54 protein-coding genes (2 of these 54 running past the window's edge) are annotated in these 57671 nt (G+C 47.6%); 24 read left to right on the top strand and 30 right to left on the bottom strand.

Annotated elements, in window-relative coordinates:
• The 3 genes in view from BFR57_RS09775 to asnA are tightly spaced (at most 37 nt apart) and all read right to left on the bottom strand, a layout consistent with a single transcriptional unit that may run on beyond the window.
• A protein-coding gene (locus BFR57_RS09775; protein WP_071463758.1) for a CLCA_X family protein crosses the window boundary here: on the bottom strand, nucleotides 1–50 show its 5' portion. It extends 721 nt beyond the left edge of the window; the window shows 50 of its 771 coding nt (coding positions 1–50); its start codon is at nucleotides 48–50; its stop codon lies off the left edge, out of view.
• A 21-nt stretch (nucleotides 51–71) separates the two neighbouring features.
• Nucleotides 72–326 carry a TIGR03643 family protein gene (locus tag BFR57_RS09770; RefSeq protein ID WP_216096924.1) on the bottom strand — a complete coding sequence of 85 codons (255 nt, stop codon included), beginning with the start codon at nucleotides 324–326 and terminating at the stop codon, nucleotides 72–74.
• Between the two features lie 37 nt (nucleotides 327–363).
• A complete protein-coding gene (gene asnA / locus BFR57_RS09765) occupies nucleotides 364–1344 on the bottom strand; it encodes an aspartate--ammonia ligase (protein ID WP_071463757.1) in 981 nt (326 codons plus the stop codon).
• A 163-nt stretch (nucleotides 1345–1507) separates the two neighbouring features.
• Between asnA and BFR57_RS09760 the strand changes: the two genes are divergently transcribed.
• From BFR57_RS09760 to BFR57_RS09735, 6 genes are all read left to right on the top strand, one after another.
• Complete coding sequence (locus tag BFR57_RS09760; RefSeq protein ID WP_071463756.1) at nucleotides 1508–1966, top strand: Lrp/AsnC ligand binding domain-containing protein; 459 nt, start codon at nucleotides 1508–1510, stop codon at nucleotides 1964–1966.
• A 106-nt stretch (nucleotides 1967–2072) separates the two neighbouring features.
• The gene (locus BFR57_RS09755) at nucleotides 2073–4697 is read left to right on the top strand and encodes a M14 family zinc carboxypeptidase (protein ID WP_071463755.1); all 2625 of its coding nucleotides are present in this window, start codon (nucleotides 2073–2075) and stop codon (nucleotides 4695–4697) included.
• A 133-nt stretch (nucleotides 4698–4830) separates the two neighbouring features.
• Nucleotides 4831–5001, top strand: coding sequence for a DUF1328 family protein (locus tag BFR57_RS09750; RefSeq protein ID WP_006955983.1), 171 nt, complete (start codon nucleotides 4831–4833; stop codon nucleotides 4999–5001).
• A gap of 104 nt (nucleotides 5002–5105) precedes the next feature.
• Nucleotides 5106–6770, top strand: coding sequence for a carbon starvation protein A (locus BFR57_RS09745; RefSeq protein ID WP_071463914.1), 1665 nt, complete (start codon nucleotides 5106–5108; stop codon nucleotides 6768–6770).
• A 33-nt stretch (nucleotides 6771–6803) separates the two neighbouring features.
• A complete protein-coding gene (locus BFR57_RS09740; RefSeq protein WP_071463913.1) occupies nucleotides 6804–7076 on the top strand; it encodes a cory-CC-star protein in 273 nt (90 codons plus the stop codon).
• Nucleotides 7077–7098: 22 nt separating this feature from the next.
• A complete protein-coding gene (locus BFR57_RS09735; protein WP_071463754.1) occupies nucleotides 7099–8115 on the top strand; it encodes an ArsA family ATPase in 1017 nt (338 codons plus the stop codon).
• Here the strand turns inward: BFR57_RS09735 and BFR57_RS09730 are convergent.
• Entirely contained in the window at nucleotides 8007–8813 is an 807-nt protein-coding gene (locus tag BFR57_RS09730) for a hypothetical protein (protein ID WP_071463753.1), read from the bottom strand. The two genes, BFR57_RS09735 and BFR57_RS09730, sit on opposite strands and share 109 nt — an antisense overlap.
• An 85-nt stretch (nucleotides 8814–8898) precedes the next feature.
• Between BFR57_RS09730 and BFR57_RS09725 the strand changes: the two genes are divergently transcribed.
• From BFR57_RS09725 to BFR57_RS09715, 3 genes are all read left to right on the top strand, one after another.
• Complete coding sequence (locus BFR57_RS09725; RefSeq protein WP_071463752.1) at nucleotides 8899–9909, top strand: zinc-binding alcohol dehydrogenase family protein; 1011 nt, start codon at nucleotides 8899–8901, stop codon at nucleotides 9907–9909.
• A 71-nt stretch (nucleotides 9910–9980) separates the two neighbouring features.
• Nucleotides 9981–11141, top strand: coding sequence for an efflux RND transporter periplasmic adaptor subunit (locus BFR57_RS09720; RefSeq protein WP_071463751.1), 1161 nt, complete (start codon nucleotides 9981–9983; stop codon nucleotides 11139–11141).
• Between the two features lie 12 nt (nucleotides 11142–11153).
• Nucleotides 11154–14255 (top strand): efflux RND transporter permease subunit, encoded by a 3102-nt coding sequence (locus tag BFR57_RS09715; RefSeq protein ID WP_071463750.1) that lies wholly within the window; start codon nucleotides 11154–11156, stop codon nucleotides 14253–14255.
• A gap of 61 nt (nucleotides 14256–14316) precedes the next feature.
• Here BFR57_RS09715 and BFR57_RS09710 read toward each other — a convergent pair whose 3' ends face one another.
• The 4 genes from BFR57_RS09710 to BFR57_RS09695 all read right to left on the bottom strand — a co-directional run bounded on the left by BFR57_RS09710 (nucleotide 14317) and on the right by BFR57_RS09695 (nucleotide 18403).
• A complete protein-coding gene (locus BFR57_RS09710; protein ID WP_071463749.1) occupies nucleotides 14317–14661 on the bottom strand; it encodes a DUF2371 domain-containing protein in 345 nt (114 codons plus the stop codon).
• A gap of 66 nt (nucleotides 14662–14727) precedes the next feature.
• Nucleotides 14728–16419: a M28 family metallopeptidase gene (locus BFR57_RS09705; RefSeq protein WP_071463748.1), complete on the bottom strand. Its 1692-nt coding sequence runs from the start codon at nucleotides 16417–16419 to the stop codon at nucleotides 14728–14730.
• 13 nt (nucleotides 16420–16432) lie between these two features.
• Entirely contained in the window at nucleotides 16433–16939 is a 507-nt protein-coding gene (locus tag BFR57_RS09700) for a DUF192 domain-containing protein (protein WP_071463747.1), read from the bottom strand.
• A 66-nt stretch (nucleotides 16940–17005) separates the two neighbouring features.
• Entirely contained in the window at nucleotides 17006–18403 is a 1398-nt protein-coding gene (locus BFR57_RS09695; RefSeq protein WP_071463746.1) for a protein adenylyltransferase SelO family protein, read from the bottom strand.
• A gap of 103 nt (nucleotides 18404–18506) precedes the next feature.
• On the opposite strand from BFR57_RS09695, the gene yvcK reads away from it, so the two are divergent.
• Nucleotides 18507–19400: a uridine diphosphate-N-acetylglucosamine-binding protein YvcK gene (gene yvcK, locus BFR57_RS09690; RefSeq protein ID WP_071463745.1), complete on the top strand. Its 894-nt coding sequence runs from the start codon at nucleotides 18507–18509 to the stop codon at nucleotides 19398–19400.
• Here the strand turns inward: yvcK and dcd are convergent.
• Together dcd and BFR57_RS09680 are read right to left on the bottom strand one after the other, a co-directional pair.
• Nucleotides 19397–19984: a dCTP deaminase gene (gene dcd / locus BFR57_RS09685; RefSeq protein WP_071463744.1), complete on the bottom strand. Its 588-nt coding sequence runs from the start codon at nucleotides 19982–19984 to the stop codon at nucleotides 19397–19399. The two genes, yvcK and dcd, sit on opposite strands and share 4 nt — an antisense overlap.
• A 22-nt stretch (nucleotides 19985–20006) precedes the next feature.
• A complete protein-coding gene (locus BFR57_RS09680) occupies nucleotides 20007–21026 on the bottom strand; it encodes an Mrp/NBP35 family ATP-binding protein (RefSeq protein WP_143441071.1) in 1020 nt (339 codons plus the stop codon).
• Between the two features lie 89 nt (nucleotides 21027–21115).
• Between BFR57_RS09680 and metG the strand changes: the two genes are divergently transcribed.
• Nucleotides 21116–23158 (top strand): methionine--tRNA ligase, encoded by a 2043-nt coding sequence (gene metG / locus BFR57_RS09675; RefSeq protein ID WP_071463743.1) that lies wholly within the window; start codon nucleotides 21116–21118, stop codon nucleotides 23156–23158.
• Nucleotides 23159–23167: 9 nt separating this feature from the next.
• Here the strand turns inward: metG and BFR57_RS09670 are convergent, their stop codons facing one another.
• Nucleotides 23168–23449: a PilZ domain-containing protein gene (locus BFR57_RS09670; RefSeq protein ID WP_071463742.1), complete on the bottom strand. Its 282-nt coding sequence runs from the start codon at nucleotides 23447–23449 to the stop codon at nucleotides 23168–23170.
• A 92-nt stretch (nucleotides 23450–23541) separates the two neighbouring features.
• On the opposite strand from BFR57_RS09670, the gene hspQ reads away from it, so the two are divergent.
• Both hspQ and BFR57_RS09660 read left to right on the top strand, forming a co-directional pair.
• Nucleotides 23542–23865 (top strand): heat shock protein HspQ, encoded by a 324-nt coding sequence (gene hspQ / locus BFR57_RS09665; protein ID WP_253183623.1) that lies wholly within the window; start codon nucleotides 23542–23544, stop codon nucleotides 23863–23865.
• Between the two features lie 65 nt (nucleotides 23866–23930).
• On the top strand, nucleotides 23931–24299 hold the full coding sequence (locus BFR57_RS09660) for a histidine triad nucleotide-binding protein (protein ID WP_071463740.1): 369 nt from the start codon (nucleotides 23931–23933) through the stop codon (nucleotides 24297–24299).
• Between the two features lies 1 nt (nucleotide 24300).
• Here the strand turns inward: BFR57_RS09660 and BFR57_RS09655 are convergent, their stop codons facing one another.
• Entirely contained in the window at nucleotides 24301–24792 is a 492-nt protein-coding gene (locus BFR57_RS09655) for a hypothetical protein (RefSeq protein ID WP_253183622.1), read from the bottom strand.
• 11 nt (nucleotides 24793–24803) lie between these two features.
• Nucleotides 24804–26603, bottom strand: coding sequence for a gamma-glutamyltransferase (ggt, locus tag BFR57_RS09650; RefSeq protein ID WP_071463739.1), 1800 nt, complete (start codon nucleotides 26601–26603; stop codon nucleotides 24804–24806).
• Nucleotides 26604–26673: 70 nt separating this feature from the next.
• Here ggt and rrtA point away from each other — a divergent pair, with 70 nt between their 5' ends.
• Nucleotides 26674–27258 carry a rhombosortase gene (gene rrtA / locus BFR57_RS09645; protein ID WP_071463738.1) on the top strand — a complete coding sequence of 195 codons (585 nt, stop codon included), beginning with the start codon at nucleotides 26674–26676 and terminating at the stop codon, nucleotides 27256–27258.
• On the opposite strand, the gene BFR57_RS09640 is transcribed toward rrtA, so the two are convergent.
• From BFR57_RS09640 to pspA, 14 genes are all read right to left on the bottom strand, one after another.
• Nucleotides 27255–29750, bottom strand: a complete 2496-nt coding sequence (locus BFR57_RS09640; protein ID WP_071463737.1) for a prolyl oligopeptidase family serine peptidase — start codon at nucleotides 29748–29750, stop codon at nucleotides 27255–27257. The two genes, rrtA and BFR57_RS09640, sit on opposite strands and share 4 nt — an antisense overlap.
• Nucleotides 29751–29761: 11 nt before the next feature.
• On the bottom strand, nucleotides 29762–30400 hold the full coding sequence (maiA, locus tag BFR57_RS09635; RefSeq protein ID WP_071463910.1) for a maleylacetoacetate isomerase: 639 nt from the start codon (nucleotides 30398–30400) through the stop codon (nucleotides 29762–29764).
• Between the two features lie 2 nt (nucleotides 30401–30402).
• Nucleotides 30403–31425, bottom strand: a complete 1023-nt coding sequence (locus BFR57_RS09630) for a fumarylacetoacetate hydrolase family protein (protein ID WP_071463736.1) — start codon at nucleotides 31423–31425, stop codon at nucleotides 30403–30405.
• Nucleotides 31426–31431: 6 nt separating this feature from the next.
• Nucleotides 31432–32562, bottom strand: a complete 1131-nt coding sequence (locus BFR57_RS09625; RefSeq protein WP_071463735.1) for a homogentisate 1,2-dioxygenase — start codon at nucleotides 32560–32562, stop codon at nucleotides 31432–31434.
• Nucleotides 32555–33628 (bottom strand): 4-hydroxyphenylpyruvate dioxygenase, encoded by a 1074-nt coding sequence (gene hppD, locus BFR57_RS09620; RefSeq protein WP_071463734.1) that lies wholly within the window; start codon nucleotides 33626–33628, stop codon nucleotides 32555–32557. The genes BFR57_RS09625 and hppD overlap by 8 nt, the downstream gene beginning before the upstream one ends.
• Nucleotides 33629–33878: 250 nt before the next feature.
• On the bottom strand, nucleotides 33879–35438 hold the full coding sequence (gene tyrR, locus BFR57_RS09615) for a transcriptional regulator TyrR (protein WP_071463733.1): 1560 nt from the start codon (nucleotides 35436–35438) through the stop codon (nucleotides 33879–33881).
• Nucleotides 35439–35566: 128 nt separating this feature from the next.
• Nucleotides 35567–35905, bottom strand: coding sequence for a 4a-hydroxytetrahydrobiopterin dehydratase (locus BFR57_RS09610; protein ID WP_071463732.1), 339 nt, complete (start codon nucleotides 35903–35905; stop codon nucleotides 35567–35569).
• A gap of 20 nt (nucleotides 35906–35925) precedes the next feature.
• Nucleotides 35926–36720: a phenylalanine 4-monooxygenase gene (gene phhA, locus BFR57_RS09605; protein WP_071463731.1), complete on the bottom strand. Its 795-nt coding sequence runs from the start codon at nucleotides 36718–36720 to the stop codon at nucleotides 35926–35928.
• Nucleotides 36721–36780: 60 nt separating this feature from the next.
• On the bottom strand, nucleotides 36781–38004 hold the full coding sequence (gene megL, locus BFR57_RS09600) for a methionine gamma-lyase (RefSeq protein WP_071463730.1): 1224 nt from the start codon (nucleotides 38002–38004) through the stop codon (nucleotides 36781–36783).
• A gap of 157 nt (nucleotides 38005–38161) precedes the next feature.
• A complete protein-coding gene (locus BFR57_RS09595) occupies nucleotides 38162–39139 on the bottom strand; it encodes a TIGR01620 family protein (RefSeq protein ID WP_071463729.1) in 978 nt (325 codons plus the stop codon).
• Nucleotides 39136–40500 carry a YcjX family protein gene (locus BFR57_RS09590; protein ID WP_083405108.1) on the bottom strand — a complete coding sequence of 455 codons (1365 nt, stop codon included), beginning with the start codon at nucleotides 40498–40500 and terminating at the stop codon, nucleotides 39136–39138. The genes BFR57_RS09595 and BFR57_RS09590 overlap by 4 nt, the downstream gene beginning before the upstream one ends.
• Nucleotides 40497–40880: an envelope stress response membrane protein PspC gene (gene pspC / locus BFR57_RS09585; RefSeq protein WP_071463728.1), complete on the bottom strand. Its 384-nt coding sequence runs from the start codon at nucleotides 40878–40880 to the stop codon at nucleotides 40497–40499. Before pspC ends, BFR57_RS09590 begins: the two co-directional genes overlap by 4 nt.
• Nucleotides 40877–41110, bottom strand: a complete 234-nt coding sequence (gene pspB, locus BFR57_RS09580) for an envelope stress response membrane protein PspB (protein WP_006956019.1) — start codon at nucleotides 41108–41110, stop codon at nucleotides 40877–40879. The genes pspC and pspB overlap by 4 nt, the downstream gene beginning before the upstream one ends.
• 23 nt (nucleotides 41111–41133) lie before the next feature.
• On the bottom strand, nucleotides 41134–41811 hold the full coding sequence (gene pspA / locus BFR57_RS09575; protein WP_071463727.1) for a phage shock protein PspA: 678 nt from the start codon (nucleotides 41809–41811) through the stop codon (nucleotides 41134–41136).
• A 204-nt stretch (nucleotides 41812–42015) separates the two neighbouring features.
• Between pspA and pspF the strand changes: the two genes are divergently transcribed.
• The 7 genes from pspF to putP are packed head-to-tail and all read left to right on the top strand — an operon-like array spanning nucleotide 42016 to nucleotide 49986.
• Complete coding sequence (gene pspF, locus BFR57_RS09570) at nucleotides 42016–43110, top strand: phage shock protein operon transcriptional activator (RefSeq protein ID WP_071463726.1); 1095 nt, start codon at nucleotides 42016–42018, stop codon at nucleotides 43108–43110.
• A 4-nt stretch (nucleotides 43111–43114) separates the two neighbouring features.
• Complete coding sequence (locus BFR57_RS09565) at nucleotides 43115–44737, top strand: ABC transporter substrate-binding protein (RefSeq protein ID WP_143441070.1); 1623 nt, start codon at nucleotides 43115–43117, stop codon at nucleotides 44735–44737.
• On the top strand, nucleotides 44734–45762 hold the full coding sequence (locus BFR57_RS09560) for an ABC transporter permease (protein ID WP_071463725.1): 1029 nt from the start codon (nucleotides 44734–44736) through the stop codon (nucleotides 45760–45762). Before BFR57_RS09565 ends, BFR57_RS09560 begins: the two co-directional genes overlap by 4 nt.
• Nucleotides 45749–46642, top strand: a complete 894-nt coding sequence (locus tag BFR57_RS09555; protein WP_083405107.1) for an ABC transporter permease subunit — start codon at nucleotides 45749–45751, stop codon at nucleotides 46640–46642. The genes BFR57_RS09560 and BFR57_RS09555 overlap by 14 nt, the downstream gene beginning before the upstream one ends.
• Nucleotide 46643: 1 nt before the next feature.
• Nucleotides 46644–47636: an oligopeptide/dipeptide ABC transporter ATP-binding protein gene (locus BFR57_RS09550; RefSeq protein ID WP_071463724.1), complete on the top strand. Its 993-nt coding sequence runs from the start codon at nucleotides 46644–46646 to the stop codon at nucleotides 47634–47636.
• Nucleotides 47633–48445 (top strand): ATP-binding cassette domain-containing protein, encoded by an 813-nt coding sequence (locus BFR57_RS09545; RefSeq protein WP_071463723.1) that lies wholly within the window; start codon nucleotides 47633–47635, stop codon nucleotides 48443–48445. The genes BFR57_RS09550 and BFR57_RS09545 overlap by 4 nt, the downstream gene beginning before the upstream one ends.
• 17 nt (nucleotides 48446–48462) lie before the next feature.
• Nucleotides 48463–49986: a sodium/proline symporter PutP gene (gene putP, locus BFR57_RS09540; RefSeq protein WP_071463722.1), complete on the top strand. Its 1524-nt coding sequence runs from the start codon at nucleotides 48463–48465 to the stop codon at nucleotides 49984–49986.
• Between the two features lie 83 nt (nucleotides 49987–50069).
• Here putP and rssA read toward each other — a convergent pair whose 3' ends face one another.
• Nucleotides 50070–51044, bottom strand: coding sequence for a patatin-like phospholipase RssA (gene rssA / locus BFR57_RS09535; RefSeq protein ID WP_071463721.1), 975 nt, complete (start codon nucleotides 51042–51044; stop codon nucleotides 50070–50072).
• 87 nt (nucleotides 51045–51131) lie between these two features.
• On the opposite strand from rssA, the gene BFR57_RS09530 reads away from it, so the two are divergent.
• Both BFR57_RS09530 and BFR57_RS09525 read left to right on the top strand, forming a co-directional pair.
• Complete coding sequence (locus BFR57_RS09530; RefSeq protein WP_071463720.1) at nucleotides 51132–52346, top strand: EAL and HDOD domain-containing protein; 1215 nt, start codon at nucleotides 51132–51134, stop codon at nucleotides 52344–52346.
• 17 nt (nucleotides 52347–52363) lie between these two features.
• Nucleotides 52364–53683, top strand: a complete 1320-nt coding sequence (locus BFR57_RS09525; RefSeq protein ID WP_071463719.1) for an anti-phage deoxyguanosine triphosphatase — start codon at nucleotides 52364–52366, stop codon at nucleotides 53681–53683.
• Nucleotides 53684–53753: 70 nt separating this feature from the next.
• Here BFR57_RS09525 and recA read toward each other — a convergent pair whose 3' ends face one another.
• Nucleotides 53754–54842: a recombinase RecA gene (recA, locus tag BFR57_RS09520; protein ID WP_071463718.1), complete on the bottom strand. Its 1089-nt coding sequence runs from the start codon at nucleotides 54840–54842 to the stop codon at nucleotides 53754–53756.
• A gap of 63 nt (nucleotides 54843–54905) precedes the next feature.
• Nucleotides 54906–55409 carry a CinA family protein gene (locus tag BFR57_RS09515; RefSeq protein WP_071463717.1) on the bottom strand — a complete coding sequence of 168 codons (504 nt, stop codon included), beginning with the start codon at nucleotides 55407–55409 and terminating at the stop codon, nucleotides 54906–54908.
• A 35-nt stretch (nucleotides 55410–55444) separates the two neighbouring features.
• On the opposite strand from BFR57_RS09515, the gene mutS reads away from it, so the two are divergent.
• Nucleotides 55445–57671, top strand: the 5' portion of a protein-coding gene (gene mutS, locus BFR57_RS09510) for a DNA mismatch repair protein MutS (RefSeq protein ID WP_071463716.1). The gene runs 335 nt beyond the window's last position; the window shows 2227 of its 2562 coding nt (coding positions 1–2227); it begins with the start codon at nucleotides 55445–55447; the stop codon falls past the right edge of the window.

The raw sequence follows: 57671 nt of genomic DNA, 5'->3' as shown, positions 1-57671 counted from the left end.
ACATCCGCTCCGCCTCGATGGGCCGGACCATTTCTAAAATATTCGCGCATGCCAGTATTCTATCACGGCCATCACTGCTTGTACTGCGTGGGGCAATAACCTCGTCCATAATCGAACCCGCGAATTTTTCGGTGTTTAGTAGTCCTTCCCGACACTCTCGCTCGCCAGTTTTTAAATGCCGTTCGCTTCAGATGCTTACGCATTAACTTAATCACTTGAGATTCGTTAAGACCGTATATTTCTTCAATCGCTTCAAATGGCGTGCGGTCTTCCCACGCCATTTCAATGACGCGCGATATATCCGCTTCACTGAGTGCTATCTTCATCATACTACTCCGCTTGAGTCTAACACCCAGATACGTATCAGAGTGCCTCTTGGATGCCTGGCTGCCAGACGCTGCATTGTACTTGTGCGATATGCTCTGCCTGTAACAACAGCATTACCACGCGTGACTGTCCGATGCCGCCACCGATGGTGAAAGGCAGGTCGCCAGCAACCAACCGCTGGTGCCACGGCAATGCTAATCGATGTGTTTGCTCGGTCAGTTCAAGCTGACGTTTAAGTGCTTTAGCATCCACCCGAATGCCCATTGAGCTCAGTTCTATCGCCTGTTTTAATTTGGGACTCCAAACTAAGAGGTCACCATTTAGCCCAGTACCGTAATGTTCGCACTGGGTGCTCCAGTCGTCATAATCCGGTGCGCGTTCATCGTGTTTATTGCCATCGCCCAGGGTCGCGCCGATGCCATGAATAAATACCGCACCATACTTCTCTGCGATTTTATCCTCTCGTTGTTTTGCGGTTAACTCCGGATACTCAGCACGGAGTGTTTCACTGCTAATAAAGACAATGTGCTTCGGCAGTATCGACAACCCGCCGTAAATCGCGCGGAATCGTGTTTCAGTCGCTCTCAGTGCGGTATAAATCTTTTCGACTTGCTGTTTTAAGAACTCAACACTGCGCTGCTTTTCGGCGATGACTTTCTCCCAATCCCACTGATCAACGAATACCGAGTGGGTTGCATCTAACTTTTCTTCATCAGGACGCAATGCTGTCATATTTACCACAATCCCTTGCCCAACCGGTGCAGCGTAGTCAGCAAGTACTTGGCGCTTCCACTTCGCTAATGAGTGGACGACCTGATATTGCTTCTCAGGCAACGCAGACACCTTCACCGATACAGGTCGCTCAGTACCAGAAAGATCATCCTGCAACCCGGTCCCCTGTTCGGTCAGCAAAGGCCCCTCGCATTTCACTAACTCCATTTGCTGACAGAGATGCGAGAGAAACTCGCGCTTGATGAATTCAATTTGTTGTTGCTTTTTAAAATAGCCTTCCCACATAACGTGCTCCTAAACAGATAACTGATTTATGCCTGTTAAGTAAGAAAAGCATGCTTTAGGCAAGCTATTCAACAGTGTTTAACTATTTATTGAAACTTTAAAAATGATATCTTATATTTTCATTATTAATTTAAAAATATTTTAAATAATTACCTTATATTTCATGAAAAACTATAAATTAGACAATCTCGATAAATTTATCTTAGAAACGCTGTTAAATGATGCGCGTGTTTCCTACGCAACCATGGCCGCTCAGCAAAAGGTCAGTACCGCGACAGTCCATGTCCGGGTTGAAAAAATGCGTAAGTTAGGATTAATTACGGGCACGCGTCTTATCGTCGATACGAAGAAGCTTGGTTACGACGTCTGCTGTTTTATCGGTATCACGTTAACCACTGCCGGCGACTATCCCATAGCGATTGACAAGCTTACTCACGTTGAAGCGATAACCGAAGCACACTACACCACGGGGCATTACAATATCTTCGCTAAATTAATGACGCGATCGATTGAGGATTTGCAAGACATCTTAATCAACCGTATTCAAGTAATTAAAGAGGTACAAGCGACAGACACTTGGATATCGTTGCAGCAGCCCATCGCTCGACAGGTAAAACCCTAGTGGTATGTCGTTAGTAGCATTTGATTTGCCGTTAAACGAAACTCATCCAACGCGCTATGGTTTTCTGCTAGTCTGTTACTAACAATAACAACTAGGAGTATAACAAATGCTGAAAAAAGCACTGACGACTTGCTTGGCGGGTGTCGCATTACTCAGCTCTGCTGTGAGTGTGGCGCAAACCGACCCAGTTAAGTTGGATTACTACCTTCCTCAAGATGTGCAATACAACCCATCGGTTCCGACCCCTGAAGAGGCACTAGGCTATCAAGTGGGTGAATGGCATGTGCGCCATGATCAAATCGTACAATATATGTATCAGTTGGCAGAGTCATCTGATCGCATCACTATTGAAGAAACTGGACGTACTCATGAACAGCGTCCCTTGTTGCTGTTAACCATCACATCGCCCGACAATCAAAAAAACATCGATGCGGTGCGGGAAAAGCATTTAGCGGCCGCCGATCCTAATCGTGAGGCGGACGACGATACGCCGTTAGTTCTCTATATGGGCTACAGCATTCACGGTGATGAGTCCAGTGGCTCAAATGCTGCTCTGCTGTTTGCTTATTATTTAGCTGCGGCTCAAAACCCAGCGCTCGATAAGGCATTACAAGACACTGTCGTACTGCTGGATCCATCGCTCAACCCCGACGGGCTGGCGCGTTTTGCGCAATGGGCAAACCAACATCGCAGCAAAAATCTCGTTGCCGATCCGCAGTCTCGTGAACACGTCCAGCCATTTGTCCGTGGTCGTGTAAACCACTATTGGTTCGATCTCAATCGCGACTGGTTATTGCTACAACATCCAGAGTCACGGGCACGTATCGCCAACTTCCAGAAATGGAAACCCAACGTTCTGACTGACTTTCACGAAATGGGTACGAACAGCACATTTTTCTTTCAACCAGGTATCCCTTCGCGCAAGAATCCGTTAACACCGGATGAGAACGTGCGTCTTACTGAGATTTTGGCGGCTGCCCATGCCGACTCGTTAGATAATCTTGGTAACCTTTACTACACCGAGGAATCCTTCGATGACTTCTACTACGGTAAAGGTTCGACCTATCCGGATATTCAGGGTGCCGTCGGTGTGTTATTCGAACAAGCATCGAGTCGCGGTCACCTGCAAGATTCAGTCAATGGTGAAGTCAGCTTCCCGTTTACCATTCGTAATCAGTTCATCACATCGCTGAGCACGCTCTATGGCGCTCATGCGAACAAAAAACGTTTTATCGATTTCCAAGAACGTGTTTATGACGACGCGATGGAAGCGGGTGATGACGCTAATTTTGATGGCTACTTAATCGGAGCAAGCGATGTAAACCGTCTTAGCGGACTCGTTGAATTGCTTAAACAACATGGTATCGACGGTTATCGTGTAGAACGTGATGTTGAAACTAACAACAAGCAGTTTAAAGCAGGCTTGAGTTACTTCATCCCTGCCGAGCAAGCGCAATACGGTCTGATTCAAGCCATCTTCAGCACTCGAAAAGACTTCCCAGACAATACGTTTTATGACGTATCTGGCTGGACCCTACCCATGGCATTTAACGTGCAGTTCAGCACCTATCGTGGACGTATTAATCTGGATGATACTGCGTGGAACGCCCCACAGCGTAATGCTGTATCCATTAATGCCAACGCCTATGCGCTTGCATTTGATTGGCATGACTATAAAGCACCTGCGATGCTGCAAGCATTGTTAGAACAAGATGTTCACGCCCGTCAAAGCTTTAAGCCTTTGCATTTACCAACAACGAATGGTCAAACGGCTAACTTATCGGCCGGCTCGGTGGTCGTCACTCGCGCTTACCAAAATCAAAATTGGTCAAATGTAGTCGCGGCGGTTAAAAATATCGCTGAGCAACAAAATGTTACCGTTTACTCGGTAAAAACCGGTCTCACGCCGAAAGGTATTGATTTAGGTAGTCGCAATATTCAACCGGTAAAAGAACCGAGCGTAATGATGCTAACGGGCGATGGTGTGAACCTTTATGAAGCGGGTGAAGCATGGTATTACCTCGATCGCCACGTCGGTCTTCCATTATCGATGGTCGATACCGACCGTATCAGTCGCGTTGACTTGAACCGCTACAGCCACATCATTTTGGTGGATGGTAGCTACTACACCCTTTCTGAAGGCGAAATAGCGCGATTAACTGACTGGGTGCGTCAAGGCGGTGTATTAATTGGCCAACAAGGTGGCGCTGAATGGATGAGTCGCAATGGCTTACTCTATACTCAGTTTGTTGAAGACAAGGCGTTTAGTGATGCGTTTTCAACCGCAGGCCTTACTTATAAAGACCGCGATAGTTACTATGCACAACGCCGTATCGCAGGCGCTATTTTCCAGATGGACATTGATCCGCAAAACCCATTAATGTTTGGCTTCCCTAATCGCAGCATGCCCGTGTTTAAGGACGAGTTGAATGCAATGGAGTCTCCACAAAGTCCGTTTGTCAGTGTCGCTCATTACAGTGACCAGCCGCTACTGAGTGGTTATGCGGACAAGCGTAACCAAGCGGTGTTAGCCGGTAAAACGAATATTGCCGCCCACCGCTTCGGTGAAGGCCGTGTCATAGGCTTTGCCGACAACGTTAATTTCCGTGCGTTTTTCTGGGGCACGGCCAAGCTACTGAGTAACGCGATTTATCTAGCTCCGGCTATTGAGACCTATGCTGATCCAGTGAAGGACAAAGCGGCCGCCGATGAGGCAGCTGCCGCTCACTAATTACTTAGGTTTTAAAGCGCCAACTATAAGCCGTCATATGAAAAATATGACGGCTTTTTTTCTATTTACTTGATCCATTGGCCTGATTTACGACTAACGTAATAGTGAACCTTTAATAAAATAAGGAGACATTATGTTACGTTGGGTTCTGATTTTTCTGGTCATTGCCGTCGTGGCAGCGGTGTTTGGATTTGGTGGTATTGCCGGTGCGGCCGCTGAAATCGCGAAGATTATCTTTTACATCTTCATTATTCTTTTCGCTATTTCTATTATCATGGGACTGCTTGGGAAACGGCGTCGATAACTAATATGACGTCTATTAGACGTTAGTCGCATGCCTGTTGGGGTTGAATTTGCGCTACAATGGGTAGCGAAACTCAAAATCAACCACAACAAGAGGCTTCATCCATGAATGCAATATTCGTGATGCTATTGGGTCTAGCTGCGATGTTCTTGGGCTACGTATTTTATTCAAAATTCGTAGCCGAGAAGATCTACAAGCTAGACCCAAATTTCAAAACACCTGCTCATGAATTTGAAGACGGTGTGGACTTCGTTCCGACCAACAAGTACGTACTTTGGGGTCACCATTTTACTTCAGTAGCTGGCGCAGCACCGATTATCGGTCCTGCCATTGCAGTTATTTGGGGTTGGGTACCTGCATTTCTATGGGTTATTTTCGGTACTATTTTCTTCGCAGGCGTACACGACGCAGGTGCGATTTGGGCAAGTAACCGAAACAAAGCTAAATCAATGGGTAACTTAACAGGTGATGTGGTCAGCAAGCGCGCACAGACGCTGTTCATGATCGTTATCTTCCTTGTGCTGCTCATGGTCAACGCGGTGTTTGCCACGGCGATCTCTGGCCTCTTGGTTAAATTTCCAAGTTCTGTCATTCCTGTTTGGGGCGCTATTTTCGTTGCCTTAATCATTGGTCAGATTATTTTCCGTAAATGGATGGGGCTCGGTACCGTCTCAATTTTAGGCGTTGTTGCACTCTATTTACTGATTTGGGCGGGTCCTTCCGCGCCATTATCATTGCCGGAAACGGTAGGTGGTCTGACAGACAATGCCAGCTGGGTTCTAATTTTATTCGGTTATGCCGCAATCGCCTCGTTGCTTCCCGTTTGGATGCTGTTACAACCGCGTGACTATATCAACGGTCTGCAATTGTTTATTGGCTTGATTCTGCTCTATACAGCGGTGCTATTATTAGGCCCAGACATGACAGCGCCGGCATTTAACACCAACTTGCCGGAAGACACACCATCAATGCTGCCGTTATTGTTTGTTACCATTGCTTGTGGCGCTATCTCAGGTTTCCACGGTTTGGTGGCGTCAGGTACAACGTCCAAGCAGCTTGATAAAGAAACCGATTTGCGTTTTGTGGGTTACTTTGGTGCGATTGGCGAAGGTTCGCTTTCGCTCGCTACGATTATCGCTGCGTGCGCTGGCTTTGCAACGCTTGCTGACTGGGAAGCAGTATATAGCTCATTTGGCCAAGGTGGCGTCGCTGCGTTCGTTGAAGGTGGCGCGAATATTATCAGCCAAGGTGTGGGGCTTGATAACGAAATCGCAGAAACGTTACTAACGGTGATGGCGGTCCTGTTTGCTGGCACCACCATGGATACTGGCTTGCGTCTACAGCGTTATATTTTCCAAGAATGGGGGAATATCTACAACATCTCTTGGATGCAAAAGGCGCTACCCGCTACGTTACTCGCGGTTATCTCATGTGTCGCGCTTGCCTTTGGTGCAGGTTCAGATGGTTCAGGTGGCTTAGCGATTTGGCCGCTGTTTGGTACCACTAACCAATTACTTGCAGGCTTGACCTTAATGGTTATCACAGTCATGTTGGTACGCCTAGGCCGTCCAATGTATGTGACGTTATTGCCGTTGATTTTCTTGCTGATCATGACAGTGTTTGCGCTGTTTATTCAGTTAAAAGGTTTCTACATGGAAGAGAACTGGTTCTTGTTCGGTTTAGATATTGTGGTACTCGTTGCCGCCGTTTGGATCGCACTCGAAGCCACATCGGCCCTGTCGAACCTTAAGAAAGAACAAAAGTCTTAATTATAGACTTTGAGGAGTAAGACCATGCGCAACATGAATATAAAATCGATTCAACAATGGTTTAGTCGTGCGGGTGAGTTAGTCAACGAGTTTTACAACGCACCCTACCGATCTGCGATTGCGCGCGCCAAGCGCGATGAGGATGATTTGTTCATGATGCTGGTCTTCTCCGAAATGATGGGGGTACCTAACCCCGCATCTTATTATACTCTAGAGCTCCAGCCGTTAATGCTGGAGCGCTTTCATGATTGGCATCAACGCATGGGAATGGAACACTCGCCTCTCGATCATTTCCGGTGCTGTTAGCCTGCGACTTTGAGGTGTCTTTATGAAGTCGATTCTCGACCGTAAGGTAGTTTTGGTCGGCGGTAAAGGCGGTGTTGGAAAAACCACAGTTTCTGCATCTCTTGCCCTCCTTGCAGCTCAGCAAGGTAAAAATGTACTCGTTGTTTCAACGGATCCTGCACACAGCTTGGCGGATGCTTTTGGCGTTAAAGTCGGTGATAAATTCACGCCCATTAGCGATCGTGTTACGGCACTTGAAATCGATCCCGACCGTGAAGTCAGTGCGCACATTGACCGTGTAACGCAGCAAATGAAACGCTTTACCAACCCGGATTTATTTCCTGAAGTAGAGCGCCAAATGCGCTTATCGAAGCAATCCCCTGGGGCTCAAGAAGCCGCTTTACTCGAGCGTATTGCAAAGCTGATCGATCAGTCTGAGCGTGACTATGATTTATTGATTTTTGATACGGCGCCAACCGGTCACACCTTGCGTTTACTGACTTTACCCGAGGCCATGGCAGCGTGGACACAAGGTATGTTGCGTTCGCAGAACCGCTCAGAGGAGTTTGAGGGTGTGCTTAAGCATCTATCGCCAAAGTCCGGCAAAGATGTTCATAACCCAATGGCCAACCCTGACCAACATGCCAGCGATGGTTTATCTGAGCGTAGTAAAGCGGTCAGCGAGCAACTATTGAACCGCCAGCGTTTGTTTCAACGCACGCGACGCGTGCTACAGGACGCTAATCACACGGCAATCGTATTTGTGATGACACCAGAGCGCTTGCCGATACAAGAAACTGAACGAGCAATGAAAGCATTGCGGGCTGAGCACTTACCTATCGGTGGTATTTTTGTCAATCGCGTGCTCCCTGAAGACGCCGATGGTGCTTTTCTTGCCAAACGACGCGTTCAAGAAGCTGCGTATCTTGAGGAGATTGATAAAACTTTTGCTCAACACGAACTGGTTAGGCTGCCCTTGTTATCTGAAGATCCGCAAGGATTAGCGGCACTCAGTTCGTTTTCATCGCTGCTTTCGTCTGTGCTGGGCACTAGCGAATAATCGGAATACGTGCGCGACGTTTGGTCGTGAAAGTCTTTAAAGAATAAATAGGACCCCTGCGCATTTTGTTTCATGCTGATCGGCACGGTATATGTTTCAGCAAAGCGTTGAAATTCAATTTCCATTGAAAAATGTTCAACGGTCACTGAAGTCGCAGGCGAAAATTCATTTTTATTTTTTAGTGCAATGCGCTGCAGTAAGTCAGTTTTTGGTAGATAAGTAATGCGCGCTTCGATTTCATCGGCGAATTCAGAAAAGTCGTCCAGTTTAGGCTTGAAAGAAAACTGCCAAACGGACTGACCATTTTCAACTGATTCGCCGATAAACTCGAGTGAATCAACCTGTATTAAATCGGCGAGTGATTGGCTAGGCCCCTCTTCCTTTGCACGCGCCTTTGCTTCGGTGACACGCATTTCACGATATTCTTCAAGTCGCCCTTTGCTCGGCGTTTTTTGATTTTCACTGACGAGCTGCCAACGATAACCGTCTTCGTTGGCTCCTAAATACTCTTCGACTCGAGTTGTATCACCGACTTTCGATTCGCGATGGTAATTAAACTCAACACCACGCTGAGCGCGCAGGTTCTCAATGGTTTTGATCAGTTGTGCCTCTTTGTCATTATATTCAGCATCAGTCGCTTGGGCTGTTGCCAACAAGGGGACTAAAGTTAGTAATAAAACGAATAGTTTATGATTCATTATTCTCTCGTTAATAATCAAAAATGAAAAATCCACGTAGTATAGTCATATTGTGTACCACACTCACCCGAAAAGGAGAAACCAGATGAAAGCCGTTGGCGTGAAACAATCACTCCCCATCACCGAACAAGAGGCGCTTGTAGATATCGAGCTCCCTAAGCCAAGTGTGGGTGACAACGAACTACTCATAAAAGTAACCGCCGTCGCTGTTAATCCCGTGGATACCAAGATCCGCATGCGTATAGGACAAGCCGATGATTATAAAGTTCTTGGGTGGGACGCTGTAGGTATTGTCGAAAATAAAGGGAAACACGTAAGTGGCTTCGAGATCGGTGATCGTGTGTTCTATGCTGGTGACATTAGCAAGCCAGGATGTAATGCGGAGTATCATTGCGTTGACTACCGCATTGTCGGTCACGCCCCAGAATCTCTCGATGACCTTGCAGCGGCGGCACTCCCGTTAACTTCACTCACCGCTTGGGAGCTCAGTTTTGACCGTTTACAAGTGAACGTTCCATCAGTTCACGCCGAGCGGTGTGTGCTTATATTTGGCGGTGCTGGCGGCGTCGGTTCTATTATGATCCAGCTACTCAAGCAGTTAACCGATGTCACCGTGATTGCTACTGCGTCGCGAGACGAAACGCAAGCATGGGTAAAACAACTCGGCGCCGATTATGTGATTAATCATCATGGCGATATCAAACAACAGCTCGAAGGCTTGCCACAACCTACCGATATTGCCCTGTTGACCCACAGCGGTGACTACTTTGAAACGGCGACCGAGGTGATCGCTCCACAAGGACGCATCGGCATCATTGATGACCCAGACCAAGCTTTAGATATTCGACTGCTTAAGCAGAAAAGCATCAGCTTGCATTGGGAGTTTATGTATACCCGTTCATTATTTGAAACCGCAGATATCAGCGCACAGCGTGATATTTTGAATCAAATATCAGATCTTATTAATAGTGGTCAAATCCGCTCAACCGAAGGTACGCGGCTAAACGCTATGTCAGCGAGCACACTGAAACAAGCGCACCAACTGCTTGAATCGGGAAAAGCTATCGGCAAGATCGTGCTACCCGTCGCATATTAAATTTACAAACATACAAGTATGTATGTATAATTAAAACGTTAAATGATAATAGTTATGACTAGAGGTCGTTCATGAAAAAGCGGAATACTCCTATTGCAGCGGTGCTCGCTGTTGCCCTCACCTCCGCTACCCTTTACGGGTGTAGTGATGAGCAGCAAGCGGCTGCTCAAGGTGGACAACAACAAGCTGTACCGGTTGAAGCGTTAACCATAAAGACGCAGTCTGTCGAAATTCAAAATGAATTGCCCGGCCGTACCTCTGCCTATCGCGTGGCCGAAGTACGTCCGCAGGTGAGTGGCGTGCTGCTTGAGCGTAAGTTTGTCGAGGGCACCAAAGTCGAAAAAGGTCAGCAACTGTACCAAATCGACCCGGCCATTTATCAGGCTGAGGTAGCCAGCGCGCAGGCCGACTTTGAAAGCGCTAAAGCTGCGTTAAAAGTATCAGAGCTGCGTCAAAAACGCTTAAAAGAGCTACTTGCTGACAACGCTGTGAGCCAAGATGAATTTGATTCGGCTGAAGCAACATATTTACAAAACAAAGCCGCACTTGCGCTAGCAGAAGCTCAGCTTAAACGCGCCAAAATCAACTTGGAATACACCAAAGTTAAAGCGCCTATAACCGGGATTGTTGGACGTTCCAACGTTACCGAAGGTGCCTTACTGACCGCTTCACAAAGCACGCCATTGGTGACCATCAATCAGCTTGATCCAATATACGTGGATATTAACCAATCAAGCCGCGAATTCCTTGAATTAAAGGCAGAGATCGAATCGGGTCGTATTGAGGCGAATAAAAATGGTAATGCCCCTGTCTCACTGAGTTTGAACGGTTTAGATTATCAAACTCAAGGTGAGTTGTTGTTCTCTGAGGTTAGTGTTGACCAAGACACTGGCGCTATTTTGCTGCGCGCTGAATTCCCAAACCCTGAAAATAATTTATATCCAGGTATGTTTGTGCGCGCTAAAGTCAGTGAAGGTACACTGAACAACGCTATTTTGATTCCACAAGAGGCGGTTACACGCGACGTGCGCGGCCGTCCTTATGTCATGCTGATTAACGATGAAAATAAAGTCGAGCAACGTATGGTGACCACCGCACGTGCTATCGATAACGAGTGGTTAATTAGCGACGGGCTCAACGCCGGTGACCGAATTGTCACCGCCGGCCTTCAGAAAATTAGACCCGGTGCACAAGTGACTGTGTCACAAGGTCAACAGCCAGCTTCCAAATAAGGGAATGACATAATGGCCAAGTTTTTTATTAATCGACCCATATTTGCTTGGGTGATTGCAATATTGGTAATGCTCGCAGGGACGATCTCGTTGATCCAACTCCCTATTGCGCAATATCCAACCATTGCACCACCAGCAGTAGAAATTCAGGTCAACTACCCAGGCGCCAATGCCGAAACCGTCTCAAACACGGTGACTAAGGTGATTGAGCAGAATATGACAGGCGTTGATAACCTGCTGTATTTCTCGTCACAGAGTAACGCCGGTAGTGCTACGGTAAGCTTAACCTTTGCCTCGGGTACCGACCCGGATATTGCACAGGTTCAAGTGCAAAATAAGCTTTCGCAGGCCACACCGCAGCTGCCTCAAGAAGTACAGCAACAAGGTATTACTGTCAGTAAATCCAGCAGTTCTTTCTTGATGGTTTTAGCCATGGTGGCTGAAGATGACCGTTATGAACAAACAGACCTGAGCGATTACCTCGCCTCCAATGTCCAAGATGCCGTGTCTCGGACCGAGGGTGTGGGTAACGTGCAAATCTTTGGTGCGCCTTATGCAATGCGTATTTGGGTTAAACCCGATGCGTTAGTTAACTACAACATGACTATCGCAGAATTACAGTCTGCGATTCGTGCGCAAAACGCTCAGGTAGCCGCGGGTCAATTAGGTGGCGCCCCTGCTGTGGAAGGACAACGCTTAAACGCAACGATCATTGCGCAGACGCGAATGTCTGAACCTGACCAGTTTGAAAACATATTGCTTAAAGTGCTACCTGACGGCTCGCAAGTGCGTTTGAAAGATGTGGCGCGTGTTGAACTCGGCGCAGAAAATTATGCCATTCAAGCCAACTATAACGGTAAGCCGGCGACGGGCTTAGCGATCCAGTTACAAACCGGGGCTAATGCGTTGGCAACTGCTGAAGCCGTTAAACAAACGGTTGATGAACTAGAGCCCTACTTCCCTGATGGAATGAAAATGGTGACCGCGTATGACACGACCCCATTTATTAAAATTTCAATCAGTGAAGTCGCTCGAGTGCTAATTGAGGCCATTATTCTCGTATTTGTGCTGATGTTTGTATTCTTGCAGAACTTAAGGGCAACCCTCATCCCTACCCTTGCGATTCCAGTGGTTATTTTAGGTACCATGGGCGTTATGGCTATCGCGGGCTTCTCAATTAATACCTTGACCATGTTCGGCATGGTGCTATCGATAGGTCTCTTAGTTGATGACGCTATCGTTGTGGTCGAAAACGTCGAACGACTCATGTCTGAGGAAGGCCTTTCCCCGAAAGAAGCAACGATCAAATCAATGGGCCAAATCACTGGTGCCTTGGTGGCGATCGGTGTCGTCATGGCTGCAGTGTTTGCGCCGATGGCGTTTTTCCCAGGCGCTACGGGAGCGGTTTATCGTCAATTCTCATTGACCATCATCACATCAATGGGTCTATCGGTACTGGTCGCTATCATTTTCTCACCGGCGTTATGTGCAACCTTGCTCAAACCTGTGAAGAAGAAAGAGAATGGCGGTTGGGGACCATTAGGCTGGTTTAACCGCACGTTACAAAAGGCCACCATCAAATACCGCGACAGTGTGCATGGCATTCTACGCCGTAGTATCCGTGTTGGTGTTCTTTATCTTGGCTTAGTCGCCGTGCTGGCGTTTTTGTTCACTCGCCTACCGTCGGCATTCTTACCGGATGAAGACCGTGGTGTATTCCTCACCCAAATGCAATTACCGGTTGGCTCTACAATGGAGCAGTCGGTTGCTGTGATGGACCGCATCGAAAATTACTACCTTAACGAAGAAGACGCAGTACAGTCTGTTTTCTCTGTGGTTGGTTTTAGTTTCTCGGGTCGTAGTCAAAACAATGGTATTGCGTTCGTACGTTTGAAAGACTGGAGTGAACGTAACGAAAGCCAAGGCGTGACGGATGTGATTGGTCGTGCATTTGGTTTCTTTGCCAGCGTTAAAGAAGCCATGATTTTTGCGTTCAACCTACCTCCGATTCCTGAGTTGGGGACGGCAACAGGTTTCAACCTGTACTTGCAGGATCGCGGTAACTTAGGTCACCAAGCGTTATTGGATGCGCGTAATCAACTGCTCGGCATGGCGGCACAAAATCCGATGTTGGAACAGGTGCGTCCAAATGGCTTGGAAGATGCGCCGCAGCTTAAAATTGATGTGGATTATGAGAAAGCCACTGCGCTAGGCCTCACCATTGAGAATATCAACAATACGCTCAGTGCGGCTTGGGGTTCATCTTATATCAATGACTTTATTGACCGTGGTCGCGTTAAGCGCGTTTACCTGCAAGGTGAAGCCGATGCGCGCATGTTGCCGGAAGATGTAAGTGAATGGTATGTGCGCAACAACCAAGGCGACATGGTACCGTTCAGCTCTTTTGCTAGCTGGGAATGGACCTATGGTCCACAGCGTATTGAGAGCTACAACGGGGTCTCGGCAATGGAAATCCAAGGCCAAGCAGCGGCAGGCTACTCGTCTGGTGAAGCCATGATGGCGATGGAGCAATTGATTAGTAAACTCCCCAATGGCATTGGCTATGAATGGACGGGTACCTCTTTGCAGGAGCAGCAGTCGGGTGACTTTGCCCCTATTCTGTATACGATTTCAATTTTTGTCGTATTCCTGTGCTTAGCCGCACTGTACGAGAGTTGGTCTATTCCATTCTCTGTCATGTTGGTGGTGCCGTTGGGTATTCTGGGTGCCGTTATCGCAACGATGTTGCGCGGTATTCAAAACGACGTTTACTTCCAAGTTGGCTTGTTGACGACGGTTGGTGTTTCAGCACGTAACGCGATTTTGATTGTTGAGTTCGCCAAAGACTTACAAGAGCAAGGCAAAGACTTGTTGGAGGCGACACTTGAAGCCGTTCGCTTACGTCTGCGTCCGATACTTATGACATCACTCGCATTTATATTCGGTGTCATGCCGTTGGCGCTCAGCTCGGGCGCGGGTGCTGCAAGCCGTAATGCCATCGGTACAAGTGTCATCGGGGGTATGCTGGGTGGTACGATACTGGCCATCTTCTTCGTACCGTTATTCTTCTACACTGTTCGCAAGGTGTTCCCACCTAAGCAGCAGGAAGAGTAATAATCCTAAGGCACAAAAAAGCCCAGTTGTTTAGCAACTGGGCTTTTTTTATAAGTAAACACTATGACTTATCGTTGCGGTCAGACAAATCTTTATATTCACCATCAATAACTGAGCCTTCACTATCACGCTCAGTATAATGGCGTTCCGCGTTCTGCTGAGCTTGCCGTTGTTGTTCAAACTGCTGCTTCGCCTGCTTCCGCATTTGCCACATTTGCTTTATCGCATGGCGTTGCTTCCACATCACAGGTATCAACAACACAAACCCCACTGCAAGCACGATTAAGCCAAAGGCAATCGAGAAGCCGATAATGGCGAGTAGCATGATGATACCGAGTATTCGGCCCAAGATACTACCGCCCGAATTTGCTTGGCGGACATAGATTCGGTTTTTGTACTGATTCATAGGTACTCCTCAATCCTCTACTAATTAGGACAACACCGTTAACAATCCGTTCCGCCTGCAAACAGATTACTTACGCTGCTCTTCGGTTTTTTTGCGTACTGCTTCGAATTCGTTACCTTCGGCCCATTGCGGCCAGTCGCGAGAATTCGCCAGCGAACGTCCTAGCTGATAAAACGCAGATAAATCTTGTTGCGTACCACGTAAGTCCCACTCTGGGTCATATTCATCGGCCGGCTTGTGATAAGCCTCAGCAACGTATTTAGCACGTTGTTCCTCAGTCCACTCTTTACCTTTCGTAATGTGGTCATTACCACCTTCAGCATACAACATGGGTACGCCTTTTTTCGCTAAGTTAAAGTGATCTGAACGATAGAAGAAGCCCGCTTCAGGTGTTGGGTTGGGTGTTAAATAACGATTTTGTTCCTCAATAAATGGCTTCACATACTCATCCATTTCTGAGTTACCGTAACCAATCACCACGAGATCTTTCATCGGTCCGTAAACGTTCATTACATCCATATTGATGCCACCAACTGCTTTTGCAAGGGGGAATAATGGATGATCGGCATACCAAGCTGAACCTAATAAGCCGCTTTCCTCAGCTCCGACCGCAGCAAACACAATAGAACGCTCCGGCGCTGGCTGCTGTGCAAACTTCTCGGCTATCGCCAATAAGCCGGCTGTACCTGATGCATTATCCTGCGCACCATTGTAAATAGGATCATCTTCACGTACTGGGTCGGTACCAAGGTGATCGTGGTGCGCCATGTAAATCACGTGTTCTTCTGGGTATTTAGTACCCTCGATGTAACCTACAACGTTATTGGTGTCTAAGAACTCAAATTTGTTCTTAACCGATACCGAAGCTTGCGCATTAAGTGGCATCGCTTCAAAATCTTCGCTCAGCGCTTTTTTACGCGCTTCTTCAAGTGTCATGCCTTGTTTGGCAAATAGACCTTCTGCGCTGTCTTTAGTGATCCAACCCTCGACTTTGGCGCGGTTCATATTGTTGTTCTCACGTTTCAGATCGAAACGTACAGGCGAGCCCCCAGCGACAACACCCCAACCGTATCCCGCGGGACCTGTTTCATGAATGATTAACGCGCCGGCAGCACCTTGACGAGCGGCCTCTTCATATTTATACGTCCAACGGCCGTAGTACGTCATCGCATTGCCGTTAAACAGCTCAGGATCTTGCGTCGCATAACCGGGGTCATTGACGAACATCACCACGGTTTTGCCTTCAACGTCGAGTCCCTCATAATCATTCCAATCATATTCAGGCGCGACGATACCGTAACCCACAAACACCATTTCGCTATCACTGAGGTCCACTTCTTCAGTAACCTGCATAGTCCACGCCATCATCTCAGTACGATACTTCATAGTCTCTGGCGCGTTATCACCGCTGAACGTCATGTCACTGACCTTGTACGGCATGATTTTTACCAACGGAAACGGCTGACGATAGCTATCGTTTTCTTTATCGATTGGCTTTAGCCCCCACTCGCGGAAGTGGTTTTCGATAAAAGATACGACTTTCTCTTCCCCTGCTGAGGCAGGCTCACGCCCCTCAAACTCGTCAGAAGAAATGGTTTTAAGATAATCGCGAAAGTTTGGATTAAATGCTGAACCTTTCAGGTCAGCGGGCTGTTTGTCAGCGCTGGTTTGTTCCGTTGCTGTCTTATCTTGTGACTGCTGCGGACCACACGCCGTGAGCACGGCTAATGCGACCGCACTGATGATAAGTGGTTTCATCGCTTCTCCCCTTTTAGTTATTATGACACTGCTCGTTGTCGTTGAGCGGCGGATTCACACGCACGTGATCACCGATTCGGATATCGTGCTTTGCTAAAAAACCTGCATTGAGTTCCAGTACATCATGATAGGGTTTACCCGGTGCGTAACTACGACACTGACGCGGATCATCACTGCCACACGGCATCATGGTGAAGGTTTTTACAATACTGCCGTCCTTTGCTAAGTAGGCTATATCGAGCGGAATGAGGGTTTGATACATCCAAAAGCCCGACCCCCCGGGTCGCTGGTTCGGGTATCGAAATAACATACCCGAGTATTCCCCCAGTTCAGTGCGCTGCATCAGACCTCGCGCTTGCTGCGCCACACTATCGGCGAACTCGACTTGAATGGGTTGGTCAACGCCATCCAGACACACATAGCCTTGGTCAAAATCTTGTGGTGCAGGTACCGACCACTGTTGCGCAAGCGCACTAAAACTAAATGCACTTGCCACACCTAACAACATTAACTTTTTCATCACTCACATTCCTTTAATGAAGTCTCTTGATTGTGTCCTATCCCAGGGTAAATCGCAATGTCGGCACTAGCTAGAACACGACAGTGATGTAACCTGCTCGTTACTGTTTGGCGGTTGCTGCCAATGGCTCAGTTCATCGGCACTTAGCGACTGTCCAGTAAGTGCCGCAAGGTAACTCTGTGCGGCTGTCCATTCGCCCTGCTCTGCCTGAGCAATCACCTGCGCTAAATGATGGTTACGCAACGATACACGCGGGTTGGTCGTTGCCATGACTTCGAGTTGTGGTTGTTGGTCGTTATCGGCCATGTAACACTCATACCACTCTTTAAATAGAGCATCGTCTGGCATGGCGCGATCACCTTTTATTATATCCTGCAACATAATAAAGCTATCTTGGAAGTCCCATTCAAAACGTTGTATCAAGCCCATCCACTCTCCGACCCGTTTAAACGCAACTGAGTCATCACCGTGCGTAAGACCTAAGCGTTTTCTCATTCGCCCAAGATAACGTTGTTGTAAGAAGTCTTCGTACTCATTTAAAACCGGCGCCAATGCATCGACCGGAAATATCAGTGACAGCGCTTGGCTCAGGCGTTGCAAATTCCATAACCCAACACTCGGTTGTCGTAGAAAGCTATAGCGGCCGCGGTGGTCGGTGTGATTAAAAATTTGTTGCGGAATAAACGTATCAAACACCGTATAAGGACCAAAATCAAAGGTTTCACCACATATACTCATATTGTCCGTATTCATCACACCATGGATAAAACCAAACGCTTGCCAGTCAGCAATCATTTCAGCGGTTGCCTTAACCACCGCGCGGAATTGCTCAATCGGCTCAGCGTCGGTTAACTGTGGCCAGCAACGCTGCATTACATGTTGCCAAAGCTGCTTTTGTTCAGTGACCAAGCGTTGGCTGTAACAGTACTCAAAGTGACCAAATCGTACATGCGTTTTCGCAACGCGCGTCAAAATGGCACCGGGCTCCAAGCGTTCACGCTGTACCCCCTGCTGTGAACTGACTAGCGCCAAAGCACGCGTTGTAGCAATCCCCCAATGATTCAGTGTTTCACTGGCAAAATACTCACGTAAACTGGAGCGAAGAACAGCACGACCATCGCCGCCACGGCTATAAGCGGTGGGTCCTGCACCTTTTAAGTGTAAATCCCACGTTTGTGCTTGTTCATCCTCTATTTCTCCCAGTAGGACACCGCGCCCATCACCTAAATCCGGATTGAACACACCGAACTGGTGACCCACGTACTTTTGCGCGTGCCCCGATGTCGGTGTATTGCCTAAACACCACTCGCGGAGGACATTGATATCCGCAGCTTTGACACCGAGTTGATTGGCGAGAGGCTGATTGAACAGCGCCAGTCGCGGCCCTTCCAGCGGCACAATGTTATGCGCACTGACCAAATTAGGGAATGTTTTGGCGTACTCTTGCTTTAGCACCAGGCTCATAAAACTCCTCTGAAGTGCAGTGGCACTTGCGCTTTAAAGTTTAAATGCGCTATCGTTTTACACATCCTTTTATCATGCATCATACCATTGCTGGGTTAACTCAATGCAACTATCAACGCTTAAACGCGTTACTGCCATTGGCGGCGGACACGGCTTAGGTCGGGTACTTTCATCACTACGCTTTTTAAAGCATCGTTTAGTTGGTGTGGTTACTACCACCGATAACGGGGGTGCCACGGGCTTATTACGTCAGTCCCATGACTGCATTGCGTGGGGCGATATACGCAATTGTTTATCCCAGTTGGTAGAGCAGCCTCTCGCGGCGCAGGTGCTTAATTATCGTTTTAGTGGTGATGACCCGCTGGCCGGTCATAATTTTGGTAATTTACTGCTTCATACTTTAGACCAAGTCAGTGCTCGCCCTTCTGATGGTATTCATCTATTGAGTCGATTACTCAACGTCGATACACGTTTACTGCCAATGTCCGAATGTCCGACCGATTTAATCGCGCTCACTCATGATGATATTGAGTGTCATGGGGAAATATTGATTGATAATTTGCCACACCTGCCTCGCTCATTAAAACTCACTAATGATGCCATTGCGACACCTGAAGTGTTACAACACATTAAGAAAAGCGAATTAGTGATTTTGGGTCCAGGGAGCTTTCTTACGTCGGTATTGCCCCCGTTGCTGGTGCCCAAAATTGGAGCAGCGCTGGCGTCAACCAAAGCGCGTGTCGTGTTTATTGACAATTTGGTGCATGAAAAAGGACCTGCTGGCACCATGAGTGTGGGTGATAAGCTTAAGTTTATTGAACAACACGTCGGTGCGCCGATTATTGATGCTGTGCTCACCAACTTCGCAGATACATCGGTCAGTATCCCTCAGTTGGGCGAGCTTAAGTCAGATCACGAAGTGCATTATCGTCATGATACACACGTCCTACTGACTCAACTCGAACAACTTTTAGGTCAACTTAAGACAGCCGCCTAGCCACCGTCTGCCGAAATGCGCGAAGCGACCGCGCCTTGCTGATCTTTATATTTAGCATCCGCGCGCTTGTTGTATGGGCGCGCACAAGGACTGCTTAACTGTTCAAAGCTGATAGCACCGATTTTCATTCCCGGACGCAGCGCTAGTGGCAGTTTACCGCCGTTATAAAACTCCAGTACGATTTGACCTTTCCAACCCGGATCAATCCGGTGTGCGGTGACGTGCACCATGAGCCCTAGCCGAGCAAGCGAGGAGCGCCCATCAAGCCAGCCAACCATATCATCAGGTAAATGAATCGACTCATGAGTTACGGCCAACGCAAATTCGCCTGGATGAATAAAGAACGCTTGATCGGGCTTTAAGTTTATCTCGTCGCTCATCACTTCGTGAATCGCAGCCTCGATATCTGCACGTGAACCACTTATGTCAATATAAGCAGCCGCATGATCTTGTAAGACACGAAACTCGCTTCCAAGATGAATATCGAGTGTAACACCCGAGATATTTTGTTGACTCGGCGTCGGTTCGATGCCGATACGACCATCTGCCAAGGCTTGTTCTATTTCGTGATCCGTTAAGCGCATACCATCCCCTTTTTTATTTATCTTACACCGATTGTTGTTTCAGGTGATAGAGTTCCGCTACCACACGTTGAGCGGTGTGCTGTTGTAGCTCGGACAGTTCGAGTGACGCGTGCTTTTTTGAAGCATCGAGCTGTGCACCAAACTCGGGCGTGAGTGGCCATTGACCTAAATTGGCAACGGCGTGACGGGTCGCTAGTTGCTCTCCTCCACCTTGCCCAAATAAGTGTGACGCTGTGCCACAATGACCGCACTCAAAATAACTCATATTTTCTAATACACCAATCAATGGTATCTCAAGACGTTCAAACATGCTGACACCTTTTTCAGCATCTTTAAGTGCGACATTCTGAGGCGTTGTCACCACGACTGCGCCTGTGACCGGTAACTGTTGTGCCATGGTCAACTGAATATCGCCTGTACCCGGTGGCATATCGACTATCAAATAATCTAGTAGACCCCAGTCCGTATCATTAAATAGTTGCTGTAAGGCACGACTTGCCATCGGTCCGCGCCAAATTGTGGCATCGTTATCATCGACCAAGTAGCCAATCGAGTTGGCCACTAAACCTTCATACTGAATTGGCTGCAGTTTATCATTTTTCACCTCCAGCTTATGCTCAGGCTGACCCAACATCGTGGGTATAGAGGGGCCATAGATATCAGCATCAAGCAGCCCAACGCGCGCGCCCATACGACTCAAAGCAAGCGCCAACGAAACACTCACCGACGACTTGCCGACGCCACCTTTACCCGATGATACGACAATGACATTGCCGGTTTTCATCGGTCGATCCGGTTTACTATTCGACAAACGTTGAACCCGACAATCAACGGTCCACGTCCATGTGCTTAAATCGGGGTCATCATTGATAACGTCCAACAAAGAGGTTTGTTCTATCGCGAAAGGAAACGTTAGCGTGGCTGTACGCGCGTCACTGTCGATACTGAGCCAATCCGATGGTATGCCGTGTTCGCAGGCAGGATGGGCTAAATCAGACAGTAAGGCTGCCAGTTGTTCATTTTTTGCTGAAAACGACTTCATCAGCCACCTCTTGGCTCTGTGTATCATGTGTATCCTATGATAATATTTAGCATTATCTAATCATAACACTGATGGAAGCTAATTCTCGCATGAGCCACACTGATCGTAAAATTTTGGTGACAAACGCGTTACCCTACGCGAACGGTCCAATTCATATTGGCCACCTTTTAGGCTATATCCAGGCGGATATTTGGGTTCGTTTTCAAAAGCTACGTGGTCATGAGTGCCACTATATGTGCGCTGATGATGCCCACGGCACCCCAATTATGCTTAAAGCTCAACAGCTGGGCATTACCCCTGAACAAATGATAGGCGATATGCAGCGCTCGCATGAGGCTGATTTTGCAGGCTTTAACATTGGTTTTGACGATTACTACACGACCCACAGTGAAGAAAACAAAGTGTTGGCAGAAACAATCTACCAACGCTTAGACGACGCCGGTCATATCAAGACTGAAGTGATAGAACAGTTATATGACCCCGAGAAGCAAATGTTTCTACCTGACCGCTTCGTAAAGGGTGACTGTCCAGAGTGCGGTGCTGAAGATCAGTATGGTGATAACTGTGACGTCTGCGGCGCAACCTATGCGCCTACCGATTTGAAAAATCCACGCTCGGTGGTATCGGGAGCAACACCCGAGTTACGTCAATCAGAGCATTACTTTTTTGACCTACCCGCATTTGGCGACATGCTAAAGAGCTGGACACGCTCGGGCTCTTTGCAAGGTGAAATGGCCAATAAATTGAATGAGTGGTTCGAACAAGGCTTGCAACGCTGGGATATCTCGCGCGATGCGCCGTACTTTGGCTTCAAAATCCCAGGCACCGAAGACAAATACTTCTATGTTTGGTTGGATGCCCCGATTGGTTACATGAGTAGCTTTAAGCACTACTGTGATACAACGGGTAACGCCAATTGGGACGACTATTGGCAAGCCGATAGTAACGCCGAAGTCTATCACTTCATTGGCAAGGACATTATCTACTTTCATAGTTTGTTCTGGCCCGCCATGCTGAAAGGTGCGCAGTTCCGTCAACCGACCAACGTGTGGGCACACGGTTTTATCACGGTTAACGGCACCAAGATGTCGAAATCTAAAGGTACATTCATTAAAGCACGCACTTACCTTGACCACTTAAACCCTGAGTATTTGCGTTACTACTTTGCAGCCAAACTGACCAGTCGCATTGACGATTTAGATTTAAATTTGACTGATTTCGCTCAGCGCGTGAATTCCGATCTGGTTGGTAAAGTGATTAATATCGCCAGCCGTTGCGCCGGCTTTATCACCAAAAAGTTCGACGGTAAGCTCTCTGATTCAGTGGCCGACTCTGCATTGTTAGAAGACTTTCAGCAGGCAGGTGCTGAAATTGCCGATCTGTATGAGCAGCGCGAATTTTCTAAAGCGATGCGAGAAATCATGACTTTGGCTGATCGCGCAAATCAATACATTGCAGATAAAGAACCATGGCAACTGATTAAAAACCCAGATGCAGCCAGTGAGGTGCATGAAATTTGCTCGCTTGGCATCAATTTGTTCCGCGTTCTGATGGTTTACCTCACTCCTGTGGTACCTGAGCTCTCTAAATCAGTTCAGCATTTCTTAAATGACCAGTTTACCTGGGATAGCCACAAGCAAGTGTTAACCAACCACCCTATTGATAAGTTCAAGGCGTTAATGCAACGCGTAGAAATGAAGGACATTGAGCAGATGTTAGAGGACTCAAAAGAGCAGCAAGCGGCCACGGAGACACCCGCGGTCAAGGCCGAGGTTAACGATGAGCTCAGCAAAGAGCCTATCGCAGAAACTATTAACTTTGATGAGTTTGCTAAAGTTGATTTGCGCGTGGCACTCATTGTTAATGCTGAACACGTTGAAGGGGCTGACAAACTGCTCAAGCTGACTTTAGATTTAGGTGGCGAGCAGCGCCAAGTGTTTGCCGGCATCAAGTCCGCTTACGCACCTGAGAAACTGATTGGTCAACACACCGTTATGGTTGCCAACTTGGCACCGCGTAAAATGCGCTTTGGTATGTCAGAAGGTATGGTATTAGCAGCAGGCCCTGGTAAAGATGAAATTTATATCTTAAACCCACATGAGGGCGCTAAACCTGGTATGCGTGTTATGTAAGTCATCAGGTTACGACACATCGATAAGCTTACATCCGTGTTCGTAACCTGACTCACCGGCATCGTCCACTCTTACGACGATGCCGGTGGCGCGTAAGTCGGCCGTGCTGCCCGCAGCTCTTACAATTACATCAAAATGCGTTCCAACATCGAGCCGCTCAGGCAAAATCAGTAGTACACCATGCGCACTTAAGTCACAACACTCCCCCGTTAATGTCTTATTATTTACCTCAACAGAGGCGGGCGTTTTAACAGGTACTCGACGGTCACTGCGTTTGTCATCATCGTGCATTGTGTCGTTCCTAAAGTTTTGAAATTTACATTCAGAAATAGCACACACTGGCCGATAAGAAAATAACAATGCTTCATGATGGTGGGAAAATAGTGGCTTTTAATAATCAAAATTCTATTGTGCGCGCGTCTTTTAACTTAGGTCAGCCTATTAAACATAGCTTATACGGTTATGAAGGTGTCATTGTAGACGTCGACGCCGCCTTCAGCTTGAGCGATGACTGGTACCAACGCCAAGTGTTGTCAGGGGCTAATAAAGACCAACCGTGGTATCTCATTTTAGTAAAAAACTCATCGATTCAGACCTATGTGGCGGAGAGTTGCTTACGTGAAGTCGAGAGTCAGCCCCGAGTAAACCAATCCTTGCTGCGTCAGATTAGCGACCCTGCATTAGCTGGATTACAAAAACACAGTTGATCCATTGCCCTACTATGAGCCTAAATGTACCATGAGGGTAACGTACTTATAAGGGACATAAGGTTATGGTAGAAGAAACTATTTTCACCAAAATTATTAATCGCGAGATTCCTGCGGATATCGTGTACGAAGACGATCACGCACTCGCGTTTAAGGACATCAATCCTCAAGCGCCCGTGCACCTGCTTATTATTCCCAAAAAAGCGATCGCCACCATCAATGATATTGATGAGAAAGATGCGGGACTGGTCGGTCACTTGTACGTGGTTGCAGGTAAACTAGCGGTGCAGTATGGCTTCGCTAAAGACGGTTATCGCTGTGTAATGAACTGTAACGAACACGGCGGCCAATCGGTGTATCATATCCATCTACACTTATTGGCGGGCAAACCCTTAGGTTGGCCCCCCTATACTGATCAGCCAAAGCAAGTTTGAGTTAAGGTCGATAGCGTGGGTCAAGAATTTGATCCACGCGCCATAAGTTCTTCTCTTTAACTAATACAATATCTCGACGGTCTTTCACCATCTCACCATCATACGAGCCATCAAAAACCAATGTGACACGTTGTTCGTCGTCACGATTCAAGTACTGCTTAAATGAAGATGGGTCGATAGAAATTTCGACGCGATCAAAGTAGCGGTTTAACACATAACGTTGTACGGCGCTGACAGAACCGTAGTGCTCTATTAACTGAGACAGTCGTTCAGAAGCAAAGTGCTTTGCCGCATCTAAATCATCCTCGCGATAAATCGCATAGTAAAAACTCAATGCGGCATGCATTTTGCTCTGGGTTTCGTGACTGGTCTCTTGCCCCATACTATTGGTGTAGCTGGTTTCTTTGGCAGGCTCACAGCCTGCCAATGCGCTTAATATCATTACGACAAAAGCAGCCGAGCAAAGCTTTGGGTTAAACTTTGTATTAATCATTAATCGCTGCCTTATTGCCCCATTACAATGCCTTCGCGACGCGGATCCGCGCCACCTTGTAACTGCCCGGTAGGTAACACCGTAATGCCATGAATACCACTATTTAAATCAATGACTTTGACATCATGACCGCGCTTTTCTAAAACTTCTTTTAGGGTTGCAATATCTCGCCCCTTCTCCAGCGCCGTATAATCATTGCGATTAGTCACGTGACCTAAATCAATGGCTTGTTGCATGTCCAAGTTCCAATCAATTAGCCCCACAACGGTTTGGGTGACATAGTTGATAATTCGACTGCCGCCGGGCGAGCCCAGCGCATGCACAACGCGGTCGCCCGCTTCGTTGAGTACGATGGTGGGTGACATTGAACTACGTGGACGCTTACCCGGTTGTACACGGTTTGCTATTTTACGCCCAGCCTCGTCCATCGGCGTCAGCGAGAAGTCGGTAAGTTGGTTATTTAAGATAAATCCACCCGCCATGACGGTTGAGCCAAAGCCCATCTCGATGCTGGTGGTCATGGAAATGACGTTACCTTCGCTGTCAACAATCGACATATGGCTGGTGTTAGGTCGTTCATAAGCGATGTCTTGCTCATACTCAGGTTTTAAATATAGACCCGGCTTCGCTTTGCCCATATCACGCTCATCGATTTGCTTGGCGCGTTTAGCGAGATAGTCGTTGTTCAACATACCCTGCATTGGAACGGATACAAAATCTGGATCCGCAATCCATTGATTACGATCGGCAAAAGCCAACCGAGAGGCTTGAGTAAAGTGATGAGCAAATTGTTCGCCGTTCACTTTCCATGACGAAACATCATAATTCTGCAAGATACCCAGTGTTTGCAACGTCGTCAGGCCTCCAGAGCTCGGTGGACCCATACCACAGACCTGATATTGACGGTACGCATCACACACCGGTTCTCGGATTACCGCTTGATACTCAGCCAAGTCCTTGGTACTTAACACGCCGGGTGCTATCGGGCTATTACGTACCGCATCAACAATTTTCTGCGCTAATGGACCTTGGTAAAACGCATCCGCTCCCTGCGTAGCAATCAAGCTCAGACTATCAGCATAATCCTTGTTGACCAAAGTCGTGCCGGCTTCAATCGGCTGTCCATCAGGAAATAGATAATCTGAAATCGTTGGCATTTTCTTAACGCCAGGATTGATCTCGCTTTCAACCAACTTAGCTAATCGAGGAGAGACTTCAAATCCTTGCTCGGCCAAGTTAATCGCATCATCAAACAACGGCTGCCAATCTAACTTGCCCCACTTTTGGTGGGCCAATTCCAAGCCTCGCACTACACCGGGCGTTCCCACAGAACGTCCGCCTACCACCGCTTCAATCCACGGTGGTGCGTTACCGTCCTGGTCAAGAAATAGCGCTTCAGTCGCTTCCATCGGTGCTGTCTCACGCGCATCAATGGTATACAGTTTTTGTTGCTCGTTATCCCAATAAAGAATAAACGCGCCGCCACCGATACCGGACGACTGCGGTTCTGTTAAACCAAGCATTGCTTGTACTGCAATTGCTGCATCAACGGCACTACCGCCTTCCTTTAACACCTTATAACCTGCCTCTACGGCATGAGGGTTGGCGGCAGTCACCATAAAATTATCCGTTACGACTGCTTCTTTATCTGCAAAACCCGTCGCCACTTCTGGCTCGCGCGCTTCTTGCTTTGACTCAGAATCTTGTGATGCCGCGGTCGCGCTAGCACTTGTTTGAGCAGGAGAGCAAGCCGCGAGTAATGCCGCAGCGATAGACGATAAAATCCAATGCGAGGTATTAATTGACTTCATGATAGCCCTAACATCTGGTACAAGTAGTGGTCTCTATCATACGGAGCAACAGGAGAACAGGCAAACGCTTATGAACAAAACCCAATCACTCACCAGCGGAGCAATGGCGGCAGCGGTATTAATTTTAATATCATTGGTCATTCAATGGCTGCCCTACCACGCAATGTTGACATATAACAGTGCTCAACTGGGTGAAAGTATCTGGACTCTAGTCAGCGCTCCGTTAGTACATTTAGATTGGAATCACTGGCTATTTAACATGGCGGGACTGGCACTAATTGTTGGCATTTTTAATGACCAATTCGATATGCGTCAGTTATTCAATAACTATCTGCTCATCAGTGTAGTAAGCGGTGGTCTGCTATGGCTGTGGCCGGAGACGATAGAATATGTCGGATTATCGGGGGTACTGCATGGTTTGTTGTTGGTATGCCTCGTCAATGCGGCAATCAAGCAGCCTTGGTACGCAGCAGTCATTGTGATTTTACTGGGTAAGGTAATTGCCGAGCTAGCAGGCTTCAGACCTGACCATTTTGTCGGTCCGGATGTCGCCTTGATTCACGCAGCCGGCATGATTGCTGGCGGTGTCACTTGGTTCCTGCAACGGCGCCGTTTAGCCGACGCCGTAAACAGGCAGAAAACACAGCAGGATTAATCCTGCTGTAAGTTTTCCTCAAACAGCTTGTAGATACGACGGTATTCGTTTAACCAACTCTCCGGCTGACGGAAGCCGTGCGGCTCCACTGGATAAATCGCGGTTTCCCAGTCGGTCTTTTTCAACTCAATCAAACGTTGCACAAGGCGCACGCTGTCTTGGAAGAATACGTTGTCATCCACCATCGGTGAGTTAATTAACAAGGCGTCCTCTAAACCGTCCGCATAGTAAATGGGTGAACTGCGGCGATAAGCAATCGCATCATCCTGCGGTAGGTTAAGAATATTGGACGTATAACCCGTGTTGTAATGTGCCCAGTCGGTCACTGGACGCAGCGCCGACCCCGCTTGGAATAAACCAGGTTCTTTAAATAGCGCCATAAAGGTTAAGAAGCCACCATACGAGCCACCATAAGTACCCATGCGCTCGCCATCAACGTTTGCATTGGTTTGTAGCCAATCCGTTACATCGACCAAATCTTCAACTTCAGGCGTGCCCATTTGGCGATAGATAGCGGTGCGCCAATCACGTCCGTAACCTTTCGAACCTCGGTAATCGAGATCAGCAACGACATAACCTTGCTTATTAAGGAAGCTATGGAACATAAATTCACGGAAATAACCGGACCAGCCCATATGCGCGTTTTGTAGGTAACCCGCGCCGTGAATAAATACCACTGCTGGGTACTCTTGCGCACGATCGGCATCAAAACCTTCCGGTTTGTATACCCGTGTATAAATCGGCTCATCTACGTGGGATGAAGCAATTGGCACGATCTCCGGCGCGGTCCAGTCGATACTTAAGAATTTCTCAGATACTGTGTGAGTGAGGCGCTGTGCCTCATCTGTCGCATCAGCATTCTTGACATAAAGCTCAGGCGGCATCAAAGGCGTCGAATACGTGAGTAATAACCGTTCACTCGTTGGACTTAATTCATAGCCCGTCATTCCACCTAAGTCTGTGAGCTGTTCGGGCTCACTTGAGCCATCTACTGCTACACGGTAAATCTCATAAATACCGGGGTGGGGTTGATTGGCTTGAAAGTACAACTGACTGCTATCAGCCGATAGTGTCGGTGTTTCAACCACGTATTGGCCTTCAGTTAACTGCGTGGTTTGTTGATCAAGATCACGCGCGTATAGGTGTGAGTAGCCGTCCGCCTCGGACATAAACCAAAGCGTATCTTCATCGACCCAGCCAAACTCATTGTGTGTGTAATTAATCCATGCATCGTCGTGTAAGCGATCTTGCTGCTCTAACTGTTTGGCGCCGAAGTCGACGGTCGCAATCCAACGATCCTTGTTGTCCCAAGCTTCGAGCATGACGGCCACTTCCGAACCTTCTTGGTTCCACTGAATCGCACCGTTTTCCCAGCCCCAGTCCGCCATCAACTGAATAGCACGTGGTTCTTTTTTGCTTTCGTATGACTGCCCTTCCGCCTTGGCATTCTCAGCTTTTACCGCGGCCAATACGTCTTCGTTCCAGCCGTCGAGTGTATTGTAGGTCAAACTCGTTTGAGTATGCTTCTGCAGATCCAGCAACACTAACTGATGTTGCTGAGGTTTGGCATCAGCGACACGGCGACGCACTTTCTCCGGCTCAATGCGGCCATCTTCAGTGATGTAGTTCGGCATGATATCACCGTCATCGCGCCAACTCTGTGGCTCGGACATAGCAACCAACAGGTAACGTCCGTTCGGCGACAGGCGTCCATCGACCCATTGCATACGTTTATCAAGATAAAACGCCTGCGGCGCTAATGTGTCATTTTGTTGTTGTAACTGCTGCTGATATTCAAACTGTTCGGCACGATTTTTACGCTCTTTCTGTACGAACTGAATCAGCTTCTGTTCTTCCTTAGCGATATAGTCAGCCGGCGCTTCATTAGCTTGTGGTTCATCAGCGAACTGTATATCAGCCATTTGCTGTGACAAACCTGAACGTACGTCGATACGGAAGAACTGCTGACCTTGTTGATAGCTTAGCGAACCATCCGCCATTGCTTGAAGGTTGTGCTGACGTTCGCTATCACGTGTGAGTTGCTTCACCTCACCATTACCAAAACGAACAAACACATTACCTTTATAGGTGTATGCTAACCAGTCACCCGCCACGGACGATTCTTTTTCGTCAGCGATATATAGGTGTTGCTCAGAGAGTGGCACAGCCTGGGGATTACCTTGTCCACCCTTGATTATCATTAAGTCGCGAACTTCGCTACCCTCGCGTTTTTGGTAGAACAAGATATCTTGCCCGTCTAAGCTCCAAAACGCGTTTTCAGGAAAGCGCCCCATCCAGTCGGGATCAGCCATGATTTGCTCAAGGGTAAGTTCAGCGACGCCCTCAGCCGAAGCCAGTGGGTCTGCTTTTAAAGTCGCGGGTGTGGGCGCTTTATGAGTGGTTGTAGATTGCGCAACCGTGCTTTGAGTGGATGCGCAAGACGCAGTGACGAGCGCCGCGCTCAGTGCGATCACCAAACGGGATTTTTGCATACTGATTTCCTTTATTGTGCGTCGGGTTGATTTTCCGGTAAGGCTTGTTGAACCGCATCCAGCTTTAATAAATTGCTGTGTACACGCAATAGATTTGGATAGTCGTCTAGCGGCACGTTAAACCGAACTGCGTTGTAGACTTGCGGCAACAAACAAATATCTGCCAATGTTACCGAATTTCCAAAGCAATAATCACCTGCATAATCGGCAAGACGCTGTTCAAATGCGGTAAAGCTCTTCTTGACCCAGTGGTGGATCCACTCAACTTTCTGTTCATCACTGCATTTAAGCGTGCCCGTCAAATATTGCAATACACGCAAGTTGGTTACGGGTTGCAGCTCACACGCTAGATCATAGGCGAGCGCACGCACTTGCGCTTTGGCAACATGTTCCGCGGGTAACAAAGGATTATCGGGGTAACAATCATCGAGATATTCGAGAATGGCTAGCGACTGGTTGAGTTTTACGTCACCGTCAATCAATGTCGGGACGAGTTCAGAAGGGTTTAGTTTCCGGTACGCTTCACTATGTTGCTCACCGCCATCTTTGACTAGGTGAACCGGATGATAAGTATAGTCGCACTGTTTAAATGCGAGTCCTAAGCGCACACGAAAACTGGCGCTTGAGCGCCAGTATCCGTAAAGTTCCATCATTATTGCGGTCCTTTGTATTGCACCACTTTTTGGTCGATAGCGCCGAAGATCGACTCGCCATCGGCATTTTTCATTTCAAAATGGATGGTATCACCAAAGTCCATAAACTTTGTTGTGGGCTGACCGTCACGAATAGTTTCGATCATACGCACTTCTGCGATACAGCTATACCCTACGCCACCTTCGGCGATCGCGGTCCCATGATCGGTGCCCTGCTTATTGGATACTGTACCTGAACCAATGATTGCACCGGCACCCAAATGGCGAGTTTTTGCTGCGTGAGCAACCAACTGCGCGAAGTTAAATGTCATGTCTTCGCCCGCGTTAGGTTTACCGAAAGGCTTTCCGTTATATTGTGATAACAGCGGTAAATGCACTTTGCTGTCTTGCCATGCGTCACCCAACTCGTCCGGCGTGACGGCAACCGGCGAAAATGCAGATGAGGGTTTGCTCTGGAAAAAGCCGAAGCCTTTACCCAGCTCACCCGGAATCAGGCCACGTAAAGATACATCATTGACCAACATCAATAATTTAATGTGTTGGCTGGCATCTTTGGCTTCAATCCCCATAGGGACGTCGTCAGTGATGACTGCGATTTCGCCTTCGAAATCGATGCCCCATTCATTGCTTGCCATCTCAATATCATCGTGAGGCGCGAGAAAATCATCTGAGCCCCCTTGATACATCAAAGGATCTTCCCAAAAGCTCGGTGGCATTTCAGCACCGCGCGCTTTACGTACCAATTCAACGTGATTCACATAAGCGCTGCCATCAGCCCACTGATAAGCCCGTGGTAGCGGTGACTCACATAAATGCTGCTCAAATGTCACAGACCCTTCAACATCACCTTGATTCAGTGATTGATAAACCGCGTCAGCTTTTGGCGCAAGCTCGTCCCAGTTATCAACGAGCTCTTGCATACAACTCGCGATGGCTGGAATGGCTACTGCTTTGGTTAAGTCACGGCTGACGACCATCAGCTGGCCATCGCGCGTACCATTTCGATAAGTTGCTAGTTTCATATTATTCTACTTCTCCTTCCAACTGAACACGTAGTCTGGATTCTCAACACTCATTGCCGCATCGGATGCCTCTAATGCATCACGCGTGTCGAGCATGACTGCGACTTCATCGGTGAATTTCTTTTTATGTTCTAGACCCGCTTTAAAGGCTTTTGGGTGTGGCCCGTGCGTAAAACCTGCCGGATGAAAGGTCACCATACCACGATCAATGTTATCTCGACTAAAGAAGTCGCCTTCGTGATAGAACAACACTTCGTCATAATCATCGTTATTATGATAAAACGGAACTTTAAGCGCGCCTGGGTCACTTTCGATTGGACGCGGAACAAAAGTACACACGACGAAGCGCTCAGCAACAAACGTAGTGTGCGCTGACGGCGGTAAATGATAGCGATGGCTCATCAGCGGGCGAATATCACGCCAATTGAGTCGAACCGGTGCCAAATCGCCATGCCAACCCACCGCATCCAGCGGATTAAACGGGTAGGTAATCACCGAAACCTGCTGGTGACGTTTGACGAAGGTTTGCGTCTGCTCTTCGCTATATTGTGCCTTAAAGGCATCATCAATCGCCGGTGTATCCAGTACCGCCGGATCGAAAATCGCGTGGTTACCGACCAGTCCTTTTTCAGGTAACTGATACGCACCATTCGTCGCTTCGATCATCAACAGCTGCATAGGCTCTTCGGGCGCAATGCGCCAGCTCGTTGAGCGTGGAATGAGAAAGTAGTCGCCTTTAACTAGCTTGATATGCCCGTAATCGCAAAATACATGGCCACTGCCCTCATGAACAAACAATAAGTCATCACCATCGGCATTACGCACCAGGTAGTTCATCTTGCTTTGGCAGTGCCATAAACGAAACTTACAGTTAGCGTTCTCGAGCAGATTATTTACCAACCACGGGTTTTCTTGGTCTAGGTCTTTCAGTTGATTAAAGTCGAAGGCGCGCGGACGCAACGGCCCTTGCCAATCCGACCAACCTGTCGGTGCGTGCTGATGATGGAAATGAGTCGCAGGGCCGAAGAATCCACTTCGACCCGCTTCACGTTCATACATCGCCTGCTCAGGAAAGTCAGCATGAGCCTGCCGTGAATGCGCGCCTTCCTGTTTGGGAAAGCTGATCCACTTACGCATCGCTCAACACTCCTCGACGGATTTGGTCTTCTTCGATACTTTCGAATAAAGCTTTGAAGTTACCTTCACCAAAACCTTCGTTACCTTTACGCTGAATAATTTCAAAGAACACAGGACCAATCACGGTTTGGGTAAAGATTTGCAGCAAGATGCCATCTTTCATCGGCGCGCCGTCGATCAAAATGCGCTGATCACGAAGTGCTTCAACATCTTCTTCATGACCTTCTACGCGCTCATTGATTTTCTCGTAGTAAGTATCTGGCGTGTCCATGAACTCCATGCCGATACTGCGCAAATCTTTTACCGTTTTATAGATATTGTCACTGGTTAATGCAATGTGTTGAATGCCTTCACCGTTATACTCGCGCAGGTATTCCTCGATTTGCGATTTGTCGTCGTGCGATTCGTTAATCGGGATACGAATTTTGCCGCACGGCGCAGTCATTGCACGGCTTAACAAGCCTGTGAGTTTGCCTTCGATATCGAAATAGCGGATCTCACGGAAGTTACCGATACGCTCGTAGAAGCCAGCCCAAGTATCCATATTGCCGCGGAATACGTTGTGGGTAAGGTGGTCAATTTCATATAGACCTGCGGCATGTGACGACATTTTTTCTTGCCAGTCAGGATAGAATTCAAAGTGGTCAGTATAAACGGCCATATCCTGATAGTTATCGATAAAGTACAGTGCACTCTCGCCAATACCGTATACCGCGGGGATGTCTTCAATCACGCCTTGGTCTGCTGGGAATGCTTTCGCACCATTATCTAACGCATGCTCGAGCGCTTTTTTTGCATCCGCGACACGCCATGCCATACCACATACACTCGGGCCGTGCTTTCTAGCGAATTCCTCTGCTTGTCCACCTACTTGTGAATTGATCACGAACTGAATATCGTTTTGCTTATAAAGCCACGCTTCTTTGCTTTTATGCTTAGCCACTTCGGTGAAGCCCAACTTATCAAACAAGTCTTTAAGGGCTGCAATACCTTTAGCATCAGGTGCAGTGTATTCAACAAACTCAAAACCGTCGGTGTTAAGTGGATTATAATTAATGTCGCTCATAACTACTTCCTTCTGTGTTCGATTACATCGGTGTTTTTGTTATATGTAATCGTTACTTTAGGGGGCTTGGCTAAAATGAGCGAGTAAAGCGTGAAAACTACAGAAGGCAGGATGGCTCTAAAGTTTGTAACCTTTTATTTACAAAAAAGGAGAACGCGTTAAGACGCGCTCTCCTCATGGACTCAGATGAATACTCTGTAAAGTTTAATATACAACTTGTCGCGAGGTGTTATAAAAAGTTTACAACGGATTAAGACTGGCTTTTCTTACGCTGCTTACCAATCCCGTAATCGCGTAACTTATTCGCGACTGCTGTATGCGAAAGACCCAACCGGCGCGCCAATTGCCGCGTACTTGGAAAGCTCGGATAAAGGCGTTTAAGCACGGTACTCTCGAATCGACGCACCGCCTCATCCAAACTGATATCTTCAATTTCAATGGCTAACGGATCATCGTCTACTTGCGCTTCGGGTAACTTAACATCATTTGCCTCGAGCACGTCGCCGTCGAGCATAGACACCGAACGGAACATCGTATTTTCCAACTGCCGCACGTTACCTGGCCATTGATAACTCTTAATGCGATCTTTTGCTGAACGACTCAGTCTGACCAAGCTGCGTCCGAGCGATTTACACGCTTGCGAAATAAAGTGTTCAGCCAGTAGCACTGTATCCGCTTTCCGTTCTCGGAGTGGTGGTACATTCAACGCGAGCACGTTGAGTCGGTAATATAAATCCTCCCGGAAAGCCCCCGCCTCAACCAGCTCATAAAGATGATTTTGTGCAGTACATATGACTCGTACATCGACGCTAACTTCTTGCTCCTCGCCGATACGACGGAACACACCGTGCTCTAAAAAGCGCAATAGCTTGGCCTGCAGATTAATCGACATCTCCCCGACTGAGTCCAGTAACACGGTACCGCCAGCGGCTTGCTCTAACACGCCGGTCTTTTTAGCACTGTGTTCTGACAAGCTGCCTGCGCCGTGGCCAAACAATTCACTTTCGGCAACATTATCAGGTAATGCCGCGCAATTAATCGCCAAAAACGGTTTATCGGCGCGCGCTGATGCTTGATGGCATGCCTTTGCTAGCAATTCTTTGCCAACTCCGGTCTCACCCTCAATTAAAAGTGGCGCATCGAGCTCTGCCATGCGCTGTGCTTCTTTGATCACTTTCTTGAATGCCGCGTTTTCAGTCAATAACCGATCAAAGGCAGAGTCGTTTTTATTATTCTGCCACTGAGCGACGTTTGGCTCGGTCTTACACGTTAACACGGCGCCCGCAAATGACCGGCTGCTATCCTCGCCCGTCACCCAAATAGGTAGAATCTGTGCGTAGTACTCGGCATTGTTAATTACAACCGCCTCAAAAACCGGTTCCTTTGGCTGTTTGTCGAGCCAACGCGCGAGCCCAAATCCAGTGATAAATTGTGATAAATACTCACCATTAAGGGTGTCCTTCGGCGCACCTAATAGCTGTGCGGCGGCATCATTAATGATATCGATGCGCCCTTTGATATCGATGGAAATCACCGGATCAGGCAAAGTACTCAAGAGTAAATCAAATTCAAAATGCTCACGCTCAAAAGGCATGTATGGGATGGTTTTCACATCGATAACATTTGGAATTCGACGTATTTGTGGCATTAAGTGGCTGAAGTCTTCAAACGCGAGTTCAGGAAAGTTTAGGTAAATCTTTCCGCGCGGATCAATTTCAATACCTCTTAAATCGATTTCTTGATCGCGAAGTATCTGCAATACATCAAGGCATATGCCCAAACGGTCATCGCAGGTTATCTCTAGTCTCATGTCATTCGTTCAGGTTGAGAGAACTGTAAAGTATATCGTACAGGATATTCAAGCGTGGATACAGGAAAACCCTAGCCGTTGAGCTAGGGTTTTCGACGTTCTATCGAACTATTTGACAAATCTTAAGCTTATTTTAAGATTTCGTCCGTTTTCGCAGCCATGACAAAGTCGTTTTTGTGTAAGCCATTAATTGCGTGGGTCCACCAGGTCACTGTCGCCTTACCCCACTCAGTGATAATTTCTGGATGGTGCTTCTCGGCCTCAGCGATTTCACCGACTTTGTTGGTGAATTCTAATGCTTGGCGGAAGTTTTTGAATTTAAACTCGCGACGTAGCATCATCACACCATCATCGCTCACCGGCGTCCACTCGGGGATCTCACGCATCAGCGATGCCAGCTCATCATCACTGACCTTAGGTGCGTCTGCGTTACACGCTTCACAATGTTCTTGATTCAATGCAGCCATATTAATACTCCTGTTAATTATTATGCCGCGTCTTTAGGCGGGAATTTTGGTTCAAAGAGTCCCAGTTCCATAGCTTCGCGTACTAACGCCATGATATCCATGTCTGAAATCTCAAATAATTCATCGACACTGTTGATGGTGTAGTACACGGGCTGAATAATATCGATCCGATATGGGGTTCGCAGTGCGTCCAATGCTTTCAATGGATGGCGTTCAGGCTTCTCACTGTTCACCGCATATTCGGTTTCCGCCGGTGAGGATAAAATACCGCCACCGTAGATGCGGATGCCCTCGTCCGTTTGTAATAAACCGAATTCGACAGTAAACCAGTATAGGCGTGCTAAGTAAACGCGTTCTTTCGGTGTCGCCGCATAACCCAGTTTGCCATATTGATGCGTAAAGTGGGCAAATGCAGGGTTAGTCAGCAATGGACAATGTCCAAAAATTTCATGAAAGATATCGGGTTCTTGCAAGTAGTCAAACTCTTCCCGTGTGCGAATAAACGTGGCGACTGGGAATTGCTTATTAGCCAATAACCGAAAGAATTCGTCAAATGGAATCAGTGCCGGCACCGCAGCAACCTGCCAACCAGTTTCACGCTCAAGCACTTCATTAAGTTCGTGCAATTGCGGTATACGATCTTTTGGCAAGTCGAGTAGATCTAATCCTTTCATGTACTCATCACACGCTTTGCCTGGAATGCACTTAAGTTGACGATCGACTAAGTCGTGCCAAACCTGATTCTCCTCATCAGTCCAATGGATGATTCCCTCGGCATCGGGCTGTTTGGATACGTAATTACTCTCTTTACCCATGATTATGCCTCTTCTTGCTGTTCTAATTTAAGTGTAGATTAATAATTAAAGTCTGTATGGCTATGCCGAATCACGCCAGCGGCTGGCAACACTATCAAGCGCTTGCTTAAGATCAGCGATGATATCGTTAGCATCCTCTAAACCCACGGCAATACGCAGTAACGTATCGCTAATGCCCGCGGCTTGACGCGCCTCAGGTGTATACGGTGAATGCGTCATGGAGGCTGGATGTTGAATCAAGGTCTCGGCATCACCTAAACTCACTGCGAGTGCAATCATGTCCAGCGCATCCAAAAATGCCCGCGCGCCCTGCTCGTCGCTATGCAGTTCAAACGCAATCACAGCGCCTGCGCGTTGCATCTGCGTACCTACCAAATCGTGTTTGGGGTGGTTTTCTAATCCGGGGTAATAGATTTTTTTGACCAATTCATGCTGCTGCAAGAAACTGACAACTTTCTCGGCGTTATCGCAATGTCGTTGCATGCGAACGTCGAGTGTTTTGAGGCCTCGTAAAATGAGCCATGCATCATGGGGACTCATCGTCGCGCCCATATCTTTCAACGTTGTCATTTTAATATCAGCGATGGTTTCCTCGTCACCACATACAATGCCCGCCACCACATCACCATGACCGTTTAAAAATTTCGTGGCGCTATGAATCACAATATCTGCGCCCAGCGACTTAGGTTGCTGCAACAGAGGCGTCATAAAGGTATTATCAACGATTAGTTTGGCTGCACTGCCACCCATCGCTGTTTTGATTGCGGCAATATCGAGTAGCTTTAGATGTGGGTTTGCGGGCGTCTCAATAAACACAAACCGCGTGTTTTCGCGCAAATGCGCGGTGATTTGGTCTGGGTCAGCCATATCAATAAACTCGGCCTCGATACCAAAACGCTCAAATAACTCGCTGAACAATGCGAAGCTACAGCCGTAAATCGCGTCGGAGACCAACACGTGATCACCTGAACGCACGAGCGCCATGGTGGTCGCCGCAATCGCTCCCATGCCGGTCGCGCTTGCAGCGGCCGCTGAAAAGCCCTCGAGCCCGGCGACGCGAGTTTCTAATTGGGTGATCGTCGGATTACCAAGACGGCTGTATATATAGCCTGGTTCTTCACCGGCAAATCGAGCGCTCCCTTGAGCAGAATGACTAAATTTAAATGTCGATGTTTGATACAACGGAGCGACCAATGCACCCTCAGGATCCTGCGGCGCTTTACCGCCGTGGATGACTTGCGTGGCTAGTTGATGATGTTCCGTTGACTGCTTACCTTCGCTCATTATTCCGTCCCAAAGTCACGACCAAAAAATATTCATTTGTCATATTTTTGTTATGGAACAAGAGTGCATTCAGACGCTATCAAAAGGCAATGCTTCAGCCGCCGACATTTATGCAAGCGGCTGTAACGCTATTTTTCCACTTAACTGGTCTAACCAGCTATAATGAATGGCTGTTTTGGGATGGCGCGTGATCGGGTTTAGTTTTAAACATTGTTGGAAACTGTTTTGCCAAATCCTTAACCAACAGCTTTTGCATTGATAGTAAGCTTGGTTTTTGCGTGTGAACGTAGGGTAAGGGTCTGACCAAACGTATCGTTTGCAAACCTAAACGTGCCGTTAGCAATCCCGCGCCTACGCCCTGAGCCGCACGTGCCGAGAGACGTGCAACCAACTCGGTGCTTAACCATTGGCTGCCCATATCAACGATAAGCTCACTCACTCCCGCATAAGCTAAGTTTGTCAGTATATGACGCCATAATTTAATGCGGCTCCAATAGCCAAGTTTCACACCGTAGAGTTGGGACAGTTCGCTGATCATACGTTGGTTGCGCCAAAGCAACAGTAGCATATCAGCCAGGCTGCTTGGACTGATAGCGACCAACGCGGCTGCTTCCAAAGACCACTTACGGATCCGACGCACAGCAGTTTGATCAACTTTAGCTAAAATATCTTGTTCAAAACGTGTCGTAACTTCAGTATCAGTCCAATGCGATTGACGTTGTTGTTGCCATTGTTGTTCTAAGTCGGGTCGTTGCAATGCCCGAATGTGTGATTGCTCATCAAATTGACTTTGCATCCGCCAACGCTGCTTCAGCTTTCTTAATAGCCACCACTCGCGAATAAAAAAGCCAAAGAGCGTCAAACACAGCATCACACTTATCACGAGCCACAAGGAACCAAGCCAGAATGAAGCTTGAAAGGCGGAATAGATGCCAAGTACGGTCTCCGTAAGCACCCCGATCAATACGGCTACTATTGTTACCAGTGCCAATTTTCGCAGTTTATTACTGTCTTTTCGCTGTGTTGATACCGCAATCGTTTTAGCCGCATCCGCATTCATATCTGCGGTCTCGTCCTCAACCGTATCAACGGGCTCGTCAATAGCATAAAACTTTAATTGGCTGTCCTGCTTCACTTCAACTTATCTCCTAACAGAAACTCGAGTAGCTGATCGAGCCGAATGTGCGGTAGGGGCGAATCAGCAGCACTAAAGTGCGGCACGAATTGTGGAAACTCAAAGCCCTGCTGCCATTGATCGGCGTTGGGTAACTGCGTTGGCACCGTTGGCGCGCCAATACGTACTTTTTGATTGTCTTTTAGGTAACCATCTAACACCACGGTACCGTCGCTTAAACGCCCTGCTTTGCTAGTTGCAATCCCGGCCACAGCGAATAGCTCATGCTCGATCCGTTCAAACTGAAAGTGCTGACGTGAACGACGTAACATTTCAGCCAACAATTGATTTAGTGCCTGTTGCCCATCCGGTCCCACATGGTCGACTTTGGAAGCCACCAACGCTACTTTATCAATAGCAGGTGAAATTATCCGCCTTAACAGCGCGTTCTCGCCATATTCGAAACTATTTAACAGACCCGTTAGCGTTTCTATCAGCTCATCAAAGCGCGCCTTCCCTTGTTCGAGCGCGGTGAGCACGTCTACCAGAATGACTTGTCGATTAAATCCTTGAAAGTGATTCTTATAAAACGGTTTGATGACCTGTTCCTTATAACGCTCAAATACGCGCTTTAAATGTTCAAATTGCGTAGCATTTTGATCGCTGAATGGCCAAGGGAAAAACGCCAACACAGGCGCTCCTTCAAGTTGTCCTGGAAGCAAATGACGACCCGGTTGCAGGTTGTAAAAGCCCGCTGCTTGAGCTGATTTTAAAGCTTGCTGATAACCCTGTGCCAGCTCTCGCAGGGTCGTATCAGATACCGATTCATTTTTAAGTTGCGATTGAGCGTGCTGATACCATGACGCAAAATGGTTGGCGCGCTCACCTTGTTGATTCAATTGATTCTGCTGAGCAGACCAAGCGCCGTAATGGCTTTGCAATAACGGTAAGTCTAATAACCATTCACCGGGGTAGTCGACTAACTCAACTACGAGTCGACGCTCATCCATTAGATGTTTAGCAAGACCCGAACGTGGCTGGTATTTAATTTCAAAACGAATTTCACTGACATCACGAGTGGACGACGGCCAACTCGGATGTGCCGAAGTAAGCACTTTCACCGCCTCTTCATACGCGAACCGTGGCGTCGACCAATCACGGTTTTCTATCAGACGACTCCCTAGCAAACGGCCAGAATGCTTAACTTGCCAGAACGCTAACTGCTTCGCATCGTAACCGTTCAACACCTGCTCAAGCATACCGGTAATGAGTGCCGTTTTGCCCGCACCGCTGAGGCCTGTAACCGCCAGTCTAATATGACGATCAAACCCGCGATTAATGAGATCGCGGGTTTGTTGTTGAGTCTTTTTCAGTGAAATCACAGCTGTTTTAGTTCACGATTCAAATTGTACTGTGCCGAAGTCACGTATTTTTCCATCCGTTGCACTTGCTCATCCAACGATTTCAATTCTTGCTCCATTTCTACGACAGCTTGGCTTGCGGGTTTACCACCACCATACACACGTGTCTTGATGTGCATATCATGGTGCCCTTCCGAGCGTGGCTTTTTATCTAAAATTAACCAACCCGCGATATAAAGTATTAAAAAGAAACCTTGAGAGAAAATAAGACCGGTGAAAAAAATCAACCGTACAACCCAAGTTTCGATATTTAAGTAGTCGGCAAGGCCGGCGCAAACGCCGGCGATCTTACCTGTTTCTGGATTACGTTGGAGCTGACGTTTGCGTTCAGTAGCACTCATTTGTGTTCCCTCCAGCTAGGTGAGTCAGCATCTAAGATGCGTTCAAGCGTTTGCACGCGTTCACGCATTTTCTCTACTCGCTCACTCATTTGATTCAGTTGGCTGCGTTCCTCTTCACTGATACCTTGGCTTGCATTACGCTTGCTCTTGTAATGAAGAATCAACCAAATGGGGGCAACAATCACCAAAAATATGATAATCGGCGCCATCAAAAACTCTAGAAAGTCCATATTGCTTCGTCCTAAAGGCTAAGTTATTGACTGTTCTCGTTCTTTTTTGCGTTCATGCGCGCTTTTAAAGCCTCGAGTTCATCAGTCACTTTACTCTCATTTTCGAGCTCTGCAAATTCATCGCGCAAAGTGCGTTTGCCCATATCGTAAGCATCAACTTGAGCTTCAATATCGTCAATTTTAGCTTCATAGCGATCGAACTTCATCATCGCTTCGTCTACTTTGCCACTATCAACTTGTTTGCGCACTTGCAAACGGCTTGAAGCGGTTTTCTCGCGCATTAGGATCGTCTTTTGACGCGCTTTTGCATCGGCCAACTTTTCCTGCAATTGTGAGATTTCATCGTTAAGTTTCGATAAGCTCTCATCAACTCGCTCTAACTCTTGCTGTAATGAGTCAACCGCTTGCTGCGCTTTTTGCTTCTCAATTAACGCCTGTTTTGCCAGGTCCTCGCGCTCTTTAGAGAGTGCCAACTCAGCTTTGTTTTCCCAATCCAATACTTCGTGCTCAACGCGTTGTTGTTGACGTTGTACGTCTTTCTTCTCAGCAATCAAGCGCGCTGATGTTGATCGAACTTCAACTAACGTGTCTTCCATTTCTTGAATGATGAGACGAACCATTTTTTGTGGATCTTCTGCCTTATCAAGCAGTGAGTTGATATTTGAGTTAACAATATCGCTAAAGCGTGAAAAGATACCCATAACTAATACCCCGTAGTGTTAAATACAAATTGGGTCTTACGACCGTGCCAAGATCTATTCAATATCCACGCCAACTTGTATTTAGTTTCTAATTTATTGTTTTTGCTTGTTTTTTTTGCTTAATACAATTTTTAGCACTTGCCTTTTTATGTAAATTTGACTAATAATTAGCAAAAATAACTATAAAAATGGAAAAATAATCAAATGAGTCGAAGCCGCCCTTCCGATAATCTTATTGGTCAGTCAAATAGTTTTATCGAAGTCCTCGAGCACGTGTCTCAGGTTGCCCCTTTGAGCAAGCCTATCCTCATTATTGGTGAACGCGGGACAGGTAAAGAGCTGATTGCCGCACGATGCCACTATCTGTCTCAGCGTTGGGACCAAAAATACGTCACGCTGAATTGTGCCTCGTTAAACGATAATTTGCTAGAGAGCGAGCTCTTCGGTCATGAATCAGGAGCCTTTACTGGAGCCTCAAAACGTCATGAAGGACGCTTTGAGCGTGCCGATGGCGGCAGCTTATTTTTGGATGAGCTCGCCAACACCTCGATGCTAGTACAAGAAAAGCTATTGCGAGTTATCGAATACGGTGAGTTTGAGCGTGTGGGTGGCACCCGTCCCATCAAAGTGGACACCCGACTTATTGCCGCGACCAACGAAGATTTACCAAGCCTGGCGGCGGCTGGAAAATTCCGACATGACTTACTCGACCGTTTAGCCTTTGATGTGATTACCTTGCCGCCTCTACGCCATCGCCGCGAAGATATCATGATATTAGCCGAGCACTTTGCGATTAATATGGCGCGCGAATTAGAATATGAACTATTCAGCGGCTTTAGTGAGCGCGCTAAACGCGCGCTATTGGACTATGACTGGCCTGGTAACGTGCGTGAGCTAAAGAATGTAATCGAACGCAGTGTCTATCGAACGGGCAATGGTCATATTCCAGTAACCGAAATTATCTTCGATGCCTTTGATAGTCCATTCCGTCCACAAAGCCATACGCCGCTTCGTGAGACAAGCAGCACACCTGTCACACAACCAGAACCAAGCCACGGCTCAAACGATGATGAAACGCACGCTGACCAGGATGTAAGCGACACGGCGCCGCATCGAATTAATTTAGAAAACCCCATCGACTTGAAAGAACAATCGCAACAATTTGAGATTCAATTGCTGACCGAAGCCCTGAAATTATGTCAATATAACCAGAAGCGCACGGCAAAGCATTTAGGTTTAACTTATCATCAATTGCGTGGCTATCTGAAAAAGTACCAATTGCTCGAGGGAACGCAATAATACAATGTCTAAACAGTCGATTTTAGTCACTGCTTTTACTGGCTTCTTTTTATTAAGTTGCAGTGAGCAGACAGATGTCCCGGAACCGTTGCAAAACGGGCTTATATATTGCTCTGAGGGAAACCCCGAGAGCTTCAATCCGCAGCGGGTCACTTCAGGTACTACCGTCGACGCCACCGCCTCACAATTATACGACCGATTAATCGATTACGATGCAGAGCAGCAAGCTTTCGTCAGCGCTTTAGCAACAGACTGGCAAGCACTCGACAATGGCCAGCGCTACCGCTTTAAGTTGCGCCGAGGGGTTACTTTTCATAGTACCGATTATTTTACGCCTACACGTACTTTTAATGCAGACGATGTGGTGTTTAGCTTTCGTCGCTGGCTTGATACCGAAGCACCATACCATTCAGTCGGCGGAGGCTTTTATCCTTTCTTCGCAGCGACCGGGCTCGATCAACTTATCAGTGATGTTGAGAAAGTCGACACCTACACTGTAGATATCGTGCTTACCCATCCAGATAGTTCATTTTTAGCGAATCTAGCCACCGACTTTGCGATAATTTTATCGAAAGAGTATGCCGATCAATTAACTGCGAACGATCAACAAGCACTCATTGATAAGCAGCCAATTGGCACCGGCCCATTTAAGTTCGTGGCGTTTAAAAAGGATTACCATATTCGTTACCAGCGCCATGAAAACTACTGGCGCCAAGGACCAGAGATTGAACGATTAGTTTTTTCCATCACACCTAACGCAAATAAGCGGATGCTTAAGCTGGTGACCGGCGAGTGTGATGTGATTCCGTATCCTTTGGTGAGTGAGTTAAAATCGCTCAACCGGGAAGAAATTGAAGTGCGCTCTGAAGTAAGTCCGAACGTTTCGTTTTGGGCATTTAACACGCAACGTCCACCTTTTGACGATCCGCAAGTACGCCAAGCACTCAGTTACGCGATCAACCGCAAGGCGATTATTGATACCATATATTATGGTAACGCTGAACTTGCCGAATCAATTCTTCCGCCCACTTCATGGGCGTCTACCGATGCCGAGCTTGAGTATCAATATAACCCAGAGAAAGCGCGTAAAATGCTCCGTGAAGCGGGCATTCAACCAGGATTCAAAATGGACATTTGGGCGATTCCGGTTCAGCGGGTCTATAACCCTAATGCTCGCCGAATGGCTGAACTGATGCAGTCTGATTTAGCCGAAGTTGGCGTTGATGTGCGCATTATAAGTTATGAATGGAATACCTTTAGACGACGTCTAAGCCGTTCCGAACATGATTCTGTACTTATCGGCTGGTATGCAGATAACGCCGATCCAGATAACTTTTTCCGCCCGTTGCTAAGCTGTGCTGCGGTCGCCAGTGGCAGTAACCGCGCCAACTGGTGCCACACCGGTTTTGACCAAATTCTGTATCAAGCCATCTCAACCACTGATAACGCAGAACGAAAGCAGTTATACCACGCTGCCCAACAGTTGTTGATGCAACAACAGCCTTTGTTGCCGATAGCCCACTCAATGCGCTATCAGGCACAACGCGAATATGTAAAGGGTGTTGAACTGCCCCCTTACGGCGGAATTAGTTTCCGCTTAGCAGGTAAGGAGCAACCCGCCCAATGACACGTTACCTGATGACTCGCCTGTTTTATTTTTTCCTCGCACTATTAGTGCTGAGTGTCGTGACCTTTGCTCTCAATTGGCTTTTCCCTGGTGATCCGCTTACCAATATGAGCGGGATACGCGAGGGGCAAACGGCTTATGAGGCTGCTTTAACCAGTCGCAGTTTTGACAGTACTATTATCCAGCAATACTTGAATTACCTCGAGCACATTGTTCGACTTGATTGGGGGCTATCACTCTCAACGGGCACGGGTGTTTGGCAGGATGCAGCCACCTACTTGGTTGTTAGTGCTGAACTTTTACTGTTAAGTTTCTTGGTCGCTGTAGTTGTTGGCATGCCATTGGGTATGCTCGCCGCCAACTACTTCCGCCACAATATCGATAAATTCATTTTGACCAGTGCCATGACGGGATACTCAATACCTGTATTCTGGCTGGCTCAGTTGCTTATTTTATTGTTTGCGGTGCAAATCGAGTGGTTACCCATCACCGGACAGATCAATCCATTGTATGCTATCGATTCTGTTACGGGCTCGGTCATCATTGATATTCTGCTGAGCGATAGTCAATATAAACTCGCTGCATTACAGGACGCCACTTTGCATTTGATACTTCCTGTGCTGACATTATCTAGCTTACCATCCATGTTGTTACTGAGAATTACCCGCAACCAAACCATTGAAGTACTGCAAAAACCTTATGTAAAAGCAGCACGAGCGCGCGGATTGAGTCAACAGCGCCTGCTGTTTAGGCATGCTTTGCCCAACGTTTTACAGGACGTTCTGCCACAAATGACGTTTATTTTTGGTTTAATGATGGCGAACTTGGTGATTGTTGAACATATTTTTAACTGGCCTGGAGCGGGCGCATGGTTGCTAAAAGCAATTATTGAGCGTGATTATCCCATTATTCAGATGGTGCTATTTACACTAATGGCACTGATACTAGTGCTTAACTTACTTGTTGAAGTTTACCGTGGCTGGCGTTTCCCAATGACTCGAGAAGAGCGATATGGCGGATATTGAACTGTATTATCAAGAGCGCAATCCATCGCCTCTGCAGTTGGTGTGGTTTGCCTTTAAACGTCGGCTAGCTCCGATGATCTCACTGTGGCTGCTCGGTAGCCTATTGTTACTGGTTATTTTAGCCCCAGTAATCACTCCTTATTCCGCGAACGTTCAGTTTGTCGATGCCATTTCCTTACCGCCAAGCTGGACGCATGACGGTAATATGCAGTTTTTGTTTGGTACTGACGACTTAGGCAGAGATATGCTATCGCGACTACTGATTGGAGGACGCTTCAGCTTTGGCCTACCTATCGTCATTGTTATCTTAGCTTCAACCGTGGGTATCTTCATCGGCGCCATGGTGGGCGCAGATACCCAATCTAAGTTGCGCATCTTAGGTCGTACACTGGACCGGTTACTAACAATCCCCTCGTTTTTGTTAGCTTTAGTGTTGATCGCCATACTGGGGGCCGGTTTAGGTAATGCAATTATCGCAATTACATTGTCGTTGATTCCCCAATTCATCTATGTAACACGCAACGCGGTTTACCAAGAGTGGCAAAAAGATTATGTCACCGCATCACGTTTGAACGGTTGCAGTAACACGTACTTGATGTATCGCGTCATTCTACCCAACATCACCCCAAGCTTGGTTATGCAACTGACGGTCGCATTGTCTGTCGCAATTATGGATATTGCCGCGCTCAGCTTCTTAGGTCTAGGCGTGCAAAGCCCAACACCTGAATGGGGTAGTATGTTGGCACGCAGCTTGGACGAGGTATATTTGTCGCCTTGGAGTATGGTGCTTCCTGGGATATCACTATTTGTCACCATAATGGCCATTAATGTCGTCGGTGACAGCTTACGCCGTGCCATCAAACAACGCATGGATACCTGATATGGACCTATTAGATATTCGCAATCTGACTATCGAGATGGACGGCCCTCATGGCCGAGTGCGTGTTCTCGATAAGGTCAGCCTGCAGCTTAAAGAGGGTGAAGTGCACTCATTGGTCGGCGAGTCCGGCTCGGGTAAAAGTTTGCTCGCAAAAGCAGTGATTGGTGTATTGAATCCACTATGGGACGTCACCGCTGACCGCTTATGGTGGAACGGAAAAGATCTGCTAGCGATGACGCCAAAGCAGCGCCGTGCAATTACTGGGCGTGACATGGCGATGATTTTCCAAGATCCCCTCGCCTATCTCGATCCAAATTCGACGGTAGCAGAACAAATCACTGAAGCTATTCCTGCGGGCGACGTGACCGGCACGTTTATGCACCGCCGCATTGATCGCAAAACACGCGTAGCGCAGTTGCTACACCGCGTCGGCATTCGTGACCATGACGCAATTATGCAAAGCTATCCCTATGAGTTATCGGAAGGCGTTGCACAAAAGGTAAGTATCGCTATAGCGATAGCTCACCGTCCTAAGTTATTGATTGCCGATGAACCCACGACCGCGATGGAGCCATCCACTAAGGACCAGATCCAACGTCTACTAGGTAAACTAGCAGTCAGTCAGAACATGTCGGTACTTTTAATTACGCAAGACGTGGCGTCGATCTTACCCGCCACGCAGCGAGTTTCTTTGCTCTACTGCGGACAAATGATGGAGCATGGTGATACTGAAACTATTTTAAATCGCCCTGCTCATCCTTACACCGATGCAATGATAAAGATGAGCCTGCAAGCGCACGCTGAACTGGACCCAAAATCTAAATTACCGAGTTTACCGGGTGCGGTTCCCACATTGCGTCATATGCCCATCGGTTGCCGGCTTGGCCCCAGATGTCCTTACGCACAAAAGCAATGCGTTAAGGCGCCACTGGTACGCCATCGTGAAGAGCAAAGTTATTACTGTCATTTTCCGCTAAATGAGCCAGAATCATGAGCCACTTACTAGAAGCTGTCGACTTATTTAAGACCTTTAGGCCTCGCAGAGCTTGGCCTTGGAGTAAAAAGTCAGTGGCGTTAGAACCTACGTCTTTTACCCTTGAGGCAGGCCAAACCCTGGCCATTATGGGTGAAACAGGTTCTGGTAAATCAACGCTTTCTAAGATTATCGCAGGCGTTGAGGCACCGACTGGCGGCGAACTTTATTTAAATGGTCAAAAACTTAACTACGCTCAATCTAAGCGTCGGTGCCAAAACATTCGCATGGTTTTTCAAGACAGCGATAAGTCTCTAAACCAACAGCTAACGGTTGGACAACAACTGGAAGAGCCGCTTTTATTTAATCGCGATATGCCCAGTAGTGAACGAAAACAGCTGATTAATAGTACGTTACGTAAGGTGGGGTTGTTGGCGGAACACGCGGCCTTTTATCCGCACATGTTGTCGACCGGACAAAAGCAGCGGGTGGCAATAGCGCGCGCCATTATCCTTGACCCGCAAATCGTCGTAGCTGACGAAGCATTGGTCGCACTGGACCCATCTGTTAGAGCACAAATTATTAACTTAATGCTCGATCTTCAAAAAGATATGGGTATTTCATACATTATCGTGACACATTCGCCACAAATCGTGAAACATATTGCTGACAAGATCTTAATTTTATATCGTGGTAAAATGATCGCGTTTAATGAAACAGAACGTTTATTAACAGAGAAGCAACAACCTTACATTGAAGCGTTGTTGCACGAACACTTAACGAATCATTCTCAAATAACCGGTAACTCGAGCGCTAAGGTTACCGAATAACAAGACAGGAGTTTAATGTGGAAACAGGTACTCTGATATCGCTAGCGCTGTACTTTATGGTCATGCTAGGCATTGGCTTATATGCTTATAAAAAATCAACGGATTCTGTATCAGGCTATATGCTAGGTGGTCGTGGATTGGGACCGGCTGTGACAGCGCTGTCTGCAGGTGCGTCTGACATGAGTGGTTGGATGTTGATGGGTCTACCCGGAGCGATTTATGTTGCCGGCGTATCGCAACTATGGATTGCTGTGGGTTTGGTCATTGGCGCTTATCTCAACTACGTCATTGTCGCGCCACGACTGCGTACGTACACTGAAGTTGCAGATGATGCGATTACCATTCCGGATTATTTTGCTAACCGTTTTAATGATAAAGGACGTGCATTACGTATATTCTCGTCAGTCGTTATCATTATCTTCTTCACCCTTTACACGTCAGCGAGTCTGGTTGCAGGGGGTAAGCTATTCGATAGCTCCTTTGGCATGGACTACACCACCGGCTTGTGGGTAACCGCCGGTGTTGTCTGTGCATACACCTTATTTGGTGGCTTCCTCGCAGTCAGTATGACCGACTTTGTGCAAGGCTGTATCATGTTTGTCGCACTGGTACTGGTGCCTATTGTCGCCTTTGCTGAGCTCGGTGGTTACAGTGATGTGGTCGGTCAAGTCAAAGATATTAATCCGCAGTTCCTCGACTTCTTTATGGATGGTTCGACTGGCGAGAGTCTTGCGGCACTCGGCATAATATCCCTGCTCGCCTGGGGTCTGGGGTACTTTGGTCAACCCCACATTATCGTGCGCTTTATGGCGATCCGCTCAGTCAGTGACATCAAGAACGCGCGTCGCATTGGTATTAGCTGGATGTTCGTTTCAATCATCGGTGCAATGGCGACAGGCTTTGTTGGTATTGCCTATGTCGCGGAAACTCAAATGACACTGAACGATGCGGAAACGATTTTTATCATTTTCTCACAGTTCTTGTTCCACCCACTCATTAGTGGCTTCCTGTTAGCAGCGATTCTTGCGGCTATCATGAGTACCATCTCTTCGCAGCTGCTAGTAAGCTCAAGTTCACTCACCGAAGATTTCTATAAAGCGTTCCTACGTAAAGATGCTTCGGAGAAAGAGTTGGTAGCTGTAGGCCGTATCTCGGTACTCGTGGTTTCATTGGTTGCTATTTGGCTGGCTTGGAATCCGGAGAACACCATTCTTTCGTTAGTGTCTAACGCATGGGCAGGCTTTGGTGCCGCATTTGGTCCAGTCGTTATCCTCAGCTTGTTCTGGCGCCGCATGAACCGTCATGGTGCCCTAGCAGGTATGCTTCTCGGTGCAATCACAGTACTTGTTTGGATTTATGGTCCAACCGTTGGCGGTGAGCACCTCAGCGCATACGTGTATGAGATCGTACCGGGATTCATCATCTCAACCATCGCTATTATTGTCGGTAGTTTGGTAACCGCAGAGCCGGATCAAAACCTCCGTGATAAGTTCGATGAGATGGAAAAAATCATGGACGACCATTACCACACTGCGAAGTAAAACGCTGTATTGATACATTGCAGTCAGATACTAAAAAGCCACCTTAACGGTGGCTTTTTTTATAGTGTTGATAAAACAAAGGTTCAACCTCGGCGTTCTGCGAACAGCTGAATTTCTTCCATAATCAAACTTTCCATACGTTTGGTGGTTTCGTAACCGATTTCAATACCTTCGTTACCTCGATCAAACTCCATAATACCGATATGACCTAATTTAGGTTGAATCAGTATGTCAGGTGGATCCCCTGCCATACGTGCTTTGGTGATACGCTCCTGCATAATGTCGATAGCACCTGACATCACGCTAAACATCCCTGGTGGCTTATTTGGATTCGCTTTAAAACGATCTTTCAGGTTATCGATGTAGTGCGTACTGCTCGACAAGAAATTTTCAAAAAAACCGTGCTCCCCATCTGAGCGCTTTTGCTCCATTTGTTCTTTTTGAACCTGTTCAGCTTCCGTTTGTGGTGGAATTTTGCGACCTCGTTGTTCGACAGCGCGTGAATTTAACTGCGAGTTGAGGTGTACCGCAATTACAAAATCGGCTCCCAGCGCTCGACAAAGCGATACGGGAACGGGGTTTACAAGGCCCCCGTCGATCAGCCAGCGACCATCAAAGGCCGTCGGAGCCAAAACACCTGGCATGGCACATGAAGCGCGCGACGCATCATATAAGTCACCTTTTCGCAACCAGATTTCTCGACCACTGTATAAATCAGTGGCAACCGCACCATAGGTGATTGGCAAATCTTCTATCTTTTTAGCGCCAAATTGCTCCCGCGCCACATTAAATACTTTTTCGCCACCAATTAGGCCACCTTGGTTAAAACCAAAATCAAGAAGGTTCCAAACTTCCCAGCGACCCATGTTGAGCACCCAGTCTTCGATTTCCTCCAAACGACCGGATGCGTAGCCTGCGCCGACAAGCGAACCGATAGAGGTGCCTGCCACCATATTAATATGCACACCCATTTCTTCTAACGCTTTTATAACACCGATGTGAGACCAACCGCGAGCTGCGCCCGATCCAAGTGCGAGCGCTACTTTCACTTCTGACATTTAGCGACTTCCCAATGATTAACAATGTGAGTAAACTGTACAAACTATCATCTAGGATAGAGTATTTATAAGCTCGGAGTCTACTCAGTGTTCTTTTACGTTGCACGGCAACCCATCTTAACTCACGACAAGCATTTATACGGTTATGAACTGCTATTTAGAGATGGTCCTAATAACGCGTTTCCTAATGTAACCTCTGATGAGGCAACATTACGTCTTGTTGATGGTGGTGAGTTCAATACTGGGATCCGCGAGCTAACGGATAATCATCACGCGTTCGTAAACTTTTCCGAGCAAGCGATTATCGATCATTTGCCTCGTTTACTGCCCTGTAAAGGCACGGTTGTTGAATTACTCGAAACTGTTTCGCCTTCAGACTGTGTATTCGAAGCAGTTAAGGAACTTAAATCCGAAGGCTATCAAATTGCACTCGATGACTTTGAGTATTCAGAACAATGGCAACGGTTTTTACCGTACATTGATATCATCAAAGTCGACTTCCAAGCATTATCGATTGCTCAGATTCGTCAAGTACTTAAACAACTACGCGCGTTTAACGGCCAATATCTTGCCGAAAAAATAGAAACGCCGGACGAGTTTTCGCAAGCGCGCGAGTTAGGCTTTAGCCTATTCCAAGGTTATTTTTTCGCGCGTCCAGAAATGATGCAACGACGCGCATTAAGCTCATCTCAAACCGTGTGTATGCGCTTGCTAGAACTCACCAGTGATGCCAACTACCAGGTTGATGCTATCGCTGATTTAATAGAGCAAGATGTTGGATTGACCTATAAGCTGCTCAGGTTTGTTAACTCAGCATTTTTTAAACGCCAATCAGAAATTCACTCGATCCAGCAAGCTATTGTTAGGCTCGGTCAGGCGGAACTACGTAAGTTTACCGCGTTAATAGCGACGGCAACCCTCGCAGAGGGAAAACCTGATGAGCTCATAAAGCTCTCTTTTGTTCGCGCTCGATTTATGGAGCAGTTAGCGCTACACAATAAAAACTACGGTGCAGACGCTGCAAGTGCATTCCTTACTGGATTGTTATCAAAGCTAGATGCCATGATGGACAACGATTTGAACGCCATCCTCTCAGGCGTCGCCATTGCAGCTGAAATTAAACGTCCGCTTATCGAAGGTAAAGGACCGCTGAGCTTCTTCTTAAAAGCTTGTGAAGCTCTAGAAACAACAGACTGGGCTAAACTTGAGCTGATTGCTGAACGGTTGAGAGTAGAGTCAAAGACACTCGTACTTTATTATCAACAGGCTCAAGCCTGGGCTCGAGAAATTGGGAGACAGTAACTATTAAGGACGTCAACATGCGCTCATCGGAATGGCTATCACGCTACGCTCCTACCCCACACCGCAACGGCGATACACGCTCAGCCTTTCAACGCGATAAAGCGCGTATTCTTCACTCAGCTGCATTTCGTCGACTACAAGCAAAAACCCAAGTGATGTATATCGGAATGCACGACTTCCCGCGTACGCGATTGACACACTCATTAGAGGCGAGTCAGATCGGTTCGAGTTTAGTGGCTCATTTAAGCCAGCAGCAGCCGCAAATCAGTAAGACATTGGGTTTATCCAAGTCATTAATCGAATCGCTTTGTCTTGCTCACGATATCGGTCACCCACCGTTTGGACACGGTGGCGAAATCGCACTTAACTATATGATGCGTCATCATGGCGGATTTGAAGGTAACGGACAGACATTTAGGATTGTCACTCAAATTGAAGCATATACACCCAACGCGGGTATGAATTTAACTCGTCGTACGCTTCTTGGTTTGCTCAAGTATCCAGTCTTGATGTCGTCGGCGCGACGCGAGATTTTGCCCGATGATGTCACTCATTTCCGTCATCTACCGACCCGTCAATGGCTACCGGCAAAAGCGCTCTACGATGATGATACAGCCGCATTAGATTGGTTGCTTGACCCGCTTTGTGAAAGCGACCGCGCTCGCTTTGGCCAATTTAGCGACATGCCAACCACCGACCGTCATGGTCGCAGCGCATTTAAAAGCGTGGATGCGTCCATTATGGAGATTGCGGATGATATCGCATATGGTGTGCATGATCTTGAGGACGCGATTGTCGTGGGCTTGATAAACCGTGAGTTATGGCTAGAGCAAATGTTCCCAAAACTGCAAGAGCTCGCGTCTTCGTTGGCAGATTTTGATGCAGTGGAACTGACTGATCATTTGTTCTCAAGTCATCATTATGAGCGCAAAGCGGCCATCGGTAGTTTAGTCAATCGCATACTTACCTCGACCCAATTAGTGTGCCAGGATGAGCAATTTGAATCTGACTTGTTAGCCTATAAAGCGCAGCTCGCGGAAACAGAACAGCAGCTATTGAATGCTTTGAAGCACTTCATTTTTACTTTCGTAATAAGAAAACCTGAGATGCAAGTGCAGGAGTTCAAAGGCCAGCAAATTGTAATGGAACTGTTCGATGCATTATCGGTAGAGCCCGAGCGCTTATTGCCTGAAAATACTGCTGCACGTTACCAGACAGCTAAGCGACAAGGCCTAAATGCGGCACGTGTCATTTCTGACTATCTTTCCGGAATGACCGACGCTTACGCGGCTAAACTGCATCAAGACTTGTTTTCCGTTCAACCGCCGCGTATATAGCTGTTACGGACATGGACACACCGATACAAAAAAAGCGCCTTTTAGGCGCTTTTTTCTTAATCTACAGCGATTAGCTCAATGACAAATCATCATCGGTATCAGCTTTAGCTTTTGCCTTGCCTTTATCATTTGCGTCGGTAGCAGGCGCTTCCTCTTTATTTTTCTTAGCCGGTTTAACGAGTAAGAGCTCACGTAACTGAGCCTCGATCTCTTCAGCAATGGCAGGGTTCTCTTGCAAGAACTTCATCGCATTCGCCTTACCTTGACCGATTTTATCGCCTTTATAGCTGTACCAAGCACCCGCTTTATCGACAAGCTTATGCTTCACACCTAAGTCGACCAACTCGCCTTCTTTAGAGATGCCACGCCCATACATAATTTGGAAGTTCGCTTCTTTAAACGGTGGAGCTACTTTGTTTTTGACGACTTTAACGCGCGTTTCATTGCCGACCACTTCGTCACCTTCTTTAAGCGCGCCGGTACGACGTATATCTAAACGCACAGAAGAGTAGAACTTCAATGCATTACCGCCCGTTGTGGTTTCAGGGTTACCAAACATCACGCCGATCTTCATACGTATTTGGTTGATGAAGATACATAAGCTGTTCGACTTTTTGATATTAGAGGTCAGCTTACGCAGTGCTTGCGACATCAAACGGGCTTGCAAGCCAACGTGGCTGTCGCCCATTTCGCCCTCAATCTCTGCCTTAGGTGTCAACGCTGCAACTGAGTCAACAATCACCACATCAACGGCACCTGAACGGACTAACATGTCACAAATTTCTAGCGCTTGTTCACCTGTATCCGGTTGAGAAACTAGCAAGTCATCTACACGTACGCCAAGCGCCTCTGCGTAAATCGGATCTAATGCATGCTCAGCATCGACGAATGCACACGTTTTACCTGCTTTTTGCGCTTCAGCAATGACTTGTAAAGTCAGCGTTGTTTTACCACTCGATTCTGGACCGTAGATTTCAACTACTCGTCCAAATGGCAAACCACCGATACCTAAGGCGACATCTAGGCCTAGCGAACCGGTTGATACCGATGCGATGTCCATCGTTTGGTTGTCACCCAAACGCATAATAGAACCTTTACCAAACTGACGTTCGATTTGGCTTAAGGCGGCGTCCAGTGCTTTTGAACGATCGTTGCTCATGCTATGCTCCAATTTGTTTCGTTAACACCTGTGAGTATACTGTATAAATTCACAGTATCAAGTTTATTTCTTCAATTTTTCTATTAGTCGCTTCAGTACGAAGTCTATCGTCGCTAACCGCACTTCACTGCGGTCCCCTGCAAACACTTGTTGATAACTATCGCAACAGGTTTCATCACTGATCGCCATCCACACCAGTCCGACAGGCTTTTCATCAGTGCCACCGCCAGGTCCCGCAATGCCGCTAACGGCGATCGCCCAATCACTCTGGCATTGCGCAATCGCACCGCGAGCCATTTGCTCAACGCAAGCGCTCGAAACTGCACCCTGCTGCTCGAGTACTTCACTCGACACGCCAAGTAGACGCTGCTTTAACGCGTTAGTGTAGGTGATAAGGCCGCCATTAAACCAGTTAGAACTACCCGCAATTTCTGTAAGAAGGTAGCCTATTCCACCGCCGGTACACGATTCTGCTGTAGCCACGGTTTGCTGACGTTGATTTAACTGTTCTGCTAACGCATTTGCGCGTTTAATCAGTTGCGCCCAGTTTCCGCCACTTGTTACCATAGACGCAGTCCTCGTTGAATAAAGATAACAATAGTATGCCAGTCTCACCGACCTCTGAACAGAGCATTCAGGCGCACACGCCGATGATGCAACAGTACTTAAGAATCAAAGCAGAACACCCCGATATGTTGCTGTTTTATCGCATGGGGGATTTTTACGAACTGTTTTATGATGATGCCAAGCGAGCGGCGCAACTATTAGATATCTCATTAACTAAACGCGGCGCCAGCAATGGCGAACCGATCCCAATGGCCGGTGTACCTTACCATGCGGTTGAAAACTATTTAGCCCGATTAGTTACCCGCGGTGAGTCGGTTGCTATTTGTGAACAAATAGGCGATCCCGCCACAAGTAAAGGTCCTGTTGAACGTAAAGTTGTACGTATTTTAACGCCGGGCACCATTACGGATGAATCATTACTCAACGATAAGCAACAAAATCTGTTGTCAGCCATTTGCGAGAGCAAAGCTGGCTTTTCGCTTGCTACGTTAGAATTAAGCAGTGGCCGCTTTTGGCTCAGTCAGCCGCAATCTCGCGAGCAGTTAGCCGCCGAACTACAACGTTTACAGCCGGCTGAATTACTGTATCCCGAGGGCATGAACTTAACGCAGCTACCACTTGCGCACTGTCGTTGTCGTAAACGCTCGCCTTGGGAGTTTGATACAGATACCGCTTTCAAACTACTCACGCAGCAATTTGCAACGCATCACCTTGAGGGATTTGGCTTTAGTGAGCAAGATCCAATACTCGGCAGTGCCGGTGCCGTCATGCATTACGTACAAGATACACAACGCGCTGCGTTACCCCATATTCGTTCGATAATGCGCGAACCGACCGATGACGCGATTATTCTAGATGCCGCGACGCGCCGAAATCTCGAATTGAATCAGAGTACTCAAGGCGAGTCGACACACCTCACTGCGGTACTGGACGAAACCGTCTGTGCTATGGGAAGCCGTAACTTCCAGCGCTGGCTGCAGCGACCGCTTCGCGATCACGCAATATTAAACCAACGTTACGATGCCGTTTCCGCGCTACAAGCTGAGGATCGCTATCTCAACCTACGCGAACAACTTAAAGCGATTACCGATATTGAACGTATAGTTGCACGTATTGGCTTGCGAAGTGCGCGACCACGTGACTTTGCCAGACTGCGCGATAGTTTGGCACGGCTACCAGAACTTAAACGAGACTGCACCGCTAACGCACTTAATTACCTCAATGAGCGAATAGCGTCTTTTGACAAATTATTAGACTTGCTGACCCGAGCGATCATTGAACAACCCCCTGTTCTTATTCGCGACGGTGGTGTTATTGCCCCTGGGTATGATGCCGAGCTTGATGAACTGCGCGATCTTGCTACGGGGGCAACGGATTACTTAACCGCCCTTGAGCGTCGTGAGCGCGAAAAAACTGGCATTGGCTCGTTAAAAGTCGGCTACAACAAGGTGCACGGGTACTTTATAGAAACCTCAAAAAGTGATGGTCATCAAGTCCCTGCCGAGTATCAGCGCCGGCAAACATTGAAAAACGCTGAACGCTATATTATTCCTGAATTAAAAGCGCATGAGGACAAAGTGCTAACGGCACAGGCGAAATCGTTGGCACGTGAAAAAGCGCTATATGACGCGCTTTTCGATCATTGTCTGCCATTTGTTGAGGCGCTACAACAAACCGCCTCGGCCATTGCCGAACTAGACACGCTGTGTGCGTTTGCAACCCTCGCAATTGAACAAAACTATTGTCGCCCCGCTCTCGTCCAGCAAAGCGGTGTGCTGACGTTAACTCAAGCTCGTCACCCCGTGATTGAGCGTTTGAGTGATGAACCTTTTATACCCAACGATCTGACCATGTCGCATCGCCGTCGCCTGCTGATGATCACGGGCCCTAATATGGGCGGTAAATCGACCTATATGCGACAGGCCGCACTGATCGTAATTTTGGCTCACATGGGTTGTTTTGTGCCTGCCCAAACTGCTGAAATTGGTTATGTTGACCGTATATTCACACGTATTGGCGCATCAGACGACATCGCATCAGGTCGCTCGACGTTTATGGTCGAAATGACAGAGACCGCTAACATATTACATAACGCCACAGCGGATAGCTTGGTGCTGATGGACGAGATAGGTCGTGGCACGTCAACATACGACGGTTTATCGTTAGCTTGGTCAGTGGCTGAACAACTCGCGTCACAGCTCAATTGTCTCACATTATTCGCAACACACTATTTTGAGCTCACAGAGCTTGCCGAACGGCTTG

It is taken from the genome of Idiomarina sp. MD25a (genome assembly GCF_001870515.1).
Lineage (GTDB): Bacteria > Pseudomonadota > Gammaproteobacteria > Enterobacterales > Alteromonadaceae > Idiomarina.
Note: the sequence above shows the minus strand (reverse complement) of the source record. Positions and strands in the feature narration are given on the sequence as shown.

Excerpts from the sequence above, each read along its gene's own strand:
- BFR57_RS09770 (WP_216096924.1), bottom strand. The coding sequence starts at position 326 with ATGAAGATAGCACTCAGTGAAGCGGATATATCGCGCGTCATTGAAATG.
- asnA (WP_071463757.1), bottom strand. The coding sequence starts at position 1,344 with ATGTGGGAAGGCTATTTTAAAAAGCAACAACAAATTGAATTCATCAAG.
- BFR57_RS09760 (WP_071463756.1), top strand. The coding sequence starts at position 1,508 with ATGAAAAACTATAAATTAGACAATCTCGATAAATTTATCTTAGAAACG.
- BFR57_RS09755 (WP_071463755.1), top strand. The coding sequence starts at position 2,073 with ATGCTGAAAAAAGCACTGACGACTTGCTTGGCGGGTGTCGCATTACTC.
- BFR57_RS09750 (WP_006955983.1), top strand. The coding sequence starts at position 4,831 with ATGTTACGTTGGGTTCTGATTTTTCTGGTCATTGCCGTCGTGGCAGCG.
- BFR57_RS09745 (WP_071463914.1), top strand. The coding sequence starts at position 5,106 with ATGAATGCAATATTCGTGATGCTATTGGGTCTAGCTGCGATGTTCTTG.
- BFR57_RS09740 (WP_071463913.1), top strand. The coding sequence starts at position 6,804 with ATGAATATAAAATCGATTCAACAATGGTTTAGTCGTGCGGGTGAGTTA.
- BFR57_RS09735 (WP_071463754.1), top strand. The coding sequence starts at position 7,099 with ATGAAGTCGATTCTCGACCGTAAGGTAGTTTTGGTCGGCGGTAAAGGC.
- BFR57_RS09730 (WP_071463753.1), bottom strand. The coding sequence starts at position 8,813 with ATGAATCATAAACTATTCGTTTTATTACTAACTTTAGTCCCCTTGTTG.
- BFR57_RS09725 (WP_071463752.1), top strand. The coding sequence starts at position 8,899 with ATGAAAGCCGTTGGCGTGAAACAATCACTCCCCATCACCGAACAAGAG.
- BFR57_RS09720 (WP_071463751.1), top strand. The coding sequence starts at position 9,981 with ATGAAAAAGCGGAATACTCCTATTGCAGCGGTGCTCGCTGTTGCCCTC.
- BFR57_RS09715 (WP_071463750.1), top strand. The coding sequence starts at position 11,154 with ATGGCCAAGTTTTTTATTAATCGACCCATATTTGCTTGGGTGATTGCA.
- BFR57_RS09710 (WP_071463749.1), bottom strand. The coding sequence starts at position 14,661 with ATGAATCAGTACAAAAACCGAATCTATGTCCGCCAAGCAAATTCGGGC.
- BFR57_RS09705 (WP_071463748.1), bottom strand. The coding sequence starts at position 16,419 with ATGAAACCACTTATCATCAGTGCGGTCGCATTAGCCGTGCTCACGGCG.
- BFR57_RS09700 (WP_071463747.1), bottom strand. The coding sequence starts at position 16,939 with ATGAAAAAGTTAATGTTGTTAGGTGTGGCAAGTGCATTTAGTTTTAGT.
- BFR57_RS09695 (WP_071463746.1), bottom strand. The coding sequence starts at position 18,403 with ATGAGCCTGGTGCTAAAGCAAGAGTACGCCAAAACATTCCCTAATTTG.
- yvcK (WP_071463745.1), top strand. The coding sequence starts at position 18,507 with ATGCAACTATCAACGCTTAAACGCGTTACTGCCATTGGCGGCGGACAC.
- dcd (WP_071463744.1), bottom strand. The coding sequence starts at position 19,984 with ATGCGCTTAACGGATCACGAAATAGAACAAGCCTTGGCAGATGGTCGT.
- BFR57_RS09680 (WP_143441071.1), bottom strand. The coding sequence starts at position 21,026 with ATGAAGTCGTTTTCAGCAAAAAATGAACAACTGGCAGCCTTACTGTCT.
- metG (WP_071463743.1), top strand. The coding sequence starts at position 21,116 with ATGAGCCACACTGATCGTAAAATTTTGGTGACAAACGCGTTACCCTAC.
- BFR57_RS09670 (WP_071463742.1), bottom strand. The coding sequence starts at position 23,449 with ATGCACGATGATGACAAACGCAGTGACCGTCGAGTACCTGTTAAAACG.
- BFR57_RS09660 (WP_071463740.1), top strand. The coding sequence starts at position 23,931 with ATGGTAGAAGAAACTATTTTCACCAAAATTATTAATCGCGAGATTCCT.
- BFR57_RS09655 (WP_253183622.1), bottom strand. The coding sequence starts at position 24,792 with ATGATTAATACAAAGTTTAACCCAAAGCTTTGCTCGGCTGCTTTTGTC.
- ggt (WP_071463739.1), bottom strand. The coding sequence starts at position 26,603 with ATGAAGTCAATTAATACCTCGCATTGGATTTTATCGTCTATCGCTGCG.
- rrtA (WP_071463738.1), top strand. The coding sequence starts at position 26,674 with ATGAACAAAACCCAATCACTCACCAGCGGAGCAATGGCGGCAGCGGTA.
- BFR57_RS09640 (WP_071463737.1), bottom strand. The coding sequence starts at position 29,750 with ATGCAAAAATCCCGTTTGGTGATCGCACTGAGCGCGGCGCTCGTCACT.
- maiA (WP_071463910.1), bottom strand. The coding sequence starts at position 30,400 with ATGGAACTTTACGGATACTGGCGCTCAAGCGCCAGTTTTCGTGTGCGC.
- BFR57_RS09630 (WP_071463736.1), bottom strand. The coding sequence starts at position 31,425 with ATGAAACTAGCAACTTATCGAAATGGTACGCGCGATGGCCAGCTGATG.
- BFR57_RS09625 (WP_071463735.1), bottom strand. The coding sequence starts at position 32,562 with ATGCGTAAGTGGATCAGCTTTCCCAAACAGGAAGGCGCGCATTCACGG.
- hppD (WP_071463734.1), bottom strand. The coding sequence starts at position 33,628 with ATGAGCGACATTAATTATAATCCACTTAACACCGACGGTTTTGAGTTT.
- tyrR (WP_071463733.1), bottom strand. The coding sequence starts at position 35,438 with ATGAGACTAGAGATAACCTGCGATGACCGTTTGGGCATATGCCTTGAT.
- BFR57_RS09610 (WP_071463732.1), bottom strand. The coding sequence starts at position 35,905 with ATGGCTGCATTGAATCAAGAACATTGTGAAGCGTGTAACGCAGACGCA.
- phhA (WP_071463731.1), bottom strand. The coding sequence starts at position 36,720 with ATGGGTAAAGAGAGTAATTACGTATCCAAACAGCCCGATGCCGAGGGA.
- megL (WP_071463730.1), bottom strand. The coding sequence starts at position 38,004 with ATGAGCGAAGGTAAGCAGTCAACGGAACATCATCAACTAGCCACGCAA.
- pspC (WP_071463728.1), bottom strand. The coding sequence starts at position 40,880 with ATGAGTGCTACTGAACGCAAACGTCAGCTCCAACGTAATCCAGAAACA.
- pspB (WP_006956019.1), bottom strand. The coding sequence starts at position 41,110 with ATGGACTTTCTAGAGTTTTTGATGGCGCCGATTATCATATTTTTGGTG.
- pspA (WP_071463727.1), bottom strand. The coding sequence starts at position 41,811 with ATGGGTATCTTTTCACGCTTTAGCGATATTGTTAACTCAAATATCAAC.
- pspF (WP_071463726.1), top strand. The coding sequence starts at position 42,016 with ATGAGTCGAAGCCGCCCTTCCGATAATCTTATTGGTCAGTCAAATAGT.
- BFR57_RS09565 (WP_143441070.1), top strand. The coding sequence starts at position 43,115 with ATGTCTAAACAGTCGATTTTAGTCACTGCTTTTACTGGCTTCTTTTTA.
- BFR57_RS09560 (WP_071463725.1), top strand. The coding sequence starts at position 44,734 with ATGACACGTTACCTGATGACTCGCCTGTTTTATTTTTTCCTCGCACTA.
- BFR57_RS09555 (WP_083405107.1), top strand. The coding sequence starts at position 45,749 with ATGGCGGATATTGAACTGTATTATCAAGAGCGCAATCCATCGCCTCTG.
- BFR57_RS09550 (WP_071463724.1), top strand. The coding sequence starts at position 46,644 with ATGGACCTATTAGATATTCGCAATCTGACTATCGAGATGGACGGCCCT.
- BFR57_RS09545 (WP_071463723.1), top strand. The coding sequence starts at position 47,633 with ATGAGCCACTTACTAGAAGCTGTCGACTTATTTAAGACCTTTAGGCCT.
- rssA (WP_071463721.1), bottom strand. The coding sequence starts at position 51,044 with ATGTCAGAAGTGAAAGTAGCGCTCGCACTTGGATCGGGCGCAGCTCGC.
- BFR57_RS09525 (WP_071463719.1), top strand. The coding sequence starts at position 52,364 with ATGCGCTCATCGGAATGGCTATCACGCTACGCTCCTACCCCACACCGC.
- recA (WP_071463718.1), bottom strand. The coding sequence starts at position 54,842 with ATGAGCAACGATCGTTCAAAAGCACTGGACGCCGCCTTAAGCCAAATC.
- BFR57_RS09515 (WP_071463717.1), bottom strand. The coding sequence starts at position 55,409 with ATGGTAACAAGTGGCGGAAACTGGGCGCAACTGATTAAACGCGCAAAT.